Genomic DNA, 52512 nt, shown 5'->3' with positions numbered 1-52512 from the left:
TATCAAAAGCACCAGGCGAAACGCTGAAACGAACAGGGAGAGCTGCGGTAGATGGGTGTTTTCACAGAAAAATGTCTAATCCGACAGCCTCGTTATGTTTAAGGAGTGACAATCAAGAATGGGAAACAACAATCGCAATAAGCCTTGTTGGTGTGGTTCTGGAAAGAAATTCAAAAAGTGTCACCTAAATAGAGATAGTCAAGACTCTTTAACTCGTGGTGATTTAGAGCAATATTCGAAGAAACAGAATTCAAAAAAGGTCTGTAGCGTAAGCAACCTTTTTCCTGACAAGTGTTCAAAAAAAATTATCAATGCTCACACTGTATCAAAAAGTGGGTCTCTCAAAGAGCTATCCGAGAAAGGCCATGTGATGGGCGCCAAGCCTAGCCTATCTGGCTTTATAAAAAACAATGGAAAATTAACGCTCGAAAAAGTAGGGATAAATCGGGCATCAACATTTACAGGGTTTTGCTCAGTTCACGATAAAGAAATATTCTCACCACTGGAAGATGAACCTATTGTTTTAAATGACCAGCAGTTGTTTCTACTGGCCTATAGGGGAATGTGCAGAGAAATTTTCCATAAGGAACAAAATAAAGGCACTGCTAACCTAATGAGGGAAGCAGATAGAGGACAAGATGAATTTTTGCAGCATGCACTTCAAGGCCAAGCTTCTCTATATGACCAAGGTGTAGATCTCGCTTTGCGTGATTTGCAGTACCTGAAATCTGAAATGGACTCTATTCTCCTAGACCAAGATTATTCGAAGATTAGGCACTATGTTTTCGAACTCTCTGAAGTACCAAAAATTCAAGTAAGTGCAATGGTTGTACCTGAAATGGATTTCCATGGAAATCCTTTGCAAAAATTAGGCTTGCAGCAATATAAGTATGATTATATTTTCTTCAACTGTATCAGCTATGAAGGTCGTGGTTGCTTCGTATTTTCATGGTTAACTGAAGATGACAAACACTGTAGCAAGTTCATAGCATCTCTCCTCGAGCTGGATGATCACGAAATTGCAGACGCTCTTGTAAGGTTTTGCTATTCCTTCAGTGAAAATACTTGGGCTTCACCTTCGTGGTGGGACTCACTTGATAGCTCTTCACAGCAGTCGATTACAGAGAGGTTACTACAGGGCACACCAATGGCAGCACACCCGGAAGATTGTCTAATGGATGATGGCCACTCATATGGTGCGCTCAAAATATCAAAGAAAGAGTTACGATAGATAAATTAAACATAACAAGGCCAAGCACACATGCGCAACGAGTTGCGCTGGACTCGCTAAAGCTCGCCTGTGTTGGCGGCGTTATATTTCTATGGAGAGTAAGCAGTGATTTCCAGCCTTGATCATTTAGTGCTCACCGTCAAAAGCATCGAGGATACTGTCCGTTTCTATGCGGATATTCTTGGTATGGAAAAAGAGGCATTCGGCGAAGGCAGGGTGGCGCTGAAATTTGGCTCACAAAAAATTAACCTCCACCAACTCGGCAAGGAGTTTGAGCCCAAAGCTAATTTCCCTACGCCAGGATCGGCCGATTTATGTTTTATCACCAACATACCTATCCAAGAGGCTTTCGAGCAAATCGCAACCAAAGGTGTGAACATCATTGAAGGCATCGTTGCCCGTACTGGGGCACTCGGGCCGATTCAATCTTTCTATTTCAGAGACCCGGATAACAACCTAATTGAGCTGTCTTCTTATGCAACCACAACATAACGAGGGTCTCCAACGTCGCGTGTCACATACGCTGGGCTCGAAACAAGTTGCCCGCCGTTTAGTCGGGCGTTACAGCAGCAAACCTTCCTCAATCCGATAAAACTCGCTCGCCGCGTTAATCAGTGAATTCGCAGTCAGTGCCGGTACGCCATAGACATCGGCGCTGACGTGATAATCGTTGCGCACTTTATCCAGCAGCAGATCAAAATCCCCATCACCCGAGAGCAGCACTATCTTGTCCACCGTTTTGGCGGCTTCCAGCACATCGATGGTAATGCCCACATCCCAATCGCCCTTGGCAGAGCCGTCGCTGCGCTGGATAAAGGGTTTCAGTTTTACGTCGAAACCGATCTGTTTCAGCGCATTTTGGAACTTCAACTGACGTTCGTCGCCGCGGTGGATGGCGTAGGCGGTGGCGCTGACGATGGTGCCTTCCTCAGAGATGCGTTGCCATAAGGCGCGGTAGTTGAATTGGCGGCCGTATGCCTGACGGGTGGTGTAGTAGATGTTCTGCACATCCACAAAGATGGCGATCTTGGGCTGGTCGGGCATTCAGTGAACCTTGTGGGTGGTTGTTCGTGCAAAAGGAAGCATACCGTAACGGCGTATGGTCAGCGAGTCATAAGGTGTCGGTGATCACGTTGGCCAACTGCTGCCGTAACCAGATATGACCCGGATCTTTATCGTGCAGTGGGTGCCAGGCGAAAAACGAACCGATGTCGGTGAGCTCGCGTGGGGCTTTGAGCACTTTCAGCGGATAGTGCTGCTGGAAATAGAGTGCGACCGGTTTGATCATCACGATCATCAGTTCGGTGTTCTCCAGTATGGCCGGTACCGAGGCGTAGCCCTGCACCGTGGTGACGACGTTACGCTTGAGGCCTTTCTGCTGCAGGCGCTGATCGAGGAAGTTCTTAGGGCCGCTCCAGTATGAGGTGAAGATCTGGGGTTGTGCTGCCATCTCCTCCAGACTCAAAGCCTGGCGCTGGGCGAGGGGATGGGATTCATGGACGACCAGCACCATCTCTGTGTTTTGGGCCAAGCCGGTCTTCAGGTTATCGGCGAGGTGGGTCATCCCCCGTACGCCAAACACCAGATCAACCTTCCCCTGCAGCAGTTCATCGTGGTAGCCCGATTGGGTCAGCGGCTCGTTGTGGATCTGCACACTCAGTTGTTCCTGGCTGAGTATCCGCAACAAACGGGGTAGCTGAATCAGTTCGAAGTGACCGCCTCCTGCGATCTTAAACACCCGGTCTGATGCCGCGGGATCAAATTCCGGGCTCTGCCTCAATTTATGGGAGAGGGTTTGAATGAACAGCCCGGTGGGTTCCGCCAGCTCCCGCGCACGCAGGGTGGGCTCCATACCGCTTGGCGTTGCCACGAAGAGCGGATCATTCAGGGCCTGACGCAATCGTTTCAGCGCATGGCTGACGGCAGACTGGCTCAAGGCGAGGGATTCTGCTGCACGGGTGACATTGCGCTCACACATCAGCGCGTGCAGCACTTTTAACAGATTGAGATCCAGATTGGCTAACTCGATATGTTTATCATTCATGGTGGTATGCACGCTATGCAGTTCATTAATGTCTTGTTCGATCTTAGACTGTCCGCAGTTATTAATGCAATGGCTGTTACAGCGTTGCCGATAAGTAGGAATGGAGGGGAATATGTTGAGCGAACGTCACAAAGGGCATCTGTCAGTACTGTTGTTTACGTTGCTGATCAGCACCTCCTTTCCCTTGGGGCAGTATCTCACCGCTGAGTTGCCTCCGCTGGTGGTAACCTGGAGCCGCTTTGTGTTGGGTGGGGTGTTCTTTGCGGGCCTCCTGTTGGTAAGACGCAGCTGGCAGTGGCCTCCCGCCTCTGTGTTGTTGCGCTATGCCGTGCTGAGCCTGTTGGTGTGTTTCTATTTCTGGTCGATGTTTGAAGCCCTGGAGCAGAGCGATCCCGTCGAAGTTGCCGCTATCTATACGCTGGTACCGCTCTTTACCGCGATGATTGCACGGGTTGCCGGGCAGCACCTGAAGCAGCGCCAGTGGGTTATGTTGTTGATTGGCCTGCTGGCGGCGGTATGGATTATCGTCGGCGGTTCGGTTGATCGGTTACTGACGCTGCGCATCGATGAGGGCAGCCTGATCTACCTGTGGGGGTGTATGGCGTTTGCTGCCAACCCGGTGTTGGTACAGTCCGGTCTGAAGGAGCAGCCGATTCTGAGCAGTACATTCTGGTTATTGCTCTTTGCTGCACTGTGGTTAAGCCCGTTTATCCCGATGTATCTGGATGTTAGCGCAGTAGCTGAGGTAAGCGAGGGTATTATCTGGGGAGTGCTGTACATGGGGTTGGTGGTGACTGCGCTGACGTTTATGCTGTTCCACTACGCCAGTGTGCGGCTGAAATCGGCCCAGGTGATGGCGTACAGCTATCTTGTACCGGTGATGGTGATGCTCATGGCCGTGGGCGCTGGGCAGCCCCTTGTTCTCTCCATCCTGCCTGCGGTAGGGATTATCCTTGCGGTGGTGGTCGTGATGCTCAAGACCCCGGAAGACGCGATACCTGCCCCTGTGGATGCGTCGCCTGAAGCAGGTTGATCAATCAGTGCCTAAGCCGCGTTGCTTGTATTTGTGGCAGAATCGCCAAATGCAGCTATGGTTGAATCGTTTGGGTTGAAGAACTCCTTGGACGAAGGCACTGGTCACTATGAAGCTTGAAGGTTCCTGTCACTGCGGCGCTGTGCATTTCAGCGTCAACTCCGCACATCCCTATCCGTTTAACCTCTGCTATTGCTCCATCTGCCGTAAAACCGCAGGCGCGGGCGGCTATGCGATAAACCTGTCCGCAGACCATGCATCGCTGAACGTGAAGGGCGAAGAGCATATCTCTGTCTATCAGGTGATGCTGACCGGTGATTCAGGCGCGCGGGAGCAAAGCCCTGCCAAGCGCCACTTCTGCAGTCGTTGTGGCAGTGCGTTATGGGTCTGGGATCCGCGCTGGCCGGAGTTGATGCATCCCTTTGCGTCAGCAATCGATTCCACCCTGCCAGTCCCGCCGGAGCGTACCCACCTGATGGTGGGCTCCAAGGCGTCCTGGGTTCCGTTGCAGACAGGGGACCACGATAAGGTGTTCGATCTCTACCCGGATGAATCGATTGCCCAGTGGCATCAACGCCTTGGATTAGAGTCTGGGGATAGCTAAGCGGATGATCGATTACATTAAGGCGATGTTTGATCTGGCCCTGGACGGCGATAAACAGGGATTTCTGTTCTTTATCTGTCTTTACGCGCTGGTGGTATGTGGTTACTCGGTGTTGTTTCAGTTGAGGGTTGCCCGATGGCCGGAAGCCAAAGGAGCCTTGTTGCAGGGTGGTGTCAGTAAGATTGGCGGTACAGAGCCGGTCAGGTCAAATCAGGAATACGTTGCATCGGCACTCTACGAATACAGTGTGGATGGGACCCTCTACCAGGGTAAGCGGGTGTCGCCCTGGGTGATGGTCGCGTCACACAACGCGAAATTTCTGCTGGAGAAGCAGATGCGAGGGATACAACGCGACGCGGATGGTGGCGTCAGTGTCTTCTTTAATCCAAACAATCCCAAGAAAAGTTATCTCATCAAACCCGGTAAGTTAGGGATCGCTTTCACCCTTAGCCTGGCTGTAGGCCCTATGTTGCTGTACGGGTACGCGTATGCCGTGTGATTTTTTGGCCAGTGGTGTTTGAAAATTCATCTTAGCTGACGGCCGGGTTTACGCATCTTTGCTAACTATGGATGTTGTTTTCTTAGGCTTTTCGCAGAATGGGCTACAATAAATCGGATAAGTTTACGTTCAGGTAAAGTGTTTAACGGTTTTAACCTGTTTGGAGGACCGTCGTTCGATTCTGAATTCCCCATTGTGTATGGAGCGCTTTGCTAATCTAACGCAGTTGGTCAGAGTTTAGAGAGAAGGGGCTCATGGTGTAAAGGATGTCTGAAAGTCACAAGTATGATCATTTAGTCCATATTAAGAGTCATGATGAGTTAGGTCTGTATGAGCTGATTCCCAACGTCGTTTGGATCTTTGACCTGGATAAACACGGCTGGTGGTGGGGCAACCCGGCCGCAGTGTCGTTCTGGGGGCTGAACAATGTAAAGGAGCTGATTGATAAAGACCTGTCTGGCGATACCCAGGGGGCGCGGGATCGAACGCTGCAAACCTTTGAGCTGGCAGCCAAGGATGGATTAACGGTCGACCCCTGGACCACCTACCCCAATGGCAAACCCAAAACGTTGCTGATGATGCACAGGGCTGTACTGCTGGGCCCGGACAAACATCGTGGCATCATCGCCTATATCAACGAAGAGGTGAATCTCGGGGAACAACCCGAAAACCTGCTGTTGATGGAGGCGATGCGTTACACCCGCGTACCGGCAACTACCTATACCTTTGACGGCGAACCGCTGGTCGAAAACCCCGCTGCCACCGATGCCTACAATCACTTGCACGATCAACCAATGCCGGAAGGTAGCTGCGTATTCATAGAGCGTTTTGCCGATCCTGAAGAAGGTCGCGCCTGTCTTGCGAGAATCCAGCGCGAGGAGGAGGGGCGTTGGGACTACATCATGCACACCAGTGCAGGCGAGCGACGTCATAGCTTGGATATTCGCCGCACCCGCCATCCCCTGAACGGAGACTTTCTGTTTCTGGTGGTGGAGTACGACTTTACCGAATTGTATGACGCGTTAGAGGAAGTTGAGGCGTCTCGGGCGAGACTGCACGATATCGCCATGAGGGATACGCTGACCGGCGTAAACAGCCTGCACTATATGCAGGAAGCCGCGAAAAAAGAGATCGCTCATGCCGAACGGCATAACCTCCAGCTCGCGGTGATGTTTATCGATCTGGACGGTTTTAAATCGATCAACGATGCCTTTGGCCATGATGTGGGCGACAACGTGTTATGTGAAGTTGCGCAACGTGTGCAGGCAACCATTCGTTCCGAGGATATGCTGGCACGTATTGGCGGTGACGAGTTTGTTGTGTTGCTGTCTCACGCATCCTGCAATGGCGATACAGAACGGGTGGTAACCCGCATATTGGAAGTTATTGAACAGCCGGTTGATGTTGCCGGGAATGCAATTAGAGCGAGTGCCAGTATCGGTATTTCGCTTTATCCGAAAGACGGTCAGGATCTGGAGGCGTTGCTTAAAGCGGCGGATGATGCCATGTACAGCGTAAAGAAAAACGGAAAGAACGCTTTCGCCTGCGTTTAGGTGGAAGGTGGTGGAAGGGATCGGACTAGCCGTGAGCTTCAAAACTCACGGCTGTCTTCTTCGTTGGTTAACTCTTCTTCGATATAGCGCTTGATGTGCTGACGGCTGCGGGTGGTGGTTTTGAACAGCCAGACCGCAATCAGGAAACCGACTACGTAGATATACTGCTGCGCCTCCGCAAACAGCGATCCGAGAATCAGGGTAAACGGAACAACAATCAGGATGCCGATCTTGCCGCGCCTGAGCAGGGTTTCCATCAGCTCCTGCGCGTCATGGCGGTTGTTTACGCCCGCGTCCTGAAGGGTTTTACACAGGGAAAGGTACTCCTTTTCACGCTGTTTCCGCAGGCGACCAAAAGGGTCATTGATATTCATTTGGACGGCTCTTAAATCGATATGATTAACTCAAATGATAACCCGTAATGGCGAAAACGTCCTATTGGGGATGGGTTTGAGGGTGAGGATTTGTGTTGGGCATCGCTTCGCGACGGCCAACCTTCGGTGAGGTGTGTTTGCTCCAGGCGCTTTTAGCAGCGGTCTCCGACCGCAACTTTGTCCGCTGCCTAATAGAGTCGCCCTCGGAGAGGGCTGCTACATGAATGTCTGCGGCATTAATTTGTCGGGCATCGCATTACGCATCGCGAGCAATAACCTCCACCACGCGGGCGGCACGATTGCTGAGGTTACGGATCACGTTAGGGCCCATCTGCCCAAACTCAGGGCCCAGAATCAAAGCAGGGGAGACCGGTGGAGGTGTAGTGTTTCCAGCAGATTGTTTCTCTTTTTCCGCCTGGCGCTGTCGCCATGCCAGCGCTTCCTCTGACCAATCGTTAAATACCTCCACCTCAAAATCACTTTCACTGAGCATGGCAAGCAGTTCCGATTCGGTACGCAGATGTGAATCGTCTGCGTTGCGTGCCCAAGGCACTGGATAGCGCATCTCGCTATGATTCTCACCCTGCAGCACTTCATGCATCAACAGCTGGCCATGCTCGGTAAGTACGCGCTTACACTCCCTTAAAACCTGTACTGCATCGGGCATGTTCAGCAGGCTGTGTTGGAACACAATCAGGTCGAACTGATTGCTCTTAAAAGGAAGGTTGTGGGCATCACCGGTAATCACCTGGGGGGATGAATTGGAGGGTGCGAGAGAAGAGAGCTGCTGGTTGATCTGGTTAAGCCCGTGGGTGATGTCCAGGCCGGTGATCGATAGTTTTAGATCCTGCTCGATCAGCCGCATCAATCCACCCAATCCCGAACCGATATCCAGAATGGAGGTTACATCCAGCTCTGCGATACGCTTTACCAGTTTGAGGGATGCCTTGATGCCGCCAATGTGTAACTGATCCACCGGGGCCAGCTGAAAACGATCCGGACCCTCAGGGTAGGCGGATTGCAGTTTGGCAATGATGCGGTCGGTATCGAGGTTTTGCTGGTAGTGAGCGTTTACCGTAGCGGACATCAGGGTTTTCTCTGTATAGGTGAAAACCCTAATTTGCCGTTAAGTCGGCTGCTTTGCAAGTGCGGGCGGTGTGCAGCGTCAGAGTTGTTTGATCTGCTGCAGAATGTGCTCTGGTGGTTCCTGAACCACTAGATGGGATATCTCGCCGCTGGTGAAGTAGAGCCGGGTGCCGCTCTCTCCCGCTTTCTGCGAAAAGTAGACGATGTTATCCGTGTTTACGAAGTACTCGGTGCCGTCCCTTTCCGAGGTCACGCGAATAATGATCTTCATCGGTGGGCTCCTGACGGTGTCATACTGGTATTAGTCTAGCAGACAGGTGCGCTCAGGCAGCGTTACCGCCACCTGATATGATCTGTGTGGGGTAAGGCGCCAGAATTTTGTGTGAGCGGGAGTTCGATCTGCTTATTTATGAGACCAGATCACGCGCACGGGATCACCGAAGTCGTCGTATATCACTTTACGGTAACTTTGATGCTTAGGCTTGGGAGCGGTTTTTCGGGTTTTCTTACCTGGGCGGCGTGCTTCAATGGCCGCAACCACTTCAGGAATGGGGGTGCGTGTTTCGTGGGTTTTTTCGATGCGGATATGGCGAGAATGGCATCGCCCTTCGACCAGGCCTGTAGCGCCGGGAGGTACGCACTGGATAGTGCCGCCTCGGGCGAGGAAGTCTGCGATTTTCTGTTCGTGTTCTCTGCGTATTTGCTTCTTATTTGGGCGCTTGCTGAACATTTTTATATTGTCCGGTTAGGTCTGTCTAAGGGCGCTGATCTCCATATAACGGGAAGTATTGAACGACGCGTGTAGGAAACGTGCGTCACAGCCTGTTCAGGCACTACCTGTATTCCAGACTAAGTAGTGTAGACAATGTATAGCGCTTCACCAGACATTGAAGGTGAACATTTTTTGACAGGTTTGCCGGATAGCTGAAAATAAAAATGCCAACGCAAAAGATGGGTAGTTAGTTGGGATGGGTCTGGAGATGATTTGTCATTTAGTCAGCTGCAGATGAACGTTTTCAGTTGTGCCGTGGCGTGCTGGATTTTGGGCCACTTTGGCTTATACCGGTTACTCCTGCAGTCAGGGTAAAGCGCATTGCCTCTTCAACGGTCATATTCAAAGGTCTAACCGAACTCTGTGGCATCAGTACTGCGTAGCCGCCAATCATGTAGCTAAGGGGCAGATAGACCAGGATACTGCCCTCCGTATCGAAACCTTTCGGTAGACGCGTGCTGGATTCCTGAGTCACGAATCCAATCAATTCCATGCCGCTATCTCCGAGGGTTACCACAACTACCTGTTCAAACTCCTTTTTCACTGTTGGTGAGAAGTAATCAAAAAAATCCCGAATGGCGCGGTAGATCGTTTTCACCAGCGGCATGTGGTAGAGCAGGCTTTCTGTGAGGGCAAAAAGGCGTTGGAACAGATAGGCATGCATCAGCATACCCACGAGGAACGCCACGGTGAGCGCCGCGAGCAGTCCTAGCCCGGGCCAGTATGGCATGCCGGGTAACAGTGTTCGGATCGATTCACCCAGTGCGACTTCGGTAGTTCGGGCCAGCCAATAGATCAGATACAGAGTAAGGAGCACGGGCAGGATGGTAACCAGGCCCGTAAGAACATTTCGACCGATGAAACGCAACATGATGTGACCCTCCCGGCAGGCATATCATCTGTGGGCGATGCGGAGGTGTGATGACCCTAACCTATAAGGTAAGCATAGACGGGGTATGCATCTGTCCTCTTTTGAGGAGGCACTGGAAATAAAAACGCCAGCGCAAAGGCTGGCGTTTTTGAGGCGTGGGGAAGGAGACTATTAGTCTTCCAGACCCAGCTCTTCGATGGAGATTTCACGCATCTTAAACTTCTGGATTTTACCGGTCACGGTCATTGGGAACTCGTCGGTAAACTTGAAGTAACGTGGAATCTTGAAGTGGGTGATCTTGCCCTTACAGAACGCACGCAGGTCTTCAGCGGTGACTTCTTCGGCGCCCGGTGCCAGTTTCACCCATGCGATCAGCTCTTCACCGTATTTCTTATCCGGTACGCCGGTTACCTGAACGTCGGAGATGGACGGGTGGGTGTACAGGAACTCTTCGATCTCTTTCGGGTAGACGTTTTCACCGCCACGGATAACCATATCCTTGATACGGCCAACGATCTGGATGTAACCCTCTTCGTCCATGGTCGCCAGGTCGCCGGTGTGCATCCAGCCTGCTTCGTCCACCGACTTAGCGGTTGCTTCCGGGTTGTTCCAGTACTTGAGCATCACGCTGTAACCACGGGTGCACAGCTCGCCGACTTCACCACGGCCAACAACGTTGCCGGAGGCCGGATCAACGATCTTGGTTTCCAGGTGTGGCTGGGTGCGGCCCACGGTGGTCACACGTTTCACGAATGGGTCGTCCGCTGCGGTCTGGGTGGAAACCGGGCTGGTTTCGGTCATACCGTACGCGATCTGAACCTCTTCCATGTGCAGCTTGGTGTTAACCGCTTTCATCACCTCTTCAGGACAGATGGAACCTGCCATGATGCCGGTGCGCAGGGTGGATACTTCGTACTGGTCGAAGTCCGGGTGCTCCATCTCGGCAATAAACATGGTTGGTACACCGTACAGCGCGGTTGCACGTTCTTCGGATACCGCTTCCAATACGGATTTTGGCTCGAAACCTTCGTCCGGGTAGATCATGGTTGCACCGTGGGTCATACAACCCAGGTTACCCATGACCATGCCGAAGCAGTGATACAGTGGTACAGGGATGACCAGACGGTCCTGATCGGTGAAGTTCATGCTCTCGGCAACGAAATAACCGTTGTTCAGGATGTTATGGTGAGACAGCGCCGCACCTTTCGGGAAACCGGTTGTACCTGAGGTGTATTGGATGTTGATTGGATCGTCGAACTGCAGCTCAGCCTGGATTTTCTCCAGCTGGGAGTTGTCGATCTTCTCAGCCATCTCTACGAAGTCAGCCCAACGCCACATGCCTTCCAGCTTGTCGTCCGCCAGGTTGATGATGCCTTTTAGGTGCGGCAGCTTCTCGGATTCCAGCTCGCCTTCGGCGCAGTTTTTCAGCTCCGGCGCCAGATCGTAAAGCATCTGGGTATAGTTGGAGGTTTTGAAGCTGTCTGCGGTGACCAGGAATTTGGCCTCGGACTGGTTCATCGCGTATTCCAGCTCATGCAGGCGGTACGCTGGGTTTACGTTTACCAGGATCGCCCCCACTTTAGCGGTCGCGAACTGGGTAATTGTCCACTGGGCGCAGTTCGGGGACCACATGCCCACACGGTCACCGCGTTTTACGCCGATTGCCAGGAAGGCGCGTGCGGCTTCATCGACACGGGTTTTCAGCTCGGCGTAGGTCAGGCGAATACCCTGGTGGCGCACGATCAGTGCGTCGTTGTTTGGATAGGTTGCTGCAATTTCATCAAACTTATCACCGATGGTCATGCCGATCAGTGGTTTAGTGCTAGGACCGCTGGTGTAGCTCGGGAGTTTACTCATCGTTGTTGACCCCATTTGCGCGTTATTTTTTTAAATTTCAAAAGGGTTTATGTGCCCGGTGCTGCCCCAAACAGCACCGGGCACGGAATATCAGCGACTTTGGCTGTGGTATTCAGGATTCGGTTGCATATCCACCGCGCTGGCGACCCGGTTGGTCATGTTGTAAAAACCAGCGATGTTAGCGATATCCCAGATGTCACGATCGCTGAAACCCGCATCACGCAATGCCTGACGATCGGCTTCCAGAATTTCGTTCGGGGATTCCGTCAGCTTGACGGAGAAATCGAGCATCGCGCGGTGGCGGTCGGATAGTTCCGCTACACGGTAGTTCATTACCATCAGCTCACCTAGCTTCGGCTCGCCGGAGTACTCGCGTACCGCAGCGCCGTGGGCAACCTGGCAGTAGTAACAGGAATTAGAGGATGAAACCGCAACGGCGATCATCTCTTTTTCCAGATTGGATAAACCGCTCTCACCGAACATCAGTTCGTTGTAGAGACGGGAAAACACATCCAGTTGTGCAGCGCTCTGGCTGTATGCTTTAAGAACGTTCGGCACCATGCCCAGTTTCTCTTCGCACACAGCGAAGTACTTCTGAAACTCGTCTGGCAGTTCGTGGTGCGCAGGCACTGGCAGATCCAATGCCGTAATGTAATCCGGTTGTGATTTCATCTGTTGATACCTCGGTTTTGTTTTTTTTGTTTCGAGGTGCCCGACAGCCCTGATGGGTGTCGGGCGCTGTCCGTATAAGGGTTTTTACTTATCTTTGCGGCCTAAAGCAAGTGCGACTTTAGATCCGTTGCCGCGCCCCAGCTGTCCGGTGATCCAGTGGCTGGTTTCTACCAGCTTGTCCAGATCGATACCGGTTTCGATACCCAGGCCGTTCAGCATGTAAACCACATCTTCGGTCGCAACGTTGCCGGACGCGCCTTTGGCGTAAGGGCAGCCGCCCAGGCCTGCGACGGAGGTGTCGATTACAGCCAGACCCTCTTCAACCACCGCATACAGGTTGGCCAGTGCCTGCCCGTAGGTGTCGTGGAAGTGTGCCGCCAGTTTGTCCATCGGGATCTCTTTGTTCACCGCTTCCAGCATCTTCTTCGCTTTCAGCGGGGTGCCAACACCGATGGTGTCGCCCAGGGAGATCTCGTAGCAGCCCATATCCAGCATGTCGCGGCAGACCGCAGCAACCTGCTCCGGTGCGATGTCGCCATCGTACGGACAACCCAGCACCGTGGAGACGTAACCACGTACACGAATACCGTGCTGTTGGGCGGTTTCGATCACCGGTACAAAACGTTCCAGGCTATCCTTGATGGAGCAGTTGATGTTCTTCTGAGTGAAGGCTTCGGAGGAAGCGGTGAACACCGCAACCTCGTCTGCTTTGGACTCAATCGCACCTTCGAGTCCGCGCATGTTTGGCGTAAGCGCGGCGTAGGTTACGCCCGGTTTGCGATTGATACCCGCCATTACCGCAGCTGCATCGCCCATCTGTGGCACCCACTTCGGGGAAACGAAGCTGGCGGACTCAACATAGCTGAGTCCAGCGTCGGTCAGACGGTTGATCAGCTCAACCTTCACGTCGGTCGCAATGATGTCACCCGGTTCGTTCTGGAGGCCGTCCCGTGGGCCGACCTCAACGATGCGGGCGGATGAAGGCAGAGAGGTAGGCATGCCCATTACGCTGCCTCCTCATCCTTTGCATCCAGTGCCACCAATTCGGCACCTTCGTTTACCAGATCGCCTTCGGCGAAGAACACCTCAGCTACAACACCGTCGTACGGTGCGGAGATGCTGTGTTCCATCTTCATCGCTTCCATGATCACCAGCGTGTCACCGGCTTTCACTTCCTGACCTTTATCGACCAGAACCGCAACCATCGCGCCGTTCATCGGCGCCGCCAGAGACGCATCACCAGACTGTTCAGTTTCGGTGAAGGTGTCACGGTGCTGACGGCACTGGAACTGTTCACCTTCGTGGAAGATGGTCAGGTTGTCACCATCCTGGAAGCAGTGCACGGTCAGGCGGTGGCCGTTGATGATTACGTTCAGCGCATCGCCGTTCAGCTCGGCAGAGACACGGTAGGACGCGTCGTCAACGGTGACTTCGTACTCACCCTGTTTCTCCAGAATGCTCAGCTCGTGCAGATCTTCACCCTGTGCCAGTTTCATCGGACGGGCGTACTCAGAGTTCAGACGCCAGCCGTTCTGGCCGGAGAATGGAGAGTGCTGATCGCCTTTGATGGTGTGGCCCGCTTTTGCGGTTTCCAGGAAGTAAGCAGCAGACATCACCAGGCAGAACTGGTTGTCCAGACGCGCATCCGGGAACAGCAGTTCACGGTGTTTCTCGATAAAGCCGGTATCCAGCTCTTCCTTACGGAACGGGCCCGCATCGGCCAGGTTACGCAGGAAGCGGGTGTTGGTCTTCAGACCCGCGATTCGGTAATCCTCCAGTGCGCTAACCATGCGGTTGATCGCTGCTTCGCGGTTTTCATCCCATACGATCAGCTTGGCGATCATTGGGTCGTAGTACACGGATACTTCGTCGCCTTCGATGACGCCGGTATCCACACGTACATGGGCGTTTTCAGCCGGTGTGCGCAGGTATTTCAGGCTCCCGGTTGCAGGCAGGAAGTCGTTGTCCGGATCTTCTGCGTAGATACGTGCTTCCAGTGCGTGGCCACGGATGGTCAGTTGGTCCTGAGTGATCGGCAGCTCGGCACCGGCTGCGATGCGCAGCTGCCATTCCACCAGATCCTGGCCGGTGATCATCTCGGTGACTGGGTGTTCTACCTGCAGACGGGTGTTCATCTCCATGAAGTAGAAGGAACCGTCCACGTCGTACAGGAACTCAACGGTACCCGCGCCTACGTAGTCGATCGCCTGTGCTGCACGGACCGCGGCTTCACCCATCGCTTTGCGGGTTTCATCAGACAGACCCGGCGCAGGGGCTTCCTCGATCACTTTCTGGTGACGGCGCTGTACGGAGCAGTCACGTTCGGCCAGGTAGATACCATTACCGTGCTTGTCGCAGAATACCTGGATCTCCACATGGCGTGGCTGAGTCAGGTAGCGCTCGATCAGCATATCCGGGTTGCCGAATGCATTCTGTGCCTCACGGCAAGCAGCCTGCAGGGCTGCGTCGAACTCATCCAGAGACTCGACCACACGCATACCTTTACCGCCACCACCGGCAACGGCTTTCAACAGCTGTGGGTAACCACATTTTTCGGATTCACGTTTCAGCAGGGCTGGGTCCTGGTCTTCACCGTGGTAGCCCGGTACCAGCGGTACGTTGGCGTGAGACATAATCTCTTTTGCCGCGGACTTGGAACCCATGGATGCAATCGCGGAAGACGGTGGGCCGATAAAGGTAATACCATTCGCTTCCAGCGCTTCGGCGAACCCGGTGTTCTCAGACAGGAAACCGTAACCCGGGTGTACTGCCTGAGCGCCGGACTGCTTGCAGATCTCGATGATCTTGTCGGCACGCAGGTAACTTTCAGTGCTTGGTGCAGGGCCCAGCAGGAAGGCTTCGTCAGCCATCGCTACGTGGCGAGCATTGGCGTCAGCTTCAGAGTAGACAGCGACACACTTAATACCCAGACGGTGTGCCGTCTGGATGACGCGGCAGGCGATTTCGCCGCGGTTTGCAATCAGAATCTTATTAAACATAGCGGTTCTCCGCGTCGAGATCGCCTGCGCGCGCTGCGCGCGTCGGCATGCAATTTGGCTTCGCCGCCAGTTGGCTTGCCAACTGGTCACCCCGGTTTGCAATCAAAATTGAGTTGAACATGATCGCTTACTCCTGAATCCAGTTTGGCTTGCGCTTCTGCAGGAAAGATCCCAGACCTTCCTGACCCTCTTCGCTGACACGGATATCAGCGATACGGCGTGCGGTGTCGTCGATCACGTCCTGATCGATTATCTTGCTGCTCACCGCGAAGATAAGTTCTTTCGCCGCGTGCATCGCCTGTGGGCTGTTACGACGCAGTTGCTTCACAAAGCGTGCGCAGGCGTCGTCGAACAGAGCAGGGTCGGCAACCACTTCGTGTACCAGGCCAAACTCTTTTGCCTCAGCGGCAGAGAACAGCTCGGCGGTGACGAAGTAGCGGCGTGCCTGGCGTTCGCCGATAGCGCGGACCACGTATGGGCTGATCACTGCAGGGATCAGCCCGATCTTTACTTCACTCAGGCAGAACTGGCTGGACTCAGCAGCAATCACAATGTCACAGCATGCAGCCAGACCAACAGCACCACCGTACGCAGCGCCCTGAACCAGACCAATGGTTGGTTTGGACAGGCTGTTCAGTACTTCCATCAGGCGGGCAAGACGACCGGCGTCTTCCATGTTCTCCTGATGGCTGTTCTGCGCCATGCGCTTCATCCACGCCAGATCGGCACCGGCAGAGAAGTTCTTGCCGTTGGAGCGCAATACCAGGACGCGGATTTCAGGATCTTCGTCGCAGGCTTCGAGATTTGCGATCAGTTGCTCAATCACATCGTCGTCGAATGCGTTGTGCACTTCCGGACGGTTGATGATCAGCTGGGCTACACCGTCGGAACCTTTTTCCAGCAATACAAAGCTATTAGACATAACAGCCCCCTTACATGCGGAATACACCGAACTTGGTGTCGCCGATCGGTTTGTTAAGTGCAGCAGACAGACCCATGCCAATCACGTCGCGGGTCTGAGCCGGATCGATTACGCCGTCGTCCCACAGACGCGCGCTGGCGTAGTATGGGTGACCCTGATGTTCGTAGGTGTCGACGATCGGCTTCTTGAACTCAGCTTCTTCCTCAGCGGACCATTCCTGACCCACGCGATCCATGTTGTCGCGTTTAACGGTTGCCAGTACCCCCGCCGCCTGTTCACCACCCATTACGGAGATACGGGCGTTTGGCCACATCCACAGGAAGTTCGGGCTGTACGCACGGCCGCACATGCCGTAGTTTCCGGCACCGAAGGAGCCGCCGATCAGTACGGTCAGCTTAGGCACGTCGGCACACGCTACCGCCGTTACCATCTTGGCACCGTGTTTAGCGATACCTTCGGATTCCGCTTTCTGACCCACCATAAAGCCGGTGATGTTCTGCAGGAACAGCAGAGGGATCTTGCGCTGACAGCACAGCTCGATGAAGTGTGCACCTTTCTGTGCGGAGTCACCGAACAGGATGCCGTTGTTCGCTACGATACCCACAGGGTAGCCGTGGATGTGCGCGAAGCCGGTCACCAGGGTGGTGCCGTACATCTTCTTGAATTCGTCGAATTCAGAACCGTCCACGATACGGGCGATGATTTCGCGTACGTCGAACGGTTTCTTCAGGTCGGTACCGACGATGCCGTAGATCTCGTCTGCGCTGTAGAGCGGCGCTTTTGGCTCGCGGATATCCAGATCCAGGGTTTTCTTGCGGTTCAGGTTCGCTACACAGGTGCGTGCGATCTGCAGTGCGTGGGCGTCGTTCTCTGCGTAGTGGTCGGCTACACCGGACACTTTACAGTGAACGTCTGCGCCACCCAGGTCTTCAGCGGAAACCACTTCACCGGTTGCTGCTTTAACCAGAGGAGGACCGGCCAGGAAGATGGTGCCCTGGTTGCGCACGATGATGGATTCGTCTGCCATTGCAGGCACGTATGCACCGCCGGCAGTACAAAGACCCATGACCACAGCGATCTGTGGGATGCCTTTGGAAGACATGCGTGCCTGGTTGTAGAAGATGCGACCGAAGTGGTCTCGATCCGGGAATACGTCGTCCTGCTGTGGCAGGTTAGCGCCGCCGGAGTCCACCAGATAGATACATGGCAGGTGGTTTTGCTCGGCAATCTCCTGCGCACGCAGGTGTTTTTTTACGGTCAGCGGGTAGTAGGTACCGCCTTTAACCGTCGCGTCGTTGGCGATGATCATACATTCCTGGCCGCTGACACGGCCAACACCGGCAATGATGCCCGCTGCCGGGATTACATCGTCATACACGTTGTAGGCTGCCATCTGGGACAACTCCATGAATGGAGAACCTTCGTCCAGCAGGGCGTTGATACGTTCGCGGGGCAGCAGTTTGCCGCGGGACAGGTGGCGTTCCTGATACTTAGGGCCGCCGCCCTGTTCGATGGTGGATACTTTGTCGCGCAGGTCGTTAACCGCTTCAGCCATGGCGTCATGGTTGTTGCGGAACTCTTCTGCACGTGGATTGATTTTGCTTTGCAGAACGGCCATACCGATCTCCTCTTACAGATTCCTGAAAAGTTGTGAGTCGGGACCGCAACGCTTCACTTTGAACGGCGCCTATAAAAGGACGCGACAAAGAAGCGATTACGGTCCGGGGTAGGGCAGTTGCCTTACTTATTCAGGAACAGTTCGCGGCCAATCAGCATACGACGGATCTCGGAAGTACCCGCGCCGATCTCGTACAGTTTGGCGTCGCGCAGCAGACGGCCGGTAGGGAATTCGTTGATGTAGCCGTTACCGCCCAGCAGCTGGATTGCGTCCAGAGCGATCTTGGTCGCCATCTCCGCGGTGTAGAGGATGCAGCCTGCAGCATCTTTGCGGGATGCTTCGCCGCGCACTGCCGCCTGTGCAGCCATGTAAACGTAGGCTTTGGAGGCGTTCATGATGGAGTACATGTCCGCAACTTTACCCTGTACCAGTTCGAACTCACCGATGGCCTGGCCAAACTGCTTACGGTCACGGATGTATGGGATTACGATGTCCATTGCAGCCTGCATGATGCCCAGTGGGCCACCGGACAGTACCAGTCGCTCGTAGTCCAGACCGGACATCAGTACCTTAACACCGCCGTTCAGTTCACCCAGAATGTTCTCTTTAGGTACTGGGCAGTCTTCAAATACCAGCTCACAGGTGTTGGAGCCGCGCATGCCCAGCTTGTCCAGTTTCTGGTGGCGGGAGAAGCCTGGGTAGTCACGCTCTACGATGAATGCAGTGATGCCTTTAGGGCCTGCAGTTACATCGGTCTTTGCGTAGATAACGTAGGTATTCGCATCAGGACCGTTGGTGATCCACATCTTGTTGCCGTTCAGCAGGTAGTGGTCGCCGTTGTCACGGGCGTGCAGCTTCATGGATACAACGTCGGAACCGGCATTTGGCTCGGACATTGCCAGTGCGCCGATGTGTTCACCGCTGATCAGTTTTGGCAGGTACTTCTGTTTCTGTTCTTCGTTACCGTTGCGGTGGATCTGGTTTACACACAGGTTGGAGTGTGCGCCGTAAGACAGACCTACAGAGGCGGATGCGCGGCTAATCTCTTCCATCGCAATAACGTGAGCCAGGTAGCCCATGTCCACGCCACCGTACTCTTCTTTAACGGTAATGCCGAGCAGGCCCATATCGCCGAATTTACGCCACAGGTCGTTAGGGAATTCGTTCTGCTGGTCAATCTCTTCCGCGCGCGGTGCGATTTCCTTTGCTGCGAAGCTGTTGATCTGCTCACGCAACATATCAATGGTTTCGCCAAGTCCAAAGTTCAGTCCAGAGTATTGTGAGATCATAATTTCACCCATTGCTCGCCGATCTACCGCTCCCTTATATAGAGGGGTGTTATTCGGTCTGTTGTTTTTGTTGTATTTCGTTAAGTGTTTCACGGCAGCGGGCTTCGGCACTGTCCAGTTCAAGTTGAACCATGGCAATGTCCTTCAGCTGCTGCTCCAGTTCTGCTCGCTTTTCAGCAATCTTTACCAGCAGCAGGTTTAACTGCTTTTCGCTGCCGGTTGTGGTCTCGTCCCAAAGTTCGAACAGTTCGCGTGTTTCCGCCAGAGAGAAGCCCAGTCGTTTGCCGCGCAGGATCAACTTCAGGCGCACACGGTCCTGGCTGCTGTAGACGCGGGTCTGACCGCGACGTGCCGGCGCCAGAAGTTGCTGGTCTTCATAGAACCGGATGCTGCGGGTTGTTACGTCAAACTCGCTTGCCAGTTCACTGATGGAATAGGTCTTCTTGTCGTTCATGTCTTTGTACTACCACGTTTGAGATTAGCGTAAAGGAAGTTTACGTAAACGTAAAGCTGTATAAGGGTATTCACATATATTATCACAAAGGGGTATTTGCTGTTTAGATGGCTGATTTATATGGGTTTTTACTCGATATAGGGCAAAAAAACCGATAATCTTAGACTAAAGTAGTACTTGGCTTCCCGTAGGGGAAATTGCTAATTTGGGTTCACCGCTTACGTCAAGGTAAGCATCTCCCAGGGTAGTAAAACTGGAAAAATAACAATAAAAACGGCGAGGCTTGGGTTCCGCATGAGTGTCGATTACGTGCTGCAAACCACTGATCTTGTAAAAGAGTTCAAAGGTTTCACCGCAGTAGATAATGTAAATTTAAACGTTGAGCGTGGAACGATTCACGCGCTTATTGGCCCGAATGGTGCCGGTAAGACCACCGTTTTTAACCTTCTAACTAAGTTTTTGATCCCTACGCGTGGTCAGATTCTTTATAACGGGGAAGATATCACCCAGATGCACTCTGCAGAGATTGCACGTAAGGGTGTTATTCGTTCTTTCCAGATCTCCGCAGTCTTTCCACACCTGACTGTTCTGGAGAACGTCCGCATCGCGCTGCAGCGAAAAGAGGGCAACAGCTTCCACTTTTGGAAGTCTGACAGGGTCCTTAACAAGCTGAATGCGCGCGCTATCGAGCTGCTTGAGTCGGTAGGCCTGCAGGACTTTGCTAACACCACCACCGTCGACCTCTCTTATGGTCGTAAACGTGCACTGGAAATTGCCACAACGCTGGCGCTTGATCCTGAACTGATGCTGCTCGATGAGCCAACACAGGGTATGGGGCATGAAGACGTTGATGTGGTTTCCGACCTGATCAAGCGTGTATCTGCTGATCGCACCATCCTGATGGTTGAACACAACCTGCACGTTGTTTCTAAGCTGGCTGACAACATTACCGTGCTGCAGCGTGGTGCCATCCTGACCGAAGGCGACTACGAAACAGTATCTGCTGATCCTCGTGTGCGTGAAGCGTACCTGGGTGTATCTGAAGATGAAGTTGTACCGGGTACTGAAGCTGATAAGGCACAGCAGGCAGCTAAAGAGGAGGTGACAGTATGAGTGCGGTAGGTGATGAAAAAATCCGTATCAGTGATCTGCACGCCTTTTACGGCGAGTCGCACATCCTGCACGGTATTGATATGACAGTAATGCAGGGTGAGTTGGTGACTCTGCTGGGTCGTAACGGTGCAGGCCGTTCGACAACCCTTCGCTCCATCATGAACATGGTGGGACGTCGTACAGGCAGTATCAACATCAACGGGCGTGAAACCATTGATATGTCCGCCCACAAGATCGCGCACTTGGGTCTGGGCTTCTGCCCGGAAGAGCGCGGTATCTTCTCCAGTCTGAACGTAGAAGAAAACCTGATGTTGCCACCGGCGGTTCGCAGTGACGGCATGAGTGTTGAAGAGATCTACGAACTGTTTCCTAACCTCTACGAGCGCCGCATGAGTCAGGGTACGCGCTTGTCTGGGGGGGAGCAGCAGATGCTGGCATTGGCCCGTATCCTGCGCTCTGGTGCAAATATCCTGCTGCTTGATGAGATTACAGAGGGTTTGGCTCCGGTAATCGTTAAGAAGCTCGGTGAAGTGTTGGTCATGCTGAAAGAACGTGGTCTTACAATTCTATTGGTAGAGCAGAACTTCCGTTTTGCGGCACCAATTGCAGATCGTCACTACGTAATGGAACACGGCCACATTGTAGAAGAAGTGCACGCAAACGAGCTGGAAGCTAAAGCTGAAATGCTCAATACCTATCTGGGTGTTTAAATCCGGTAATTTTCCGGGAGTCTGCGGGATTTGCCCGTTTAGAAGTCACGGGTAGTACCGAAAGCTCCTAAAAAAAGTGAATAACAATAAAAAGCTCTACCAGGAGAATAACGATGAAATCATTGAAGAAATCCCTGCTGTCCGCAGCTGTAGCGTCTGTTTTTGCTGTTTCCGGTGCTCAGGCCGCCGGCATCTCTGATGACAAGGTAAAAATCGGCGTACTGGCAGATATGGGCGGTGTTTACGCTGATATCTGTGGTAAAGGTTGTGTAACGGCAGTGGAAATGGCAGTTGAGGACTTCGGCGGCACAGTATTGGGCAAGCCAATCGAAGTTGTTAGTGCCGATGACCAGAACAAGCCGGATATCGGCTCTGCGAAAGCACGTGAGTGGGTAGAAAGCCAGGGCGTTGACGCCGTAACTGGTCTGGTAGCATCTTCTGTAACGGGTGCGGTAACTAAAGTACTGACCGACAACAAGAAGATCGCACTGATCTCCACGTCTGCTTCCCACGCTTTCACCACTAAAGCATGCTCTCCGTACAACGCTCACTGGACTTACAACGTAGTTGCACTGGCGAACGGTACCGTTAAGCCAATGGTAGATGCGGGTAAGAAAAAATGGTTCTTCATCACTGCTGACTACGCGTTCGGTCACGCTCTGGAAAAAGTGGCTTCTGGCGTAATCAAAAACAACGGTGGTGAAGTTGTGGGTGCCGTTCGTGCGCCGCTGGGTACGACTGACTTCTCCTCCTACGTGCTGCAGGCTCAGTCTTCCGGTGCAGATGTAGTGGCCCTGGCGAACGCGGGTGCTGACTTCGTTAACTCCCTGAAGACATCTGCTGAATTCGGTCTGACCGAGATGGTTGATGTAGCAGGTCTGCTGGTATTCACCCACAACGCGAAGGCACTGGATCCAAACATCGCTGGCGGTATGAAACTGACTACCGGTTTCTACTGGGATATGGATGATGAAACCCGTGCGTGGTCCAAGCGCTTCAAAGAACGTCACGGTTCTATCCCTGCAATGGGTCAGGCGGGTGCGTACTCTATGACTATGCACTACCTGAACGCGATCAAGGAAGCGGGTACTGACGACGCTGATACCGTTATGAAGGTAATGAAGAAGAACAAGCCAAACGACTTCTTCGCGCGTAATGCATACCTGCGTAACGACGGCCGCATGGTTCACGATATGTACCAGGTACGTATCAAGAAAGCGGACGAGCGTAAGAACGAAGACGATATCTTTGCTATCGAACAGGTCATCCCTGGCGAGCAGGCCTTCGGCCCAATGCTGTCTCAGTGTGACTTTAAATAACAACAATAAGTTGATCCGGTAAGAGGTCGGGGCTGCCGTCCGGCAGCCCCTTTATCCTCGAACGGACGGTAATTTCCGGTCTGGTTGCACAATTAAGTGCACCTCTAATCCGGCTTGGGGTGGAGAGTTATGGCGACATTTCTCGGTATTAACCTGTTTGGCCTGTTCGGCCAGCTGCTTGTGGGCCTGATCAACGGCTCCTTTTATGCGTTGCTCAGTCTGGGTCTCGCGATCATTTTTGGTTTGTTAAAAATTATCAACTTTGCGCAGGGCGCAATGTACATGCTGGGTGCATTCTTTGCTTGGATGGCCCTGAACTACATGGGTATCAACTACTGGGCGGCTTTGATAATTGTACCGCTGGCAGTAGGTTGTATCGGTGTTTTGATGGAGCGTTACCTGCTTCGTCCTATCGCCAACGAAGATCACCTCTATAGCTTGCTCCTTACCTTCGGTCTTGCGCTGATTTTGCAGGGTGCGTTTACCCACATGTTCGGTTCTTCCGGTATGTCTTACGCGATCCCTGACGAATTGAAAGGCGGTAACCGTCTGCCGTTCATGTACCTGCCGAACTACCGGGCATGGATCATCATTTCATCGCTGGTGGTGTGTGTGGCGACCTGGTACATGATCGAGAAAACCAAGCTGGGGGCTTACCTGCGTGCAGGTACTGAGAACCCGCAGCTGATGCAGGCATTTGGTATCAATGTGCCGCTGATCGTAACCCTGACCTTTGGTTTTGGTGTTGGTCTGGCTGGCTTTGCAGGTGTAATGGCTGCACCTGTGTACTCCGTATCTCCTGATATGGGCTCCAACATGCTGATCGTGGTATTCGCGATCGTGGTAATCGGTGGCATGGGCTCGATTGGTGGTGCGATTCTGACAGGTCTCGGCATGGGTATTGTTGAAGGTCTGACGAAGTATTTCTATCCGGAAGCCTCCACCACTGTGATCTTCGCGGTGATGGTGATCGTGCTGCTGACCAAGCCAGCCGGTCTGTTTGGTAAAGAAGCATAAGGGGGACTCCGAGATGCAAATTAATAAAACTGCAGTTGCGCTGATCGGTCTGGGTCTGGTGGCTCCATTTATCCTGTACCCGGTCTTCCTGATGAAAGTGCTGTGTTTCGCACTGTTTGCCTGTGCCTTTAACCTGCTCTTGGGCTTCGTAGGCCTGCTGTCCTTCGGTCACGCTGCATTCCTGGGTACAGGGGGCTACATCACGGGTTACATGATGCTCCATGTTGGCCTGACGCCTGAGCTGGGAATTCTGTGTGGTACTGTGGCCGCGGGGGTGTTGGGCGCTATCTACGGCAAGCTGGCGGTAAAACGCGAGGGTATTTACTTCGCGATGGTTACCCTGGCGCTGGCGCAGTTGATCTTCTTTATGTACCTGCAGGCTCCGTTCACCGGTGGTGAGGATGGTATGCAGGGTGTGCCGCGTGGTGAGCTGTTCGGCTTTATCGATCTGAGCGACAACATGACCATGTACTATTTCGTATTCGCGATCTTCCTGTTTGGCTTCTGGCTGGTGAACCGTACCGTTCACTCTCCATTTGGTCAGATCCTGAAGGCGATCCGTGAAAACGAACCACGTGCGGTATCTCTGGGTTACAACGTTAACGACTACAAGTGGGTAGCGTTTGTGATCTCTGCAGCGCTGGCAGGTCTGGCGGGGTCTACCAAGACACTGGTCTTCCAGCTGGCGTCCCTGACTGATGCGCACTGGCACATGTCTGGTGAGGTGGTACTGATGACCCTGCTGGGTGGTATGGGCACCATCTTTGGTCCGATCGTGGGTGCGGCGTCTGTCGTCACTATCCAGAACTACCTGTCCGGTGGTGAGTTGGGTAACTATATCCACATCATCATGGGTCTGATCTTCGTAGTCTGCGTACTGGCATTCCGTAACGGTATTGTCGGTGAGATCCAGAAAGTGATTAAGCGTAACTTCGGTAACTAACAGCCGGAATCAAAGAGGGTGCAGTAGTGCGCCCTTTTTTTGTGTCTATAGGTTTACGTAAACGTAAAGATTGTTTGAGTTTAAGGTGAAAAATATGAGTCAGGATGCAGTAGTAATTGTAAGTGCAGCACGTACTCCAATGGGCGGCATGATGGGGTCGCTGAGCGATGTGCGTGCACCGGACCTGTGTGCAACGTCCATCAAAGCTGCGATTGAGCGTGCTGGTCTGAAAGCGGATGATATTGATGAGGTTGTGATGGGCTGCGTACTGCCTGCCGGTCTTGGTCAGGCTCCTGCGCGTCAGGCTTCCCGTGCTGCTGGTATTCCTGATGCGGCGGGTGCAACCACTATCAACAAGATGTGTGGTTCCGGTATGAAAGCTGTGATGCTGGCACACGATCAGATCCTGGCCGGTTCCGCGAATGTCATGGTTGCTGGTGGTATGGAAAGCATGAGCCAGGCACCTTACATTCTGCCAAAAGCGCGTCAGGGTATGCGCATGGGGCACGGTCAGGTAATGGATCACATGTTCCTGGACGGTCTGGAAGATGCGTATGAAGGTGGTCTGATGGGAACCTTCGCGCAGAAGAGTGCGGATGACTACAACGTAACCCGTGAAGCGATGGATGACTTCGCGATCGGTTCCCTGAACAAAGCACTGGCGGCAATTGAAAACGGTGAGTTCAAAGAAGAGATCGCACCGGTAACTATCAAGACCCGTAAAGGTGAGGTGGTTGTTGATACCGACGAACAGCCAGGCAACGCGCGTATCGACAAGATCCGCAGCCTGCGCCCTGCGTTCAAGAAGGACGGTACTGTTACTGCGGCTAACTCCAGCTCTATCTCCGATGGTGGCTCTGCACTGATCCTGATGAAAGAGTCTGAAGCGAAGGCGCGTGGTTTGCAGCCGCTGGCGCGTATCGTGTCACACTCCACTCATGCGCAGCTGCCAGCAGAGTTCACCATAGCTCCGATCGGCGCAATCCAGAAGTCGTTGGATAAAGCAGGCTGGACTAAAGAAGACGTAGATCTGTACGAGATCAACGAAGCGTTTGCCGTTGTATCCATACTGGCAATCAACGAGCTGGGCCTGGACGCCGACAAAGTGAACGTACGTGGTGGTGCGTGTGCACTGGGTCACCCGATCGGTTCTTCCGGTTCCCGTATCCTGGTTACGCTGCTGCATGCACTGAAGCAGAAGGGCCTGAAGAAAGGCGTAGCGTCTCTGTGTATTGGTGGTGGTGAAGCAACTGCCGTTGCAGTAGAGATGATCTAAACCTGTAAAATTTACCGTCCCACGGAACGGGCGATGGCTATCAGAAGGGGCGGTGGCCTTTTCAAGATAGGTGTTACGAATCCGCTTTTCTCTCCAGCCGGGTGTGTCGTTGGCCACCCGGCTTTCTCGTTTAGGTATCGTGCGGATAGCGGACCTACCTGGCAGAGCAACGTAACCTTGTAGGGTAGCCTTCAGGCTACCGGCACCCTGAAGGGGTGCCCTACAAAGCAATATTTAACATCAGTTTCCTTTGTACGGATAAGCGCCGGTACGCATCTTGCGGTACTGGCTGGGTGATACTCCCATCAGCTTTTTGAAGATGCGTGAAAAGTAATAGGCATCTTCATACCCCACAGAAAACGCGATTTCGTTCACATGGTTGTTGGTGGTGTCCAGCAGGTGGCAGGCACGCTCTATTTTCAGCTGGATAAAGTGGTTGATCGGTGTGGTGCCGGTGATCTCTTTGTATTTCTTCACAAAGTGATACTTGGACAGGTTCACCGTTTCAGCCAGGGTATCCAGGTCCAGTTGTTCATGAATCCTAGCCTGCATCAAGCTGTGAACGCGCTCGATATCTAGCCCGTCCCCTGACTGTTTGTGGCGTGCCAGCGGCTGCAGGAGGGCGATGTGGGAGAGGATCTGGCGTAGTTGGTTTGCAGCGCAGATATATGCATTAATGTTGTAAGTAGATTCCCGTGCTTCCAGCAGTGCCTCAAAGTCACTTGCCAGTCGTGAGTGGATGCCGATCGGGATGATCAGTTGGTTTTGACCGCTTTTTCGCACTGCAATATGCTGGATGAAATCTGCCGCGTGATGGCCGTGAAAGTGGGTCCAGTAGATCGTCCAGGGATTGCTAGGACGTGCTTTGTAGGCATGTTGAATACCTCTGGGAATTAACAATATGTCACCGGGTCTGACTCGGTGCTTTTGCCCCTCAATCTCCAATTCTCCTTCTCCATCAAGGCAATAGATCAGCAGATTGTCATCGTGACTGTCACGCTCCATGTGATGCCCTGACGCTTGGCGGTAATAGCCTATGCCGAGCGGGTATAGGCCGCTACTGAGCGGATGGTTGGCCAGTTCAGAAATGACGCGGTGCGGAATAACAAAGCGGATGCTTTCCGGTGGCAGTGGCCAGCTTGATGGGGTACTCATGGATGCGACCTATGTATAAGGGAAATTACCTAATGAATCGCAATATAGTCCATCAATAAGACAAGATTATCAATCCTGAAGTTCAGAACTGCGTGATACAACTTAACCATCACGTAACAAAGAACAAAAGACGAATAACAAAAACTAACTAGGTATCAAAGCGATGACTCAGCAAGTCCCTCTCCTGATCAACGGCGAATTAGTTCAGAGTGAATCCCAGAACCTGATTCCGGTAACCAACCCGGCGACTCAGGAAGTACTGGCACAGGTTCCATGTGCAACTGAAGCGGAAGTAGAGCGCGCAGTAGAAGCAGCTAAGACTGCTTTCGAAACCTGGAAAGAAACCCCGGTTGGTGAGCGTGCACGTCTGATGCTGCGCTACCAGGCGCTGCTGAAAGAAAACCACGACGAAATTGCGACCCTGCTGGCGCAGGAAACCGGTAAGACTTTCGAAGATGCGAAAGGTGACGTGTGGCGTGGTATCGAAGTGGTAGAACACGCGTGCAACATTGCATCTCTGTCCATGGGTGAAACCGTAGAAAACGTCGCCCGTAAGATCGACTGCTACAGCATCACTCAGCCTCTGGGTGTGTGTGTCGGTATCACTCCTTTCAACTTCCCGGCGATGATCCCACTGTGGATGTTCCCAATGGCGATCGCGTGCGGTAACACGTTCGTACTGAAACCATCCGAGCAGGATCCACTGACGCCGATGCGTCTTGCAGAGCTGTTCAAAGAAGCGGGCGCGCCAGACGGTCTGCTGCAGATCGTTCACGGTACCAAAGATGTTGTAAACCAGCTGCTGACTCACAAAGACACTCCAGCTATTTCCTTCGTAGGTTCCGTAGCTGTAGGTGAGCACATCTACCGCACCGGTACCGACCACATGAAACGCGTACAGGCGTTTGCTGGTGCGAAGAACCACATGGTTGTAATGCCGGATGCATCTAAAAACCAGGTTGTTAACAGCATTGCAGGTGCATCTGTAGGTGCAGCAGGCCAGCGCTGCATGGCGATCTCCGTTGCAGTCTTTGTGGGTGAAGCACGCGAGTGGATCCCTGAAGTGCGCGATGCCCTGGCAAAAGTTCGCCCAGGCGCGTGGGATGATCCAGAAGCGGGTTACGGTCCTCAGATCAATCCTCAGGCCCGTGAACGTGTGCTGGACTTCATTCAACAGGGTAAAGATGCCGGTGCAGAATGTATCCTTGATGGTTCAGATGTTGTAGTTGAAGGTTACCCGGACGGTAACTGGGTTGGCCCAACCATGTTCCGCGGTGTAACACGTGACATGTCCATCTACCAGGAAGAGATCTTTGGTCCTGTTCTGATCGCGCTGGAAGTAGACACGCTGGAAGAAGCGATCGAGCTGATCAACGAAAACCCATACGGTAACGGCACGTCTATGTTCACCTCTTCCGGTGCCGCAGCGCGTAAGTACCAGCACGAGATCAAGGTTGGTCAGGTGGGTATCAACGTACCAGTACCTGTGCCTCTGCCAATGTTCTCCTTCACCGGCTGGCGTAAGTCTTTCTACGGTGACCAGCACGCTTACGGTAAACAGGCTGTTCGCTTCTACACCGAGACCAAGACTGTAACTGCACGTTGGTTCGAAGATGATATCGACACCGGTGTGAACACCACTATCAATCTGAAGTAATTCGTACCAGACAATATAACAAGAATGAAAAAGGGAGCGCGACATAGCTAACATGTCGCGACTCCCTTTCATCAGGAGAGAGCGATGGATTTCGAGCTGAACGAAGACCAGATTGCATTCGCCGACATGGCCCGTGCTTTTGCACAAAACGAATTTGAACCCCATGCCGCCGAATGGGATCAGGAACAGACTTTCCCGGTAGACGTACTGCGTGCCGCGGGTGAAATGGGCTTTTGTGGCCTTTATTCACCGGAGGACGTAGGCGGGTTAGGCTTGAGCCGCCTCGATGCCAGCATTATTTTTGAACAACTGGCTATGGGCTGCACCTCGACCACCGCGTTCATCACTATCCACAACATGGCAACCTGGATGATTGCGGACTTCGGTAACGAAGATACCCGTCAACAGTGGTGCCCTGAGCTGACCGCTGGCCAGAAGCTGGCATCCTACTGTCTGACCGAGCCGAATGCCGGGTCAGACGCCGCGTCCCTGAAAACGACTGCACGTCGTGAAGGCGACAACTATATCCTCAACGGTTCCAAGATCTTCATCTCCGGCGCGGGCAGTACCGATGTATTGGTGGTGATGGCGCGTACCGGCGAAGACGGTCCGAAAGGGATCTCCGCATTTGCGGTTGATGCCAAATCTGAAGGCATCGTATATGGCCGTAAAGAGGACAAAATGGGCTGGAACAGCCAGCCAACCCGAATGATTACCTTTGAAGACGTCGTCGTACCAGCATCTGCTTTGCTGGGTAACGAAGGCGACGGCTTCAAGATTGCAATGAAGGGCCTGGATGGCGGTCGCATCAACATCGCGACCTGTTCCATCGGCACTGCGCAGGCTGCACTGAACCGCGCACGTGACTACATGCATGAGCGCAAGCAGTTTGGTAAAGAGCTGGCCAACTTCCAGGCACTGCAGTTCAAGATCGCAGACATGACCACCGAGCTGGTGGCTGCGCGTCAGATGGTGCGCCTGGCTGCGTCTAAACTGGATGCGGGCCATGCGGACAAGACCGCGTACTGCGCCATGGCAAAACGTTTTGCAACCGATGTGGGCTTTAATGTTGCAGACGAAGCACTGCAGATTTTCGGTGGTAACGGCTACATCAAAGAGTATCCGATGGAGCGTTACGTACGTGACAATCGCGTGCACCGAATTCTGGAAGGTACCAACGAAATTATGCGCGTCATCGTCGCACGTCGTGTGCTGATGCAGGACGCTGCGGATCTGTTATAGGAGTCAGTGAATAAGTCCGAAACGACTCTGGCTTTCAGAGCAACTCGAGATCAAGGCAGAGAAAGTCTCGGACTTAATCGCTAACTCCTCGGATCCTCGGAAAAGAATTGGAGATATAAGATGACCGATAAGCTGATTGTAGAGAAACAGGGCCATACCGCTGTTATCACCATGAACAACCCGCCAGCAAACACCTGGACTGAAGACAGTCTGAAAGGTCTGGCCGTGGTGGTTGAAGAACTGAACCAGGACAAAGAGATCTACGCACTGGTGATCCGTTCGACCAGCGAGAAGTTCTTCTCTGCAGGTGCTGACCTGAACCTGTTCGCTGACGGTGACCGCGCGGTAGCACGTGACATGGCGCGTTACTTCGGTGAAGCGTTCGAAACCCTGTCCCGTTTCCGTGGTGTGTCTATCGCAGCCATCAACGGCTTTGCGATGGGAGGCGGTCTGGAAGTGGCGCTGGCATGTGATATCCGTGTAGCTGAAGAGCAGGCGCAGATGGCGCTGCCAGAAGCGAAAGTAGGCCTGCTGCCATGTGCAGGCGGTACTCAGAACCTGACCATGCTGGTTGGCGAAGGCTGGACCAAGCGTCTGATCCTGTGCGGTGAGCGTATCAAAGCACCGCTGGCGAAAGAGATCGGTCTGGTGGAAGAGCTGGTGCCTACCGGTCAGTCTTTCGAACGCGCGATGGAGATGGCCAAAGCGGTTGAGCAGCAGAGCCCAACGGCTGTCGCTGCATGTAAACAGCTGATCCAGAACAACCGCACCAACCACTGGGATGCAGGTTACATCATGGAGCGCGAACTGTTTGTGGATCTGTTCCACACCGAAGATCAGAAAGAAGGTGTAAACGCGTTCCTGAAGAAGCGTGCACCTGAGTGGAAGAACAAGTAATCACCCAAAGGAGCTAAGAAAGCTCCAAGGCGTACCAATTCCCTATACGAAGGTGATCAATGCGGGGCGTCCTTGGGGATACCCGCATAAGCAATAAACAAGGAACAGACGATGAGCTCAGTACTGTTTAACGAATTCCCTACGCAGGATGGCAAAAAAATTGTTGAAGTACGCCTGAATGCGGAGCGCTCCCTGAACGCACTGACGCTGGATATGATCGATGAGATCCAGCCTAAACTGGATGCCTGGAAAGATGATGACAGCGTTGTTGCCGTTATTCTGGACAGCGCCGGTGAGAAAGCATTCTGTGCTGGCGGTGACGTTGTAAACCTCTACAAAGCGATGGCTGGCGAAGGTGACGCCTCCTTCCCGGAAGACTTCTTCACCCGCGAGTACACGCTTGACTACACCATCCACACCTACCCGAAACCGATTATCTGCTGGGGCAACGGCATTGTGATGGGCGGTGGCATGGGGTTGATGAACGGCTGTAGCCATCGTGTCGTTACCGAAACGACGCATATGGCGATGCCGGAAGTGACCATCGGCCTGTATCCGGACGTAGGTGGCAGTTGGTTCCTCAACCATATGCCGGGCCGTACCGGCTTATTTCTGGGGCTGACCGGTAACCGCATGAATGCAGCGGATGCCCTGTTCCTGGGGTTGGCGGATCGATTTGTTGCAGGTGAGCTGCGCGAAGTGATGGTTGAGCGTCTGCAGTCCGAGAGCTGGGACGGTAACGCTAACGCCGCGGTTAACCGTGTACTGCGTGACCTGGAAGATGAATCTCAGCCGCAGTTCGATGGCAAATCTCCGGTGCAGGACAACTTCGAATTGATCCAGCGTGTGACCGATCAGGACAGTGTGGAAGAGATCGTTGAAACGCTGCTGGCGGAAGAATCCGAAGACAAGTGGGTTATCAAAGCGCAGAAAGCGATCAGTCACGGCAGTCCGTTGGCAATCAATCTGATTCAGAAGCAGCTGGACGTGACCAAGCACATGTCGCTGAAAGAGGTGTTCAACGCCGAGCTGGTGCTGTCTGTACAGTGCTGTAAGCATCGTGAGTTCCCGGAAGGCGTACGTGCATTGCTGGTTGATAAATGTGGTAACCCTCAGTGGACCTACAGCACGTTGGCTGAAGTTGATCAGGACAAAGTGAACGAGTTCTTTGTCTCTCCGTGGGAGAACAACCCACTGGCGGGTCTGTAAGAAAGAGATAAAAGGGATAAACAGGACGCAGTTTTGGTCCGGAAAGCGGCATCTCATGCCGCGCGCAAGGCGTCGCTTTCTTAACGAATAAAGATAAAAAGGGCTAGAGATATGGCAACAATCGGTTTTATTGGTCTGGGCAACATGGGTGGCCCAATGGCGATCAATCTGGTGAAAGCAGGTCATTCGGTTAAAGCGTTCGACCTGTCCCAGGATGCAATTCAGAAAGTGGTTGCCGAAGGCGGCCAGGCTGCGGCATCTGCAGCAGATGCTGCAAAAGATTCCGAATTCGTAGTTTCTATGCTGCCCGCGGGTAAGCATGTAGAAGGTCTGTTTGTGACCGGTGATGAGCCACTGTTCGACGTGGTTGCTGACGGTGCACTGATCATCGATTCCTCTACGATTGATGCAGAAACTGCAAAGCGCGTAGCCGCTGTAGGTGCTGAGCGTGGTATCAGCTTTATCGATGCACCGGTATCCGGCGGCGTTGGTGGTGCGGTAGCAGGCACGTTGGCCTTCATGGTGGGCGGTAGCGATGAGCAGTTCAGCAAGGCGAAGCCAATTCTGGACTGCATGGGTAAGAACATATTCCACGCCGGTGATAACGGTGCGGGGCAGATTGCAAAAGCATGTAACAACATGATGCTATCCATCCTGATGGCGGGTACTGCTGAAGCCCTGAATATGGGTATCAAGAACGGTATGGATCCAGCGGTACTGTCCGAAATCATGAAGCAGAGCTCCGGTAACAACTGGGCGCTGCAGGTGTACAACCCGGTTCCAGGCGTAATGGAAGGTGTGCCGTCCTCTAACAATTACCAGGGCGGCTTCCAGGTAGATCTGATGTACAAGGACCTCGGTCTGGCGATGGACCTGAGCCAGCAGAGCGCTTCTCCAACCCCAATGGGGTCACAGGCGCGTGCACTGTACAACCTGCATAAAGCCAAAGGTAACGGTGGCCTGGACTTCTCCAGCATCCTGCGTCTGTATCAGGATCAGTAAGCAGTTCTCCACAGAATAACTACAATACATGCTCGCCCCAAACTGGGGCGGGCAGACAGTTCCTCGCGGCACTGTCGGGGCGTTCTCTCAGGCAGGAGGCGCCATCTAGCCGCAGTGCCAACCCGATAAAAAAAATAAACGAGGTTGAACAATGGGATACAACGATGAATATCAGGCTGCCCTGGATAACACGGAAGCCTATTGGGCGGGGCAGGTTGACCGCATCGCCTGGTTCAAAAAACCAGAAACCATTCTGAGCAAAACCGATTTTGGCACCTACAGCTGGTACCCGGACGGTGAGCTGAACAGCTGCTACCTGGCACTGGATTACCACGTGGAAAATGGCCGTGGTGAGCAGGTTGCCCTCTATTATGACTCTCCCGCGACCGGCGGTACCAAAGAAGCGATCACCTACGACCAGCTGCTGGATCGCGTATCCCGTTTCGCCGGTGCTCTGAAAGCACAAGGTATCGAAAAGGGCGATACTGTTCTGATCTACATGCCGATGATTCCGGAAGCGGCAGTCGCGATGCTGGCATGTGCTCGTTTGGGCGCCGTTCACTCTGTCGTATTTGGTGGCTTTGCACCACACGAAATGGCGATCCGTATCGACGACGCCAATCCGAAAATGATCCTGACCGCGTCCTGCGGTATCGAGTTCGACAAGAAGATCGCTTACAAGCCGCTGGTGGATCAGGCGATCGACTTAGCAACGCATAAGCCTAAAAACACCATTGTGTGTCAGCGTGATGTCCTGAAAGCGGACATGAACAACGCACGTGATCTGGATTGGTATCAAGTGCAGGAAGGCGTTGAGCCGGCAGAGTGCGTAGCAGTTAAAGGTTCAGATCCGCTCTATATCCTCTATACCTCCGGGACTACCGGACAGCCAAAAGGTATCGTGCGTGACAACGGTGGTCATGCAGTGGCGCTGCGCTACGCACTGAATAACGTATATGGCATGGAAGCAGGCGATGTATGGTGGGGCGCGTCCGATATCGGTTGGGTTGTAGGGCACTCCTTCATCGTTTATGGCCCCCTGATGGGCGGTTGTAGTGCAATCTTCTTTGAAGGTAAGCCAATCAAGAACCCGGATGCGGGTACATTCTGGCGTGTGATCGAAGAGTACGGCGTGAACTCCATGTTCTGTGCGCCAACTGCGTTCCGTGCGATCCGTAAGGAAGACCCGGAAGGTGCGCTGTCTCAGAAATATAACCTCGATAGCCTGAAGTGGATTTTTGTAGCAGGTGAGAAGCTGGACTCCTCCACCTATCACTGGTTGTCCGATCTGCTGAAAGTACCGGTGATCGACCACTGGTGGCAGACCGAGACCGGCTGGCCAATGACTGCACCGATGATGGGCTGGGACAATCCGTCAGAAGCACGTCTGGGCTCTACCAACAAACCGATTCCTGGTTACGACATCCGTGTGCTTGATGGCGATGGTACTGATGTAGAAGCCGGTGAAGCGGGTAATATCTGCGTGAAGCTGCCGATGCCTCCGGGCGTGGCATGGAGCATCTGGAACAACAATGACCGCTACGTAAGCTCCTACCTGGAAGCCTTCCCGGGGTACTACCACACCGGTGACGGTGGTTATAAAGACGACGATGGTTACGTATACATCACCGGTCGTACCGATGACGTGATCAACGTATCCGGCCACCGTTTGTCGACCGGGGAGATGGAAGAGGTCGTATCTGCACACCCTGCGGTTGCCGAATGTGCGGTGATCGGTGTGAATGACGAGCTGAAAGGTCAGTTGCCTGTTGGTCTGATCGTCCTGAAAGCGGGCGAAGAGATCGAAGAGGAACAACTGGAAAAAGAGCTGGTCCAGATGGTCCGTGACCAGGTGGGTGCACTGGCCTGCTTCCGTCGAGCTCTGGTTGTTCAACGTCTGCCGAAAACCCGTTCCGGCAAGATCCTGCGCGCAATCCTGCGTAAGATCGCCGCTCAGGAAGAGTACAAGATGCCGTCAACAATCGATGACGAAAGCATTCTGCCTGAGATTACCGAGCTGATGGCAGAAGCGGGTGTAACCAAGTAATACACCTAACATCGAGTACCGATGTCCCCAGCGTTGGCGCCGTTTGCTAGGACGGTGCCGACGCTCTCTATTCTATTTAAGCACTAACGCCGCACTGAAAATTTATTAGGGAAAATACCTATTTTCTCTCGCATTCCGCTGAGAAACACGTTAAATTGACGTTAACGTAAGAGTAAAGAATAAGTTGTATAGCCGGTTTCAACCGGCATTACACAGAAAAAGCAGGAGAGGTTCTATGCAGGTTAAAGACAGTGTTTTTGTAATCACCGGCGGCGGTCGTGGTCTGGGACGTGCGATGGCTGAGCACCTGGCAAAGCAGGGCGGCAAGCTGGCATTGATCGATCTGAATCAGGACGATCTGGATACCGCTGTAGGCCAGTGTCAGGAACTGGGTGGAGAAGCACGTGGTTATATCTGCAACATCACTGATGAACCTGCAGTAGAAAGCACTTTTGCGCAGATCAAAGAAGACTTTGGCGAGATTAATGGTTTGGTGAACAACGCTGGTCTGATGCGTGATGGCATGCTAATCAAGATGAAAGATGGTGAGCTGGTCGGCAAGATGTCGCTGGAAAACTGGGAGTCTGTGCTGACTGTCAACATGACCGGCACCTTCCTGTGTGGACGTGAGGCGGCAGCCATCATGGCGCAGCAGGGCAAAGGTGGTGTCATCATAAACATCTCCTCCGTATCCCGCGCAGGCAACATGGGCCAGACCAACTACTCCGCGACAAAAGCGGGTGTAGCAACCATGGCTGTGAGCTGGTCTCGTGAACTGGCGCGCTTCGGTATCCGTGTAGGTGGCATTGCACCGGGCGTAATCGCTACTGAGATGACTGCACAGATGAAGCCGGAAGCGATTGAACGCATGGTATCTGCAGTGCCTCTGCGTCGCTTGGGTGAAGTGGAAGAGATGGCCCACACCCTGCAGTACATTATCGAAAACGAATTCTTCACCGGCCGCATCGTAGAAATGGACGGTGGCCTGCGCATCTAAGCGTATGTGAAACGCGCATTTTGCAGGTTAAACAGGTTCTTTGCTTGTTAGCTGAAAGACGACCGTTGTTTAGTGCCGTTAACTGCACTAGTACTCTGTTGGTACGTCACTTGGGGGAGTTCGCTCCCCTTTTTTTATGTCCAAAAAAAGCAAATACAGGCATCACCACAAATAAAAATAACTAAGGAGACCGCTATGAATCGTTACTTGGATGATTTTAAAGAGGGCGAACGTTTTACCGCGCCGGGTTTTACCCTCAGCGAAGGGCAGGTGCTGGATTTTGCGCTGACCTATGATCCGCAGCCGTTCCATATTGATGCGCAGGCTGCTTCGGAGAGCCCTTACGGTGGTTTGATTGCCAGCGGATTCCAGACGTTGGCACTGTGCTTCCGGATGGTTGTGCAAAATGGCGTGTTCGAAAAGGTGAGTATGGGTGGGCCCGGCATCTATGAACTGCGCTTTCTGGCGCCGGTGCGACCAGGAGATACGATCCGCAGTGAGGCGGAGATCCTGTCGGCGAAACCTTCGCGTTCAAAACCTGACCGGGGTATTCTGCGCATCCAGTTCCGCGGATATAACCAGCATGGCGACGAAGTGATCAGCTTTATTGTAATAATGCTTGGACGCAGAAAAACCGAGTAAATGCTACGAAATTTTCATTAGTTTTTATTAGATGAAGCGGTTACATGTCACAGGCTTTTGGCTAGAATGTGCTTAACATACTGCCACTGATAGGAGGGCTCTGTTATGTCAAACGCAACTAATCCGCATCCAAAATTTATCGAAGCGATGCAGAAACTGTCAGCCATGTCAGAAGAAGAGCGCCTGTCTGAGGAGAATAAAGATCTATTTGATCAGGCGATGAACTACGCGCCGCTGGATATCCAGCCTCAGTTGGTGGCGATTCGTAAGAAGTACGACGAGCTGCACTAATACACCGGCTTCTTAAAAGAATAAAAAGGCCGCGACTGGAGTTGCGGCCTTTTTTGTTTTTACTGTCTCGTGCTCTACGGTAGGATTTAAGGGGCTTGTAGCTTGTACTATACATTTCATCTTTATGTATTAGCATAGAGCTTATTGCAGAACGGACTGCTAAAAACGGTGGGGATAGGATTGCTCTTCCGTATCTAGAAGTAACGGGATTCATCAGAGTAGTTGTATGAGCAGTACCAATGGCGATGTAGGTCGTGACCCCCAGAAACTGATCGGTCTGTTACAAGTTGTGGCGATGGTCGCAACCACCATTATCCTGATTGCCTCTGTCGCTGGTACACACTGGCTGTATCAAAGCTACGTAATTAAAATATCCAAGCTGGACGCGATCCGTACCAGTGAGTTGATTATTGCGATCGAAAGTCGCTTTCTTAAAGCGTCTTCCCCTTCAGAATCACCGTTGACGGATTACATGGATAGCGCTGCATTGGACAGGCTTGATCAGCGTATGGATAAGTTCCTGTCACCCCACGGTATCCTCAAAGTTAAAGTCTTTTCCCCGAATCGTACTGTGGTATACAGCACCGACCGTTCGATTATCGGGCAGCAAAACGCCAACAACCCGAATCTCCTAAAAGCGCTGCAAGGCGAACCGGTATCCAATCTGCAGACAAAGGAATCGATTTTGGACATTAAGTCCGAGCAGCGGTTTGATGTTGATGTGGTAGAGACCTACGTACCTATTCGAAATGCTGATGGCGCGGTGGTTGGTTGCTTCGAAATCTACCAGGACACCACTATATTCAGAAATGAGGTGGCGAATGGCGTTACGATGTCTGTGGTGGTGTTGGGATCGGTGTTGCTGTTGGTGTTCTCCATTGCGTACCTGTTCCTGAAGACGGCTGTAAACCGTTTGTTGGATGCCCAGGAAAAATTGCATGACATGGCTATTCGAGATTCGCTTACAGGCCTGATCAATCGCCGTGAGATCGCCATACGCGGCGAGCAGGAATTTTCTCGTTATAAGCGTTTGTCTATCGGGTCTGAGCACACTCCTTACAGTGTAATGATGATCGATCTGGATCATTTCAAATCGATCAACGACAACTACGGTCATGTTGTGGGCGATCAGGTGCTGAGGCAGGTTGCAGACTATCTGGCTCAGGCCGTGCGTAACTACAGCAACGTGGGCCGTTACGGTGGCGAAGAGTTTATTCTGGTGCTGCCTGGCGGAAGCAGCGAAGATGCATGGAGCATCGCAGAACGTATTCGCAGTGGTATCTCCAGTCAACCGATAGATTTTGATGGCGGCGTCGTTAGTGTGACTGTGAGTATTGGCGTGTCACTGGTGAGCGAAGATGATGCTTGCTTTGAAGATACGGTCGACCGCGCCGACAGAGCGCTCTATCAAGCCAAGGAACAGGGGCGGAACAGGGTTAGCGGGCTTTAGATAAGAACAAGGCCACTTCTGGATAAGTGGCCTTTTTGTTGGATTACACTTCGGATGATATTGGCGGGGTTGGAGTATCGGTAGCCGGTTCTTCCGAGCTGCTATCAGTTTCTACGGTCCGATCAGAACCGCCATTATCAATGCGGAACTGCTCCAGTTTCTCAGTAACCAGGTTATAGGTCTGGTCGATATTACCCGCGATCTCTTCGGTAAGTACTCCCATGCCATCAAGTATCTCGCGTGCTTCGTTAAAGCCCTGCAAAATACCGCCACCGATCACATCGGTGAAGTGATCCACCAGTTCACTGCCCTGAAGTTCCGGGTTGGCATTCTGGAAAGCGCTGAAAAGACCGGTTGTGAGTGAAACAATGCGGTCGGCAGTGGCTTCCGGCGAAACGTCCAGTCCGCTCTCTACTGCGTTATCGATCGCCCGGGGACCAAGCTGTGGCTCCAGAATCTCGTTCAGCTTTTCTGTTGCCGCTTTAAACGCCAACGTCAGAGATTCGTTCCCGGCGTTGATATTAACCTGCAGGGACGCTTCCATGATGGAGCGATTGAGCTCCGCCTTTGCCTGCTGCTGAGGCGTCATCGCAGGTGTTTCTGCGGCGCGTTCAGCGCGCTTGACTTCATTCTTGGCATGGGCCTGCTGGGATACCTGTTGGCCAAACTGTTGAGGTTTGTCAGGGTGCTTGGCTTGCGCCGATATCGACTGACCAAAATTGTTGATGCTCATACCGTTCTACTCTTTGAAAGTCGCCTTAAGTATCCCACGTTATCGGCCAAAGTTCGAAACAGTTGATGGATTTGTGCTCAGTTTGGTGTTTTTACCCAATTAAGGGGAAGTTAACGTTTCGGGCCTATCATCTGCATTAAGGCACTAAGTTTGTCTATTAAGGTCTTTATACTTAACCTAAGCAGTTGAAAGTCTTGAAGTATGGATGGGGAAATGGAGCAGGCATTACCGGAACTGATTGCTGGGCCTATCGTACGACGCTTGATGCCGGAGCAGATGGTGATCTGGTTTGTAACAAGCCGTACGCTGGATGGATCTGTGCAGCTAACGTTGCCGAATGGATCCACGCGGCTGTATCCACTGGTGGCGCCTCATTGTGAGTGCTTGCGAATAGGAGAGCGGGCCTGGGTCTACTTGGTCGATCTCCACTTGGAGCAGCCGCTGCCAACCAACCAGCGTTTCGGTTACGACCTTGTTATCAACAGTGAAGCGGGTGAGAAGCGACTTGCTGAATTGCAGCCGGGCCTCCTTTATGACGGGGAGACTGAGCCAACGCTGGTACTTAAAACTCATCTCGACAGAATTCTGCACGGTTCCTGCCGTAAACCCCATTATGCCAGCGGTGATGGACTGCTACAGGCAGACCAGCTCATCGCGGAATCGTTGCAGGATGACAGCAAGCGGCCATCATTGCTGCTAATGAGCGGTGACCAGATCTACGCCGACGATGTGGCCGGCCCGATGTTGACCGCAATTCATCAAGTGATTCGACTGCTGGGACTTCATGGAGAAGAGATCCAAGGCGCGACGATTACCGACAGCGACGATCTTTACACCAACACCTGCTGTTACTACCAGCGCGAGCAGCTGCTGCCGCACAACAAGGCCAACGAGACCCTGCGTGATAAATTCTTTGGAGGTGCGCGCAAACCGATCTTTACGGCCGACGGTGCGCACAACCACCTGATCACCTTCGGCGAGGTGATTGCCATGTACCTGCTGGTGTGGTCACCGGTGTTATGGAAATACGTCCGCATCAGTGTGAAGGATGTATCTGAGCCTCATCGTGATAAATACCTGGAAGAACAGAAGCAGCTGGCTCATTTTGTTGATGGGCTGGGGGGCGTGCAGCGTGCCATGGCACATATGCCGGTGTATATGATCTTTGACGATCACGATGTGACCGATGACTGGAACTTGACCCGGGGATGGGAGGAGGCGGCGTATGGCAATCCGTTTTCGCGCCGTATTATCGGGAATGCCCTGATCGGGTACTGGCTATGCCAGGGGTGGGGCAACGCACCGCAGCACTTCCCGGTAGAGTTTATGCAGCAGATTCAGGACTACTTTGGGGACCCTACTAGTGACAATCAGGACGCATTGATCGATACCCTGTTGCACTTTGAACATTGGCACTACAGTCTCGCAACAGCTCCGAAGCTGGTGGTGCTGGATACGCGTACCCGACGCTGGCGCTCGGAAAGCAGGCTTGCCAAGCCATCTGGTCTGATGGATTGGGAAGCGCTGTCAGATATGCAGCAGGAGTTGATTGGTGAACCTGCGGTGGTGATGGTTTCACCTGCGCCGATCTTTGGCGTGAAACTAATTGAGACGATACAGCGTGTCTTTACCTATTTTGGTCATGCTCTGATGGTGGATGCGGAAAACTGGATGGCGCACCCGGGATCTGCCAATACCTTGCTGAATATCTTTCGTCATCCGAAAACACCTCAGAACTTCGTGATCTTGTCCGGTGATGTGCATTACTCCTTTGTGTATGACGTGCTGATCCGTTTCCGTAAGAACAGTCCGAATATCTGGCAGATTACCTGCAGTGGTATGAAAAACGAGTTTCCAACGTCGCTTTTACCAAAGCTGGATCTGCTGAACCGGGTTATGTACGGCAGCCGCTCGCCGCTTAACTGGTTTACCAAGCGCCGGCGGATGAGGATTAAGGCGCGACGGCCAACCACCGATGATCATCACCTGCATAACGGAAGTGGGCTGGGGTTGGTGAGACTGAATGAGGAGGGAGTTCCGGTGCGCATCCAAGTGCTGGGAGCGGATGGCTCCCGGACCGATTTCCCCGATCCAAAAGCCGAACAGCCGCTGGTGAGTGACTGATGTCAGGGCTTGATAACAAGCCCTAGTCAGAAAATACGACGCAACGATTTCCGCTCTGGAATACCCGTCGCTCAATGTGGTACTGAACCGCACGGGCGAGGGTGACACATTCGATATCACGACCTTTCGCGGTCAGGTCTTCCGGATAGTAACTGTGATCCACGGGTTCAATATCCTGCGTGATAATCGGACCTTCATCCAGGTCGGTATTCACGTAATGTGCGGTGGCGCCGACCAGCTTGACCCCTTTCTCGTATGCCTGGTGGTACGGGCGTGCGCCTTTGAAGCCGGGCAATAATGAGTGGTGGATATTGATCGCTTTACCGGAAAGCTTCTCGCACATATCTCCCGACAGCACTTGCATGTAACGGGCGAGCACCACCAGATCCGCATCGCTATCGCAGACAATCTTCCAGACATCCGCTTCCTGTTCCGACTTGGTTTCCGCAGTGATCGGTAGGTGGTAATAGGGAATCTTGTGCCAATCGGCCAGTGGTTTCAGATCCGGGTGGTTGGAGATGATCGCCGGTATCTCGATTGGCAACTGACCGATACGGTAACGGTAGAGCAGGTCGTTCAGGCAGTGATCAAACTTGGAGACCATAATCACTACCTTGTACTTTAGGTTGGAGGGTGTGAGGTTCCACTCCATACCAAACTTTGCCGCACGTGGCGCGAACGCTACCCGAAAGGCATCTTCATCGAACTGCTTTTCGGGACGGAATTGCGCGCGGATAAAGAAGTGCTGATGCAGTCTGTCGTCAAACGACTTCAGGTCATCGATATATTGTCCCTGCTGATAAAGCAGGCCAGTAACGGCATCGACAGTGCCCAGGCGGCTTGGGCAATGGGCGGTTAGAATCCAGTGTTGTTCAGACATCGTCAGCACTCCTTATGATCGTCGCATATGGTTCTGGAACGGTCATTTAAGTGTAGGTGCTAAACACTGGATTGAGGGCCTGGGAGCCTGTCGGACTTAACGCTAACCTACGACGTCTAGATAGCGGGCACGGAATTTGGCGCCACGGGCTTCGGTGAGCGCTGCACACTGCACAACATCAACCCCTTCAAGACCATCAATTGCAGTGGCGGATACGTCTGGGATTACTTTGGCTGCAGCTTCGATGAATTTCAGAACCTCTGCGTGAGATCCTTTCAGGCTGGGCTCGCAGTGCTTGTTGTAGGTAACCTCATCCTGGGCGTTGAGTGAGATCGACAGAGCATCGATGCATTCGGCCATCTCGCCGGTGACGTCACGCTTGTGAACACGATTGGCCAAGCCATCGGTATTGATGCGGGTTTTGCCACCCCGGGCTTTGACCGCTTTGGCCACTTTAAGAAGATCTTTCAGACGCAGGGTGGGTTCGCCGAAACCGCAGAACACGATTTCGGTGTAGCGAGTCGGATCACCAATCAGTTCGATGATCTTGTCCGCTGCAGGTCGTTCCGACAGATACAGTTCGTGCCCCTTCACCTCCGTACAGCCGTTGTGTTTCGGGCAGAAGGTGCAGGCCAGGGTGCAGCGGTCGGTCAGGTTTACGTACAGACGGTCATCGATCTGATACACCAGCGTATCCGGCTCTTCGTGGGTAAAACGTTTACTGGGGTTTGGGCGTTTACTGCTCATCGGTATTGCTTACATCTCTATGTGGCCGGGCATGCGGCCAGCCGGTGATAAATTGCGTTCAGTACAGACCACTTACGTTGGCACCATTGGGGCGCGAGCAGCAGTTGCTCATTAGCTGTCCCGGTCAGGCGGTGGAACGTTTGCTCGTCAGGTGCTTGCCGGATAATCCGGGTGACTACATCCACATATTGCTCCTGGCTCAGTGACGGGATCCCGCCTTGCTTTAACTGGCGGGCCATCTGGGTGCCTTTCACCACATGCAGTGGGTGGATTTTCAAACCATCACTGTTGTGGTCGGTGGTCATTGCAGCTGCATCGACGCTGGCTTCGGGTGTTTCTCCGGGGAGGCCCACAATCAGATGGGTGCATACCTGCAATCCGAATGACTTTGCGCGTTTAATGGCGTCTTTATAGCAGGCAACGTCATGGCCGCGATTGACCTGCCTCAGTACTTCGTCATTTGCTGACTGCAACCCCAATTCCAGCCACACTTCATGACCCTGTTCCTGATAGCGGGCCAGCAGCCGTAGCACCTCATCCGGTACGCAGTCCGGGCGGGTCCCAATCGAGAGACCAACCACATCGGGTGTACGGAGCGCCTGTTCATACCGCTGTTCAAGCAGCGCAACGTCGCCGTACGTGCTGGTATAGGCCTGGAAGTAGGCGATGAATTTACTGGCGTTCTTTTTGCGGCCGACCACCGCTTTACCCTCACACAACTGTTGATCAATGGTTGGCGCGTTTTGCGCGTTGACGTTAAACGAGGCGTTGTTGCAGAAGGTGCATCCGCCTATCCCTTTGGTGGCGTCACGGTTAGGGCAGGTGAATGCGGCGTTGATCGACACCTTATGGACTTTGCAGCCATGTTTGCGGCGCATGGCCTTACCAAAGGTATTCACATATCGGGTCAGATCCATCGCGGCGCCTCATTCTTATTGTTAGAAGGGAAGGCAGGGTAGCCTCGAAGGCCCGTAGCGGCGTTGATGGTTATCAAGTGCATAACGCTGAAGGAGGCTTGGTCCTATCGCCTCTGTCACAGTGGTCTAATCCGAGACGGACTTGAGCAGTCCAAATCGAGTGAATTTATGTCGTTGAGATATGCGCCGCGTGCATATCATCTATCTGTGTCGTTTTGTTTTTGTTCCATACTTAACTCTGTATGTTGTGTAAATATTTTTCCACCGAATTAACGAGGTCGAATCCGTGCTTTGGCGAAAACTGATGCTGGTTGTGTCCGGCATTCTATTCCTTGGAACTGCGCAGGCGCAGGAGACCGGTTCCAGGCAGGAGATCGTGCGTCCTGCCAAATTGCTGACGATTGAAAATCCCCTCGATCAACAGATCCGGACTTTTCCCGCAGAGGTTAAAGCCACGTCGCGAACGGAACTCGCTTTTCGAATTCCAGGTGAGTTGAACGATCTGGTGATTCAGGAGGGGCAGCCGGTAACGAAAGGCCAGCTTTTGGCCCGTCTGGATCCGGCCGATTACCAAGTCGTGCTTGACCAGAGGCGTGCTCAGTATCGTCTTGCGAAGGCCCAGTACGACCGCTTTGATAAGATGCTGAAGCGCAAGCTGGTATCGGCTGCCCAGTACGATGAAAAGCGTGCCGAGCTGGACGTTGCGCGTGCGGCATTGCGGCGTGCAGAGCTGGACATGAAATATACCGAACTGCGCGCTCCCTACGATGGCACCATTTCTCAGCGCATGGTCGACAACTATCAGAATGTGCAAGCCAAGGAACCGGTTATCGTGATTCAGTCGGGTGACCAGATTGATATCGAATTCCAGGTGCCTGAATGGATCGCTGCATTGCCGACCAAGCCGGATGCGCGTGAGCAAAGGGCGGATATCTTCTTTGATGCACTGCCGGACCAGAGCTTTAAAGCCGAGTATCGCGAGCGGACGGCAGAGGCCGATCCTAAGACCGGTTCCTATTCCGTGACGCTGAGCATGCTACGCCCCGGATCACTGGAGGTATTTCCCGGTATGACTGCGTCGGTGCGGTTTGACCTAAATCGCGTCTTTGAGTTGGACACCTTGCGCTTCGTACTGCCGGTGGAAGCGGTATTTGCGGCTGAGGATACGCCCCTGAACAGCAACCTTCGTCAGATCTGGAAGGTATCACCGGAGACGATGAAGGTGAGCCGGTTTGATGTGGAGATAGGTGAAATTACCTCCAACGGCATTGAGATTCTGTCTGGTTTGAGTGCCGGTGACATTGTGGTAACTGCAGGGGTTCACCACCTGCGCGAAGGGATGAAGGTTCGTCAGTGGAAGCGGGAGCGTGGTATCTGATGAACAGCGCTGAATACTTTATCCGTCATAAGGTCACCAGTTGGATGGTGGCCTTGCTGCTGTTGGTGGGCGGCAGCGTGTCTTTTTTGGGATTAGGGCAGCTGGAAGACCCGGAGTTCACCATCAAGGAGGCGATGATCATTACCGGCTATCCAGGCGCTTCCGCCATGCAGGTGGAAGAGGAAGTCACCTTTCCGTTGGAGAACGTTGTACAGCAGTTGGCCTATGTGGATAGCGTTCGCTCCATCAGTTCGCCAGGGATGTCGCAGATTACGGTAGAGATGAAGAGCATTTATGCCGGTGAAGAGCTGCGCCAGATCTGGGATGAGTTGCGACGTAAGGTAAACGATTACCAACCTAACCTGCCACCAGGTGTCGGCACCCCGCTGATCAATGATGATTTTGGGGATGTGTACGGCGTTCTTCTGGCGGTTACGGGGGATGGCTATCAATACGAAGAGCTCGCCGACTACGCAGACTTCTTGCGTCGAGAACTGGTGCTGGTGCCGGGTGTGGGCAAAGTTGAGCAGGCGGGTCGCCAGCGCGAAGAGGTGCAGCTCGAAATCTCCCGTATCAAGCTGAACAACCTGGGGATTAACCTGAATACCATCTACAACCTGTTGGCAACACAGAATGTCGTCTCCAACGCGGGTTACGTTCGTGTGGGCAGCGAGTATATCCGTATCTCGCCAACCGGTGAGTTTACCGATATTGGCGAGCTGGAAGAGCTGATTCTCAGCGAGCCCGGCCAGAGCGAGCTGATCCGCTTGGGGGATGTGGCAGACATCAAGCGTGGTTACGCGGAAGTACCCAGTAATCTGGTCAGCTTCAATAACCAGCCATCACTGCATCTGGGTATCTCCTTTGCGTCCGGCGTGAATGTGGTGGACGTTGGTGCTGCGATCGATGAACGTCTTACCGAGCTGGAGTATGCCCGGCCTATTGGGATGGAAGTCTCCCAGCTCTACAACCAGCCCCAGGAAGTTGAAAAGTCGGTCAACAGCTTCCTCTATAACCTGGCCGCGGCTGTCGGCATCGTCATCCTGGTGTTGCTGGTATTTATGGGCGTGCGCAGCGGTGTATTGATCGGCCTGATCCTGCTGCTGACCATCCTTGGCACCTTTATCTTTATGAAGGTTTTTGCCATCGATCTGCAGCGTATCTCGCTGGGGGCGCTGATTATCGCGCTGGGGATGCTGGTGGATAACGCCATCGTGGTGACGGAGGGTGTTCTGATCAACATGAAGCGTGGCCTGGATCGGGTGGAAGCGGCGAGTCTTATTGTGCGTCACACCCAGTGGCCACTGCTGGGGGCAACCGTAATTGCTGTAATTGCGTTTGCGCCGATTGGTCTGTCGCCGGACGCCACCGGTGAATTTGCAGGCTCGCTGTTCTACGTATTGTTGATCTCGTTGATGCTCTCCTGGGTAACGGCCATTACCCTGACGCCTTTCTTCTGCAGTCTCTTTTTTGGAGAAGCAGTGGTCGATGAAGCGGAGGAGGGCATGGATGATCCCTACCAGGGATTGTTCTTTACTGCCTATCGCTGGCTGCTGGATCTCTGTATGCGCTTCCGCTGGGGAACCGTAGCGGTTGTGCTGGCTGCGACCGTGGTCGCGGTGGTGGGCTTTGGTTCGGTAAAACAGGTTTTCTTCCCGGCATCGACCACGCCGATGTTTCTGGTGGACTACTGGCGTGTGCAGGGTTCTGATATCCGTGATACCGCCGCAGAAACAGCGGAGATCGAGGCCTGGTTGATGGAAGACGCGCGTGTGGAGTATGTGGCGACAACCACCGGTAAAGGAGCCCTGCGTTTCATGCTGACTTATGGGCCGGAGAAGAGTTACGCCGCCTATAGTCAGCTGTTGATCCGCACCCACGATACCGAAGGGATTGGCAGTCTGATGCAGGACCTCAACACACATCTGGCAGACGAATACAGCCATGCCCAGTTCAAACTGAAGCGTCTTGAAATCGGTCCGTCCACCAATGCCAAAATCGAGGTGCGGATCAGTGGGCCGGAACCCGATCAACTCCGTGTTTTGGCAACTGAAGTGCAGTCGGTGCTTCAGGCAGATCCAATGGCCGCTAATATTCGCCATGACTGGCGCGAACGTAGCAAGGTCATTCGACCACAGTTCCAAGAAGCTCAGGCGCGCAGGGTCGGTGTGAGTAAACAGGATCTGGACTCGATGCTGCAGATGAATTTCAGTGGCAAGACGATTGGCCTGTATCGTGACGGCGCAACCCTGATGCCAATTGTCGCCCGCACGCCAGATGAGGAACGCCTGAATATCGATAACCTGCCAGATCTGAAAGTCTGGAGTCCGGTATACCAGTCGTACATTCCGGTAGAGCAGATCGTGGGTGGTTTTGATGTGGAGTGGGAAGACTCACTGATCATGCGTCGTGATCGTAAGCGAACCATCACCGTGCTGGCAGATCCCGATCCGTTAAGCGAAGAGCCTGCCAGTGCACTGCTGAGCCGCGTGCAACCACAGATCGAGGCGATCGAGTTGCCAGCCGGATATAGCCTGGAATGGGGCGGTGAATACGAGAGCTCACGAGATGCACAGGCGCCGCTGTTGGAAGCGATGCCGATCGGTTTCCTGAGTATGTTTGTGATTACGGTCTTGCTGTTTAATGCATTACGCAAGGCGTTGGTGATCTGGGCGACGGTACCGCTGGCAATCACCGGTGTGACGCTCGGGTTGCTGGTGCTGGATCTGCCGTTTGGCTTTATGGCGCTGCTTGGGTTCCTCAGTCTGTCGGGCATGTTGCTGAAGAACGGTATTGTCTTGTTGGATCAGATTAACCTGGCGTTGGACTCCGGGCAGGAACCGTATCAGGCGGTTTTCGAGTCTGCAGTCAGTCGTGTACGACCGGTATGTATGGCGGCTATAACAACCATCCTGGGGATGATACCGCTGCTGTTTGACGACTTCTTCGCCAGCATGGCGGTGGTGATCACCTTTGGTCTGGGTATCGCCACGGTACTGACCCTGATCGTGGTACCGGTGCTGTACGCGATGGTGTACGGTATTCGTTATCGAAACCTGATGGAAAAATAATCGGAATGAATCTGGATGATCTGGGACGGATTGATCTGCGCTTGCTGGTGGCGTTTAACGCGTTGATGGAGGAACGCAGCGTATCACGTGCGGCGGAACGGCTGGATCTGTCACAACCGGCTATGAGCCGCAACCTGCAGCGCTTGCGTCAGCTGTTTGGTGATGAGCTATTCATTCGTCAGTCCCATGGTCTGGCTCCGTCGCCAAGAGCAGAACAGTTGCATCAGATGTTGCGTCCGTTGCTGGATGATATGTTGCGGTTGGTGGCGCCGGTGAAGGTCGACCCCTCTCAGCTAAGAAGAACGTTCCGTATCGGCATGCTGGATCTGTTCTCGCAGGTTGTTGTGGCGCCGCTTTTAGACGCGCTCAAAGAAACGGCACCCCATGTCCGCTTGAAGATCGTCAATCTGGAAACCTACAGTATGGAGTCACTGGCATCCGGGCAACTGGACTTCATTCTGAATCTGGGGGATGAGGCACCTGCCAATATCCATTCCAAGGTGATCTGTTACGAAGAGCCGGTGTGTTTGTTGCGCCGGAATCATCCGTTGGCCCGTGCGCCGATGAGTTTAGAGCAGTTTGCGGGGCTGCCGTTTATCCATTTCTGGATTCCTGGATTTAACGAGCATCGCCAGCTGGACCAGTTGCTCTTTGGCAAGGAACTGAGTCGCGATGTGATGCTGGAGACTAACAACCTGATGACAGCGATGAACGCCTTATGTGATTCCAACCTGGCCATGATTGCAGGTAAACGCGTGTTCCCGGTGTTGCCGAGATCGCAGGAGATTACTGCGCTGTCGTTGCCGTTCAGTGAGCTGGAGCCGGTGGCGATCAGGCTGTTATGGCACCGGCGCTATCACGCCGATGTGGAACACCAGTGGATGCGGGAGCAGATTGCAGGGTTGTTCCATACGCTGACGGACTAGACCCGAATCCAATGCCTTACACAAACAAAAACGGCGGGTAAATTACCCGCCGTTTTTTATCTCACGTACTGAGATTACATATTCGGATAGTTAGGGCCGCCCATGCCTTCAGGGGTTACCCAGGTAATGTTCTGGGCTGGGTCCTTGATGTCGCAGGTTTTACAGTGCAGGCAGTTCTGCGCGTTGATCTGGAAGCGCGGGCCGCCTTCATCTTCCACCACTTCATACACGCCGGCAGGGCAGTAGCGCTGTGCCGGTTCCGCATAGGTAGGCAGGTTCTGTTTCAGCGGAATGTCCGCATCCTTCAGCGTCAGGTGACAAGGCTGGTCTTCTTCGTGGTTGGTGTTTGACAGGAACACGGAAGACAGCTTGTCGAAGCTCAGTTTGCCATCCGGTTTAGGGTACTCGATCGGCTGGAAGTTGCTGGCAGGCTGCATCTGTGCGTAGTCTTCATGGTTATCATGCAGGGTCACAGGCAGTTTGCCGCCAAAGATATTCTGGTCGATGTAATTGAATGCACCACCCAGGATCGCGCCAAACTTGTGCATCGCCGGGCCGAAGTTACGGGAGCGGAACAGTTCGTCGTACAGCCATGAATCTTTGAACAGCTCTTCGTAGCGGGTCAGTTCCTTGCCGCCTTCGCAACCGGCACTCAGCGCTTCGAACATCGCTTCTGCGGCCAGCATGCCGGATTTCATCGCGGTGTGGGTGCCCTTGATCTTGCTGAAGTTCAGGGTGCCTGCATTACAGCCTACAACCAGGCCGCCCGGGAAGGTCATCTTCGGTAGAGAGTTGAAACCACCTTTGGTGATCGCACGTGCACCGTAAGACACGCGGGTGCCGCCTTCCAGGTGACGTTTCAGCACCGGATGGTGCTTCAGGCGCTGGAACTCATCAAACGGGCTGATGTACGGGTTGGAATAATTCAGGTCAACGATCAGACCGACTACCACCTGGCAGTCATCGGTGTGGTACAGGAAGAAACCGCCGCTGGTGTTTTTGTCCAGTGGCCAGCCGGAACCGTGCACGACCAGGCCTGGCTTGTGCTGCTCGGCGGGGATATCCCAAAGCTCTTTAACGCCGATACCGTAGTGCTGGGCGTCTGCGTCAGAATCCAGGTTGAATTTGTTGATCAGCTGCTTGCCCAGGTGGCCACGGCAACCTTCAGAGAAGATAGTGTATTTGGCGTGCAGCTCCATGCCTGGCATGTAGCTGTCTTTCTGTTCGCCATCCATGCCGATACCCATGTCACCGGTGGCGATACCTTTTACGCTGCCATCTTCATTGTAAAGTACTTCGGAGGCTGCGAAGCCAGGGAAAATCTCTACGCCCAGTTCTTCTGCGCGTTCTGCTAGCCAGCGGGCTACGTTGCCCAGACTTACGATGTAGTTACCATCGTTGTGCATGGTCTTTGGCACAAACGCGTTAGGGATCTTGGTGCCGTTTTCTGCGTCTTTCAGCAGGTAAACTTCATCTTCTGTTACCGCCGTGTTCAGCGGGGCACCCTGTTCTTTCCAGTCAGGGAACAGTTCGTCCAGCGCACGGGATTCAATTACCGCACCGGACAGGATGTGCGCACCTACTTCAGAGCCTTTTTCTACGACGCAGACCGTCAGTTCCTGCTCCTTCTCCTGCGCCAGTTGCATCAGGCGGCACGCAGTAGACAGACCTGCAGGGCCTGCACCTACGATTACAACATCAAACTCCATCGACTCACGGGTCATCGGTAGATCTCCCCAAACTCAGTTTCTTTGTTGTTATTTTGGAACCCAGACTATCTCATAGTGAAAGCCGTTGCTCACGTCCTCTTTGGCTGCGACTGCAGGGCCAGGAAAGTGGATATGGATTCCATAGAGGCCTGTCTTTGTTAGCAAACCGGCGCTCTGTTATATCAGGTTAACTTAATTATAAGTGTTTTCCCTAATATTGGAACCGTTTTGTTATTAGCCCAAGGGGGTATAAATTTGTTTGTAAGGGTTATTGCTTATTTGCAAGGGTTGGGTATGATTAGGGAAACCACTTAGAAAAAGAGCTGGTTCCTAGTGTATAGCTACTGAACAAGGCGTTATCTAACCCAACAGTAAAAGCATACAAAGAAGAACGACAGATAAAAGGTCTTTGCTGATGAAGGTGCTTGTAACAGTTAAGCGAGTGATCGACTACAACGTCAAAGTACGTGTGAAGTCTGATAACAGTGATGTGGATCTGGCCAACGTAAAAATGGCCCTGAACCCGTTTTGTGAAATCGCCGTGGAAGAAGCGGTGCGTCTGAGAGAAGCCGGTACGGCTTCCGAGGTCGTGGTTGTGTCCATCGGCCCGAAAGCGTGCCAGGAACAGATCCGTACTGCACTGGCACTGGGTGCCGACCGTGGTATTCAGATCGAAACCGAAGATTCCCCAGAGTCTCTGAACGTGGCCAAGCTGTTGGCGAAAGTGATCGACGAAGAGAAGCCTGAGCTGGTGATCATGGGTAAGCAGGCGATCGACTCCGACAACAACCAGACCGGTCAGATGCTGGGTGCACTGTTGGATATGCCACAAGGTACGTTCGCGTCTGAAGTGAAAATCGAGGGTGACAAAGTCAACGTGACCCGCGAAGTGGATGGCGGTCTGCAGACGGTTGCCCTGAACCTGCCAGCAATCGTGACCACTGACCTGCGTCTGAACGAGCCACGCTACGCGTCTTTGCCAAACATCATGAAAGCGAAGCGTAAGCCGCTGGACGTGAAAACCCCTGCAGACCTGGGTGTTGAGCTGAAAGAGCACACCAAACTGCTGAAAGTCACTCCACCGGCTGAGCGTCAGGCGGGTATTAAAGTCGGCAGCGTGGATGAGCTGGTCGAAAAACTGAAAAACGAAGCCAAAGTAATTTAAGGGGTGATCTAATGGCT

At 53.2% G+C, this 52512-nt stretch carries 49 protein-coding genes; 27 read left to right on the top strand and 22 right to left on the bottom strand.

Annotated elements, in window-relative coordinates:
- Positions 1-118 precede the first annotated feature (118 nt).
- Together QKW35_RS18660 and QKW35_RS18655 are read left to right on the top strand one after the other, a co-directional pair.
- Positions 119-1231 (top strand): SEC-C domain-containing protein, encoded by a 1113-nt coding sequence (locus tag QKW35_RS18660; RefSeq protein ID WP_282355588.1) that lies wholly within the window; start codon positions 119-121, stop codon positions 1229-1231.
- Positions 1232-1336: 105 nt separating this feature from the next.
- Complete coding sequence (locus tag QKW35_RS18655) at positions 1337-1723, top strand: VOC family protein (protein ID WP_282355586.1); 387 nt, start codon at positions 1337-1339, stop codon at positions 1721-1723.
- Between the two features lie 69 nt (positions 1724-1792).
- On the opposite strand, the gene QKW35_RS18650 is transcribed toward QKW35_RS18655, so the two are convergent.
- Together QKW35_RS18650 and QKW35_RS18645 are read right to left on the bottom strand one after the other, a co-directional pair.
- Positions 1793-2275, bottom strand: a complete 483-nt coding sequence (locus tag QKW35_RS18650; protein WP_282355584.1) for an NYN domain-containing protein — start codon at positions 2273-2275, stop codon at positions 1793-1795.
- Positions 2276-2342: 67 nt separating this feature from the next.
- Positions 2343-3275 carry a LysR family transcriptional regulator gene (locus QKW35_RS18645; protein WP_282355582.1) on the bottom strand — a complete coding sequence of 311 codons (933 nt, stop codon included), beginning with the start codon at positions 3273-3275 and terminating at the stop codon, positions 2343-2345.
- Between the two features lie 112 nt (positions 3276-3387).
- Here QKW35_RS18645 and QKW35_RS18640 point away from each other — a divergent pair, with 112 nt between their 5' ends.
- From QKW35_RS18640 to QKW35_RS18625, 4 genes are all read left to right on the top strand, one after another.
- A complete protein-coding gene (locus QKW35_RS18640; RefSeq protein ID WP_282355580.1) occupies positions 3388-4308 on the top strand; it encodes a DMT family transporter in 921 nt (306 codons plus the stop codon).
- Positions 4309-4417: 109 nt separating this feature from the next.
- Positions 4418-4912, top strand: coding sequence for a GFA family protein (locus QKW35_RS18635; RefSeq protein WP_282355579.1), 495 nt, complete (start codon positions 4418-4420; stop codon positions 4910-4912).
- A 4-nt stretch (positions 4913-4916) separates the two neighbouring features.
- Positions 4917-5411, top strand: coding sequence for a DUF3592 domain-containing protein (locus tag QKW35_RS18630; protein ID WP_282355578.1), 495 nt, complete (start codon positions 4917-4919; stop codon positions 5409-5411).
- Between the two features lie 266 nt (positions 5412-5677).
- A complete protein-coding gene (locus QKW35_RS18625) occupies positions 5678-6964 on the top strand; it encodes a GGDEF domain-containing protein (protein WP_282355577.1) in 1287 nt (428 codons plus the stop codon).
- A gap of 38 nt (positions 6965-7002) precedes the next feature.
- Here the strand turns inward: QKW35_RS18625 and QKW35_RS18620 are convergent, their stop codons facing one another.
- The 14 genes from QKW35_RS18620 to QKW35_RS18555 form a co-directional block, all read right to left on the bottom strand.
- Positions 7003-7338, bottom strand: coding sequence for a hypothetical protein (locus tag QKW35_RS18620; RefSeq protein WP_282355576.1), 336 nt, complete (start codon positions 7336-7338; stop codon positions 7003-7005).
- Between the two features lie 256 nt (positions 7339-7594).
- On the bottom strand, positions 7595-8425 hold the full coding sequence (locus QKW35_RS18615) for a class I SAM-dependent methyltransferase (RefSeq protein ID WP_282355574.1): 831 nt from the start codon (positions 8423-8425) through the stop codon (positions 7595-7597).
- Between the two features lie 78 nt (positions 8426-8503).
- Positions 8504-8695, bottom strand: a complete 192-nt coding sequence (locus QKW35_RS18610) for a hypothetical protein (protein WP_282355571.1) — start codon at positions 8693-8695, stop codon at positions 8504-8506.
- 132 nt (positions 8696-8827) lie between these two features.
- Positions 8828-9154 carry a hypothetical protein gene (locus QKW35_RS18605; protein WP_282355568.1) on the bottom strand — a complete coding sequence of 109 codons (327 nt, stop codon included), beginning with the start codon at positions 9152-9154 and terminating at the stop codon, positions 8828-8830.
- Between the two features lie 286 nt (positions 9155-9440).
- A complete protein-coding gene (locus tag QKW35_RS18600; RefSeq protein WP_282355567.1) occupies positions 9441-10067 on the bottom strand; it encodes a DUF502 domain-containing protein in 627 nt (208 codons plus the stop codon).
- Between the two features lie 171 nt (positions 10068-10238).
- On the bottom strand, positions 10239-11924 hold the full coding sequence (locus QKW35_RS18595) for an AMP-binding protein (protein ID WP_282355564.1): 1686 nt from the start codon (positions 11922-11924) through the stop codon (positions 10239-10241).
- Positions 11925-12014: 90 nt separating this feature from the next.
- Positions 12015-12596, bottom strand: a complete 582-nt coding sequence (locus QKW35_RS18590; protein WP_282355563.1) for a peroxidase-related enzyme — start codon at positions 12594-12596, stop codon at positions 12015-12017.
- Between the two features lie 84 nt (positions 12597-12680).
- Entirely contained in the window at positions 12681-13601 is a 921-nt protein-coding gene (locus QKW35_RS18585) for a hydroxymethylglutaryl-CoA lyase (RefSeq protein WP_282355562.1), read from the bottom strand.
- Positions 13601-15595: an acetyl/propionyl/methylcrotonyl-CoA carboxylase subunit alpha gene (locus tag QKW35_RS18580; RefSeq protein WP_282355559.1), complete on the bottom strand. Its 1995-nt coding sequence runs from the start codon at positions 15593-15595 to the stop codon at positions 13601-13603. Before QKW35_RS18580 ends, QKW35_RS18585 begins: the two co-directional genes overlap by 1 nt.
- Positions 15588-15716: a hypothetical protein gene (locus QKW35_RS18575; RefSeq protein WP_282355557.1), complete on the bottom strand. Its 129-nt coding sequence runs from the start codon at positions 15714-15716 to the stop codon at positions 15588-15590. The genes QKW35_RS18580 and QKW35_RS18575 overlap by 8 nt, the downstream gene beginning before the upstream one ends.
- Positions 15717-15722: 6 nt before the next feature.
- A complete protein-coding gene (locus QKW35_RS18570) occupies positions 15723-16517 on the bottom strand; it encodes an enoyl-CoA hydratase/isomerase family protein (RefSeq protein ID WP_282355554.1) in 795 nt (264 codons plus the stop codon).
- A gap of 10 nt (positions 16518-16527) precedes the next feature.
- The gene (locus QKW35_RS18565) at positions 16528-18135 is read right to left on the bottom strand and encodes a carboxyl transferase domain-containing protein (protein WP_282355553.1); all 1608 of its coding nucleotides are present in this window, start codon (positions 18133-18135) and stop codon (positions 16528-16530) included.
- Positions 18136-18257: 122 nt separating this feature from the next.
- On the bottom strand, positions 18258-19424 hold the full coding sequence (locus QKW35_RS18560) for an isovaleryl-CoA dehydrogenase (RefSeq protein WP_282355552.1): 1167 nt from the start codon (positions 19422-19424) through the stop codon (positions 18258-18260).
- A 49-nt stretch (positions 19425-19473) separates the two neighbouring features.
- The gene (locus tag QKW35_RS18555; RefSeq protein WP_282355551.1) at positions 19474-19878 is read right to left on the bottom strand and encodes a MerR family transcriptional regulator; all 405 of its coding nucleotides are present in this window, start codon (positions 19876-19878) and stop codon (positions 19474-19476) included.
- Between the two features lie 294 nt (positions 19879-20172).
- Here QKW35_RS18555 and QKW35_RS18550 point away from each other — a divergent pair, with 294 nt between their 5' ends.
- The 6 genes from QKW35_RS18550 to QKW35_RS18525 all read left to right on the top strand — a co-directional run bounded on the left by QKW35_RS18550 (position 20173) and on the right by QKW35_RS18525 (position 26256).
- Positions 20173-20991 (top strand): ABC transporter ATP-binding protein, encoded by an 819-nt coding sequence (locus tag QKW35_RS18550; RefSeq protein ID WP_282355550.1) that lies wholly within the window; start codon positions 20173-20175, stop codon positions 20989-20991.
- The gene (locus QKW35_RS18545; protein ID WP_282355547.1) at positions 20988-21701 is read left to right on the top strand and encodes an ABC transporter ATP-binding protein; all 714 of its coding nucleotides are present in this window, start codon (positions 20988-20990) and stop codon (positions 21699-21701) included. The genes QKW35_RS18550 and QKW35_RS18545 overlap by 4 nt, the downstream gene beginning before the upstream one ends.
- Before the next feature lie 113 nt (positions 21702-21814).
- Positions 21815-23020, top strand: coding sequence for an ABC transporter substrate-binding protein (locus tag QKW35_RS18540; RefSeq protein ID WP_282355543.1), 1206 nt, complete (start codon positions 21815-21817; stop codon positions 23018-23020).
- Positions 23021-23149: 129 nt separating this feature from the next.
- Positions 23150-24037, top strand: coding sequence for a branched-chain amino acid ABC transporter permease (locus tag QKW35_RS18535; protein WP_282355540.1), 888 nt, complete (start codon positions 23150-23152; stop codon positions 24035-24037).
- A 13-nt stretch (positions 24038-24050) separates the two neighbouring features.
- Positions 24051-24980, top strand: coding sequence for a branched-chain amino acid ABC transporter permease (locus QKW35_RS18530; RefSeq protein ID WP_282355538.1), 930 nt, complete (start codon positions 24051-24053; stop codon positions 24978-24980).
- A 94-nt stretch (positions 24981-25074) separates the two neighbouring features.
- On the top strand, positions 25075-26256 hold the full coding sequence (locus QKW35_RS18525; protein WP_282355536.1) for a thiolase family protein: 1182 nt from the start codon (positions 25075-25077) through the stop codon (positions 26254-26256).
- A 240-nt stretch (positions 26257-26496) separates the two neighbouring features.
- Here QKW35_RS18525 and QKW35_RS18520 read toward each other — a convergent pair whose 3' ends face one another.
- Positions 26497-27411 carry an AraC family transcriptional regulator gene (locus QKW35_RS18520; RefSeq protein WP_282355534.1) on the bottom strand — a complete coding sequence of 305 codons (915 nt, stop codon included), beginning with the start codon at positions 27409-27411 and terminating at the stop codon, positions 26497-26499.
- A 163-nt stretch (positions 27412-27574) separates the two neighbouring features.
- Between QKW35_RS18520 and QKW35_RS18515 the strand changes: the two genes are divergently transcribed.
- The 10 genes from QKW35_RS18515 to QKW35_RS18470 all read left to right on the top strand — a co-directional run bounded on the left by QKW35_RS18515 (position 27575) and on the right by QKW35_RS18470 (position 38845).
- Positions 27575-29068 (top strand): CoA-acylating methylmalonate-semialdehyde dehydrogenase, encoded by a 1494-nt coding sequence (locus tag QKW35_RS18515; protein WP_282355532.1) that lies wholly within the window; start codon positions 27575-27577, stop codon positions 29066-29068.
- Between the two features lie 84 nt (positions 29069-29152).
- On the top strand, positions 29153-30310 hold the full coding sequence (locus QKW35_RS18510) for an acyl-CoA dehydrogenase family protein (RefSeq protein ID WP_282355529.1): 1158 nt from the start codon (positions 29153-29155) through the stop codon (positions 30308-30310).
- 120 nt (positions 30311-30430) lie between these two features.
- The gene (locus tag QKW35_RS18505) at positions 30431-31207 is read left to right on the top strand and encodes an enoyl-CoA hydratase (RefSeq protein ID WP_282355527.1); all 777 of its coding nucleotides are present in this window, start codon (positions 30431-30433) and stop codon (positions 31205-31207) included.
- A 111-nt stretch (positions 31208-31318) separates the two neighbouring features.
- Complete coding sequence (locus tag QKW35_RS18500) at positions 31319-32416, top strand: enoyl-CoA hydratase/isomerase family protein (protein WP_282355526.1); 1098 nt, start codon at positions 31319-31321, stop codon at positions 32414-32416.
- A gap of 111 nt (positions 32417-32527) precedes the next feature.
- Complete coding sequence (gene mmsB / locus QKW35_RS18495) at positions 32528-33418, top strand: 3-hydroxyisobutyrate dehydrogenase (RefSeq protein WP_282355524.1); 891 nt, start codon at positions 32528-32530, stop codon at positions 33416-33418.
- A 151-nt stretch (positions 33419-33569) separates the two neighbouring features.
- Positions 33570-35465 (top strand): AMP-binding protein, encoded by a 1896-nt coding sequence (locus QKW35_RS18490; protein ID WP_282355523.1) that lies wholly within the window; start codon positions 33570-33572, stop codon positions 35463-35465.
- A gap of 235 nt (positions 35466-35700) precedes the next feature.
- The gene (locus tag QKW35_RS18485) at positions 35701-36462 is read left to right on the top strand and encodes an SDR family oxidoreductase (RefSeq protein ID WP_282355521.1); all 762 of its coding nucleotides are present in this window, start codon (positions 35701-35703) and stop codon (positions 36460-36462) included.
- A 195-nt stretch (positions 36463-36657) separates the two neighbouring features.
- On the top strand, positions 36658-37104 hold the full coding sequence (locus QKW35_RS18480; RefSeq protein WP_282355520.1) for a MaoC family dehydratase: 447 nt from the start codon (positions 36658-36660) through the stop codon (positions 37102-37104).
- A gap of 105 nt (positions 37105-37209) precedes the next feature.
- Complete coding sequence (locus QKW35_RS18475; protein ID WP_282355518.1) at positions 37210-37395, top strand: hypothetical protein; 186 nt, start codon at positions 37210-37212, stop codon at positions 37393-37395.
- Positions 37396-37621: 226 nt separating this feature from the next.
- A complete protein-coding gene (locus QKW35_RS18470) occupies positions 37622-38845 on the top strand; it encodes a GGDEF domain-containing protein (protein WP_282355516.1) in 1224 nt (407 codons plus the stop codon).
- Positions 38846-38888: 43 nt separating this feature from the next.
- Here the strand turns inward: QKW35_RS18470 and QKW35_RS18465 are convergent, their stop codons facing one another.
- On the bottom strand, positions 38889-39578 hold the full coding sequence (locus QKW35_RS18465; RefSeq protein WP_282355515.1) for a DUF5610 domain-containing protein: 690 nt from the start codon (positions 39576-39578) through the stop codon (positions 38889-38891).
- A gap of 213 nt (positions 39579-39791) precedes the next feature.
- Between QKW35_RS18465 and QKW35_RS18460 the strand changes: the two genes are divergently transcribed.
- Positions 39792-41702: an alkaline phosphatase D family protein gene (locus QKW35_RS18460; protein ID WP_282355513.1), complete on the top strand. Its 1911-nt coding sequence runs from the start codon at positions 39792-39794 to the stop codon at positions 41700-41702.
- 22 nt (positions 41703-41724) lie between these two features.
- Here the strand turns inward: QKW35_RS18460 and purU are convergent, their stop codons facing one another.
- From purU to mnmL, 3 genes are all read right to left on the bottom strand, one after another.
- A complete protein-coding gene (gene purU, locus QKW35_RS18455) occupies positions 41725-42582 on the bottom strand; it encodes a formyltetrahydrofolate deformylase (protein ID WP_282355512.1) in 858 nt (285 codons plus the stop codon).
- Positions 42583-42684: 102 nt separating this feature from the next.
- Complete coding sequence (locus tag QKW35_RS18450) at positions 42685-43329, bottom strand: TatD family nuclease-associated radical SAM protein (RefSeq protein ID WP_282355511.1); 645 nt, start codon at positions 43327-43329, stop codon at positions 42685-42687.
- 17 nt (positions 43330-43346) lie between these two features.
- Positions 43347-44246, bottom strand: coding sequence for a tRNA modification radical SAM protein MnmL/YtqA (mnmL, locus tag QKW35_RS18445; protein ID WP_282355509.1), 900 nt, complete (start codon positions 44244-44246; stop codon positions 43347-43349).
- Positions 44247-44532: 286 nt separating this feature from the next.
- Between mnmL and QKW35_RS18440 the strand changes: the two genes are divergently transcribed.
- Genes QKW35_RS18440 through QKW35_RS18430 form a run of 3 tightly spaced genes read left to right on the top strand, consistent with a single transcriptional unit; the run spans position 44533 to position 49621 of the window.
- Positions 44533-45624, top strand: a complete 1092-nt coding sequence (locus QKW35_RS18440) for an efflux RND transporter periplasmic adaptor subunit (protein ID WP_282355507.1) — start codon at positions 44533-44535, stop codon at positions 45622-45624.
- Positions 45624-48695, top strand: a complete 3072-nt coding sequence (locus tag QKW35_RS18435; protein ID WP_282355506.1) for an efflux RND transporter permease subunit — start codon at positions 45624-45626, stop codon at positions 48693-48695. Before QKW35_RS18440 ends, QKW35_RS18435 begins: the two co-directional genes overlap by 1 nt.
- 5 nt (positions 48696-48700) lie before the next feature.
- Positions 48701-49621 carry a LysR family transcriptional regulator gene (locus QKW35_RS18430; protein WP_282355505.1) on the top strand — a complete coding sequence of 307 codons (921 nt, stop codon included), beginning with the start codon at positions 48701-48703 and terminating at the stop codon, positions 49619-49621.
- 74 nt (positions 49622-49695) lie between these two features.
- Here QKW35_RS18430 and QKW35_RS18425 read toward each other — a convergent pair whose 3' ends face one another.
- Positions 49696-51345: an electron transfer flavoprotein-ubiquinone oxidoreductase gene (locus tag QKW35_RS18425; protein ID WP_282355504.1), complete on the bottom strand. Its 1650-nt coding sequence runs from the start codon at positions 51343-51345 to the stop codon at positions 49696-49698.
- 400 nt (positions 51346-51745) lie between these two features.
- Here QKW35_RS18425 and QKW35_RS18420 point away from each other — a divergent pair, with 400 nt between their 5' ends.
- Entirely contained in the window at positions 51746-52495 is a 750-nt protein-coding gene (locus QKW35_RS18420; protein ID WP_282355503.1) for an electron transfer flavoprotein subunit beta/FixA family protein, read from the top strand.
- Positions 52496-52512 lie beyond the last annotated feature (17 nt).

Origin of the sequence: Pontibacterium granulatum (assembly GCF_029961155.1) — a bacterium.
GTDB lineage: Bacteria > Pseudomonadota > Gammaproteobacteria > Pseudomonadales > Balneatricaceae > Pontibacterium > Pontibacterium granulatum.
This window is presented reverse-complemented; position numbering and strand designations above follow the sequence as displayed.

Coding starts and splice junctions, on each gene's coding strand:
- QKW35_RS18660 (WP_282355588.1), top strand. CDS start 119: ATGGGAAACAACAATCGCAATAAGCCTTGTTGGTGTGGTTCTGGAAAG.
- QKW35_RS18650 (WP_282355584.1), bottom strand. CDS start 2,275: ATGCCCGACCAGCCCAAGATCGCCATCTTTGTGGATGTGCAGAACATC.
- QKW35_RS18645 (WP_282355582.1), bottom strand. CDS start 3,275: ATGAATGATAAACATATCGAGTTAGCCAATCTGGATCTCAATCTGTTA.
- QKW35_RS18640 (WP_282355580.1), top strand. CDS start 3,388: ATGTTGAGCGAACGTCACAAAGGGCATCTGTCAGTACTGTTGTTTACG.
- QKW35_RS18635 (WP_282355579.1), top strand. CDS start 4,418: ATGAAGCTTGAAGGTTCCTGTCACTGCGGCGCTGTGCATTTCAGCGTC.
- QKW35_RS18630 (WP_282355578.1), top strand. CDS start 4,917: ATGATCGATTACATTAAGGCGATGTTTGATCTGGCCCTGGACGGCGAT.
- QKW35_RS18625 (WP_282355577.1), top strand. CDS start 5,678: ATGTCTGAAAGTCACAAGTATGATCATTTAGTCCATATTAAGAGTCAT.
- QKW35_RS18620 (WP_282355576.1), bottom strand. CDS start 7,338: ATGAATATCAATGACCCTTTTGGTCGCCTGCGGAAACAGCGTGAAAAG.
- QKW35_RS18615 (WP_282355574.1), bottom strand. CDS start 8,425: ATGTCCGCTACGGTAAACGCTCACTACCAGCAAAACCTCGATACCGAC.
- QKW35_RS18610 (WP_282355571.1), bottom strand. CDS start 8,695: ATGAAGATCATTATTCGCGTGACCTCGGAAAGGGACGGCACCGAGTAC.
- QKW35_RS18605 (WP_282355568.1), bottom strand. CDS start 9,154: ATGTTCAGCAAGCGCCCAAATAAGAAGCAAATACGCAGAGAACACGAA.
- QKW35_RS18600 (WP_282355567.1), bottom strand. CDS start 10,067: ATGTTGCGTTTCATCGGTCGAAATGTTCTTACGGGCCTGGTTACCATC.
- QKW35_RS18595 (WP_282355564.1), bottom strand. CDS start 11,924: ATGAGTAAACTCCCGAGCTACACCAGCGGTCCTAGCACTAAACCACTG.
- QKW35_RS18590 (WP_282355563.1), bottom strand. CDS start 12,596: ATGAAATCACAACCGGATTACATTACGGCATTGGATCTGCCAGTGCCT.
- QKW35_RS18585 (WP_282355562.1), bottom strand. CDS start 13,601: ATGGGCATGCCTACCTCTCTGCCTTCATCCGCCCGCATCGTTGAGGTC.
- QKW35_RS18580 (WP_282355559.1), bottom strand. CDS start 15,595: ATGTTTAATAAGATTCTGATTGCAAACCGCGGCGAAATCGCCTGCCGC.
- QKW35_RS18575 (WP_282355557.1), bottom strand. CDS start 15,716: ATGTTCAACTCAATTTTGATTGCAAACCGGGGTGACCAGTTGGCAAGC.
- QKW35_RS18570 (WP_282355554.1), bottom strand. CDS start 16,517: ATGTCTAATAGCTTTGTATTGCTGGAAAAAGGTTCCGACGGTGTAGCC.
- QKW35_RS18565 (WP_282355553.1), bottom strand. CDS start 18,135: ATGGCCGTTCTGCAAAGCAAAATCAATCCACGTGCAGAAGAGTTCCGC.
- QKW35_RS18560 (WP_282355552.1), bottom strand. CDS start 19,424: ATGATCTCACAATACTCTGGACTGAACTTTGGACTTGGCGAAACCATT.
- QKW35_RS18555 (WP_282355551.1), bottom strand. CDS start 19,878: ATGAACGACAAGAAGACCTATTCCATCAGTGAACTGGCAAGCGAGTTT.
- QKW35_RS18550 (WP_282355550.1), top strand. CDS start 20,173: ATGAGTGTCGATTACGTGCTGCAAACCACTGATCTTGTAAAAGAGTTC.
- QKW35_RS18545 (WP_282355547.1), top strand. CDS start 20,988: ATGAGTGCGGTAGGTGATGAAAAAATCCGTATCAGTGATCTGCACGCC.
- QKW35_RS18540 (WP_282355543.1), top strand. CDS start 21,815: ATGAAATCATTGAAGAAATCCCTGCTGTCCGCAGCTGTAGCGTCTGTT.
- QKW35_RS18535 (WP_282355540.1), top strand. CDS start 23,150: ATGGCGACATTTCTCGGTATTAACCTGTTTGGCCTGTTCGGCCAGCTG.
- QKW35_RS18530 (WP_282355538.1), top strand. CDS start 24,051: ATGCAAATTAATAAAACTGCAGTTGCGCTGATCGGTCTGGGTCTGGTG.
- QKW35_RS18525 (WP_282355536.1), top strand. CDS start 25,075: ATGAGTCAGGATGCAGTAGTAATTGTAAGTGCAGCACGTACTCCAATG.
- QKW35_RS18520 (WP_282355534.1), bottom strand. CDS start 27,411: ATGAGTACCCCATCAAGCTGGCCACTGCCACCGGAAAGCATCCGCTTT.
- QKW35_RS18515 (WP_282355532.1), top strand. CDS start 27,575: ATGACTCAGCAAGTCCCTCTCCTGATCAACGGCGAATTAGTTCAGAGT.
- QKW35_RS18510 (WP_282355529.1), top strand. CDS start 29,153: ATGGATTTCGAGCTGAACGAAGACCAGATTGCATTCGCCGACATGGCC.
- QKW35_RS18505 (WP_282355527.1), top strand. CDS start 30,431: ATGACCGATAAGCTGATTGTAGAGAAACAGGGCCATACCGCTGTTATC.
- QKW35_RS18500 (WP_282355526.1), top strand. CDS start 31,319: ATGAGCTCAGTACTGTTTAACGAATTCCCTACGCAGGATGGCAAAAAA.
- mmsB (WP_282355524.1), top strand. CDS start 32,528: ATGGCAACAATCGGTTTTATTGGTCTGGGCAACATGGGTGGCCCAATG.
- QKW35_RS18490 (WP_282355523.1), top strand. CDS start 33,570: ATGGGATACAACGATGAATATCAGGCTGCCCTGGATAACACGGAAGCC.
- QKW35_RS18485 (WP_282355521.1), top strand. CDS start 35,701: ATGCAGGTTAAAGACAGTGTTTTTGTAATCACCGGCGGCGGTCGTGGT.
- QKW35_RS18480 (WP_282355520.1), top strand. CDS start 36,658: ATGAATCGTTACTTGGATGATTTTAAAGAGGGCGAACGTTTTACCGCG.
- QKW35_RS18475 (WP_282355518.1), top strand. CDS start 37,210: ATGTCAAACGCAACTAATCCGCATCCAAAATTTATCGAAGCGATGCAG.
- QKW35_RS18470 (WP_282355516.1), top strand. CDS start 37,622: ATGAGCAGTACCAATGGCGATGTAGGTCGTGACCCCCAGAAACTGATC.
- QKW35_RS18465 (WP_282355515.1), bottom strand. CDS start 39,578: ATGAGCATCAACAATTTTGGTCAGTCGATATCGGCGCAAGCCAAGCAC.
- QKW35_RS18460 (WP_282355513.1), top strand. CDS start 39,792: ATGGAGCAGGCATTACCGGAACTGATTGCTGGGCCTATCGTACGACGC.
- purU (WP_282355512.1), bottom strand. CDS start 42,582: ATGTCTGAACAACACTGGATTCTAACCGCCCATTGCCCAAGCCGCCTG.
- QKW35_RS18450 (WP_282355511.1), bottom strand. CDS start 43,329: ATGAGCAGTAAACGCCCAAACCCCAGTAAACGTTTTACCCACGAAGAG.
- mnmL (WP_282355509.1), bottom strand. CDS start 44,246: ATGGATCTGACCCGATATGTGAATACCTTTGGTAAGGCCATGCGCCGC.
- QKW35_RS18435 (WP_282355506.1), top strand. CDS start 45,624: ATGAACAGCGCTGAATACTTTATCCGTCATAAGGTCACCAGTTGGATG.
- QKW35_RS18430 (WP_282355505.1), top strand. CDS start 48,701: ATGAATCTGGATGATCTGGGACGGATTGATCTGCGCTTGCTGGTGGCG.
- QKW35_RS18425 (WP_282355504.1), bottom strand. CDS start 51,345: ATGACCCGTGAGTCGATGGAGTTTGATGTTGTAATCGTAGGTGCAGGC.
- QKW35_RS18420 (WP_282355503.1), top strand. CDS start 51,746: ATGAAGGTGCTTGTAACAGTTAAGCGAGTGATCGACTACAACGTCAAA.